Here is a 57671-nt window from a genome sequence, read left to right as displayed (position 1 = left end):
ATGACTCGAATTCATCTTTCATTTTGCCTTCTTCATCGTTCAAGAGTAATTGACCAATGATGTCTTGATCGATAGCGTTACCTGCATAGGCAAGACTCCGACAAGCAAACTGAGAATATGTTAAGTCTTTAAGATTTTCGGGCAAATTCACCACAGCGAGTTCGATGGTAGTAGCACCCGCGTCGATCACCAGAGTCCCGCCTTGCCAGGGGACTCCCGGTAAGGTTGCACCTTCAATTCCTGCCAACAAAGTAGCGATCGCATCTTCAAGAAAGAAGATTTCCTCCGGATTTTCCACCAGATGGGCACCCAGTACGGCTTCGCGAATGTTAAAGCGGTAGGTATCTCCCCATTTAGCCGGACAACCGACAATCACACCACTCAAGCAACTCATCGCTGCATTCAGCGTAGAGGGCTTTAAACCAGCAGCACCCACCAAATTAGGCCTCGATTGTTCTGTTGGGGATAGCGGGTTTCCCTGCCTTCCTAGAGGTCTTAGAGTGGCAAATAACGCTTGCAATGAGCGCCCCAGCCAGTAAAGGGAAATTGGCTGGTCGAGCGACCACTGCAATATCGGCTCCCATTTTTTGGCAGATGAATAGTAAGGAATTCCCACCTTCAAGTACGGTTTAAAGCCTTGAATAAAGACTCCTTCTTTACGATTGGCAAGAGAAGACGCCAGAACACCCACTGCGATCGCCGCTGGTGTATGCGTGTAAGTGCTGCTCGCGGCTGGTGTATCGGCGTAAGCGCTACTCGCACCCCCCGATGACTGCTCTGAATTGCTCCAGGCTGGCCCCGTGTAAGTCACTGCGGGTAAACGAAAGCTGGTTTGGGTAGATTCTGTCTGTCCTTGGCTTATCCAATAGATGGGATATCGTTCACCCGTCGAACCATTTAACAAAACCGCAGACACGCCAGTTGTGCCAAAGTCAATACCTAAGTACCAGGCATACTTGCTGACATTCTCCGCAGGCGATGGTTTTGCAGACTCAAGGACAGTGGAAGAATGTATTGAATTTGGATTCATTATCCCGATCGGGAGCAATTTTGTACTTTCTAAAACTAATGGGGATTCAAGGGTAATTTCCTGAGTGGGTATCCCTACGGAGTTTTTTTTTCCGGGTTCGATGAGTCTGAAAATATATCCAGCTCCAGATCAAAATCGTCAGTTTGAGGCAGCGTCGGCTCAGAAACGGCTTCTTCCTCGGTTGCCATCGGTGGATTGTTAGGGAACTGAGCGATCGCATCGTCTGGTGGAGCGATCAGTTCTTCCAATCGCAATAATTCTTCCTGCCAATCCGATTCCCCTAGGTGTGTTATTTCGACTTGCGAAATTTCTGGCATTTCCTCAAATTCCCAGTCGCCTAAATCTTCTTCCTGCAACCCAGTTAGCGCATCAATATCGGCATCAGACGCGATCGCCCTTTCTCTGGGTGTTTCTAGACTCTGTTCCTCATCGGCAAATAATTCCCACGATTCATCGAACTCAATCGATACTGCTGTCTCCTCACCAGTAATTTCTGGCGTCTGTTGTGCTTCCGAGTCAGAGAAGTATTCTTGCTCTAGCGCCGCCGTTTCAGTAGGTAGTAGATTGACTTCTTCGGGGAAGAATGACAACGATTCATCGAAATCAATGGTGGCTGGTGCCTCCCTTGACGGATTGGCTGACTCCTCCCACTCCCAGTCGGCAACGTATTCTTGTTCTAACGCCGCCGTTTCGATTGGTGGTAGCTCTAAATCGACTTCTTCTTCGGGGAATACCAACGATTCGTCGAAATCGATGGCGGCTGGTGCCTCCCTTGACGGATTGGCTGGCGGTGGCATTTCTTCCCACTCCCAGTCAGCAACATATTCGTGTTCCAGCGCCGCCGTTTCTGTAGGTAGTAGATCGACTTCTTCGGGGAATACCAACGATTCATCGAAATCGATGGTTTCTGGCATCTCTTCTGGCGTTTCTGCTGACGTGATTCCTAACGTCTGTTGCTGGGAATCGGCTATGTATTCTCGATCCTCCTGTATTCCTACTTCTGCTTCTGTTATCGAACTTAGCGAGGGCGATACTTCCGACGATTCATCAAGATTAGCGGGGGGAAGAAAAGCGATCGCTTTGTCTGGCGCTGGGTCTAAGGGTTCTACAGGGAACAAGGAAGCCAAATTCCAATCCGCTCTTTCATCGGCTGTTGTCGTGTTCGCCGTTTCCGGTTGCTCCTGATGGGAATTTTGTGGATGGTGAGCGATCGCGTTTTCTGTTTCTGCTAAATTGAATTCCTCTGACGGCAATCTTTCGGACTCCCCATCTGTTCCAGGAACAGAATCCTCCTCCACAAAGCTATCTAGGGCGAGATCGTCCCAATCTTCCATCAACAACTCATCCAGTTCCGTTACTGGCAAAGCTTCCTGGTGTCTCGTCCTCTGGGTTATTTCTGACGCTTCTGCTTGTGTTTCAACAGCGTCAACCGTCCCTTCTGGTATCTCCGTCCCAAAAAGCTCTTCCTCCTCTGCGAACCAGTCATCTTGAGTCTGGATTTCTGTCGCGTTATCGCTAAAATCCGCCTCTCTATGGCTCCTCTGCTCCTCTGATTGCGGGAATACGCCCCCCTGCGGTGCCTCAAAGCTAGACAGATCTTCACTCAGCAGTTGCAGCGTATCTCTATCCAGCCAGAAAAACTCGTCTTGGTCAACTGAGAAAGTATCCATCGCCAGCAGATTTTCGTCTGGCGAAGCGGGAATGTAGATATCTTCTTCCAGACTTGCAGCTTCCTCGGTTGCAGGTTGCTCTGTATCCTGGATTTGAGTGTCCTGGATTTGAGTATTCTGGATTTGAGTATTCTGGATTTGAGTGATTTCCTCCAGACTCGGAGGTGTGACCCTCGGTAAGAGAGATTCCGCTGGCACTACTTCCTGCTCCTGAAACAGATCCTCCTGCAACAGATCGGTTAGTGCCGAAATGACCAGATCCCCTTCTTCCACTGTTTCAGGATTGAAGGCTTCATTGGTTTCGACATTTTGATCTTCACTGGCAATCGTCGGAGCGATCGCCCACTTCTCAACTTGGATAACCGTCTTTTCCCAATCTTCGGGAAATAAGACATTTTCCCAAGAGTCCTCAACTTGCTCGACTCTCGCAGGTGGTTGCGCGATCGCGGCATCTTCAGCGGGATCTTCCAAACCTGCAAATAGGACATCTTCTAAAGAGTCCTGACTGCCATAGGGGCGAGGGTTCCTCTCTCCTGCTGAGTCTTGAGGGATGATTGGATTTGTACTTGCTGCCTGAGTTTGGGTATTTCCGGCGGGAGCACTCTCCGATTGTTTCTCAGTATTTTGCTCTTGTTGTTCGGGACTCTGTGGGCTCGGCGGTGTCCCAAACAAGCTTTCAAAAAAATCGTCGATTTCGTCGCGCTTCCTTTCAGCAGTGGCGGGAAGGATAGGCTCCGTCTGGAAGATAGTTTTCATATCATCGTCATCAAGCGATGCTATCTCCAGATTGCCCAAGTTCTCCAGATCCAAGTCTTCCAGCTCGCTATTCTGGGCACCAGAGGTAGGGTTCGATGGAGTGCTAGCAGACGATGCTGTCCCAAAAAGATTATCCTTTGAGGAGGCTTGCCTTTGTACCGACTCCCCTAAGCGGTCCGTTGGCAGATTGAACTGGGGACTTTGCGACTGCTCCTGTTCCACCGAGCGGAGGGGCAATTCAACCCCCGGATACGGCAATGGCTGTCTGGCGACAGGAACATCATTCGGCGAGAAATTGAATTCGTTGCGATTAGAAGGTGGAGAGGAGGGTTGCTCCAGCGTTTGGGGTTCCCTCTGGGGATAGGGCAGTTGCAGAGCGCCGATCCCTGGTGTTGTCGCAGCCGGACTCGCGCTACTTGCATCTACTTGTGACTGCCGAGACGATTGCAAAATTGCTGAGGCTTCTTGCTGGAACTGCTCGGTGAGCTGATTTACCAACTCTGTAAACATCACCTCGCTTTGCTGCCCCAAGTTGTGCATTTTATCAAGTCCTTGGGCCAAGGACTCTTGATAGCTAACAAGATTGCGTTGCAGTGCCTCGAAGACTGTACGAATGGTTGAATCCAGCGTTGCTAGCAGTTGATCGGATTTTGCCTGTAACGTTTGCAGTTGTTCCAGGCGCTCTCGCGGATGTAAAGGTAAAGAATTGCTAGATATCGCGTCTGAATAGCTAGGTGAGAAATTATAGGGTTGTTTTTGACCTTCTGGAGGGAGTCCCTCAGCACTCAAAAACTGAGTTTCCAAATTTCTCAGGGTTTGAGCCATCTGTTGCGTGAGAGTTTCCTGCAAGCGACTAGAAAGTACCTGCAAAAATTCGGAAATCAGTTGCTGCTGTGCCGCTTGTTGCTGAGCAAGCGTTCGATGGTGCAGCCGATAACTCTCCATCTGTCGAATCTCTAGAACCAGAGATTCCCGCTGTTGGCGAAGACTCTCCAGATCCCCCTGCAAGGACTGCATCAAGCTGGTTCGCACCGCTTCCATGTCTTGCTCAACCGCTTGCACAATCTGTCGTGCTGTTGTCTGCGGTTGATAGTTTTCCTGATGCCGAGCTTCATCTCCAGCGCCTGATTGTTGCCGTGAGACTAAATAGGTACGAACCTGCTCCAGAAGCCGACGCTGCTCTTGGACATCAACTGACCTGAGCCAAGGCCGACGGGAGCTGGCCTTGTGGAGGATGCTGTCAATATTAGCGATTAGTGTAGAAATCGCATCCGTCTCGTGAGTCACAATGGAATCCCTGGCTAGAACGATTGCACAGTTATCAGAAGTTACTATACTGCCACTGCCTATAATGTTAGACTGCCCAACAAGAACAACTTATATTAAACAGGGTGTTGCATCTACCGGGTGAATTATTTCAAGACTGGTAATTCTAAATGTAGATAGAATTTTGGGTTGTAGCGTTTTGTCACCCAATGGGTACAAAGAAAGCGATCGCCCAAAATCAAAGCGTTTTGGATTAAGATGTGAGTTTTGCTAGATGCGTCAGCAGCGAGTCGCGGGTTTCCTCTATGAGGATAATAAAGATAGGGTCACTGGCTCAATGGGTGCCTCCTAACTCTGATTGGTACGCTGCCAAGAGCCTCCTGTTCAGCCTAATTATCTTCGAGAGCGTAAACACCATATTCGGGAGATGCCGACCTGATTGCTGAAAGTTTCCGGCTCAACGGTTGCTCTTGATTCAAACGCTACCAGCTAGCCCCACTCCAGTGGGCCACTCTTTATCAGTTCTTAGCTTTTTCATTTGTGTTGGCCCGATGGAAGACCGATACACCCCCCGCGAACCGAACTCTAACATGAATGCGTTGATTCGCTCCACACCTTTGTTTACCGGCTTACCAGAGACCGTTGTGGAGAAAGCCACTTCCCATGTCGTCACTCGTACCCATCCTGCAAATCAGGTGATTTTGCTGGAAAATGACTGGGGCGGCTCTGTCTACTTTATTCTGGAGGGTTGGGCGAAAATTCGCACCTACAACCTTGATGGTAAAGAGGTAACGCTGAATATTCTTGGCAAAGGAGAACTTTTTGGCGAAATGGCAGCGTTGGATGAGGTTCCTCGTTCAACGGATGTAATTACGCTAACTCCTACGACGATTGGCAGTATGCCTGCTCAAGATTTTGTTCAGTTAATTCATAACGAACCACTAGCAGGCGTTCGCTTGGCTCAGTTGATGGCAAAACGCCTGCGTCAAGTCAACCGTCGCCTCCGATTGCGAGAATCAGATAGTATGTCCCGCGTTGCCGACACGTTATTATTCTTAGCAGAAGGACAGGGAAAAACTGCCCAAAAAGGAACGATGATCCCCAATTTACCCCATCGTGAGTTAAGCAGCCTCAGCGGTCTGGCGCGAGAAACGGTGACACGGGTTTTAACAAAGCTGGAAAAAAAGGCGCTGATTATGCGCGACCACGATATCTTGTGCATTCCCGATTTGGCGGCTTTGGAACGGCTAATCGTCTAATAAATACACGGCAGCGGCACTCTGGGTGCCCGACTGCCATTTATCTGGGTGCCTAGTCATGGGTTTTCAGAAAATATTGGTTGCTATCGACGACTCTTCTTTATGTCAGGCTGTCTTCGCTCAAGCGCTGGAATTGGCGCAGGCGAATCGTGGAGCAATGATGCTGCTACATTGCCTCAATAGCGAGATACTCGGTGAAATAACGCCACGGCTCTCTGGTGAGATGGGTTTGTATCCTCAGATGATGACATCCTATGAGAATCACCACCTCACGCTCGAAAGGCGAATCCAGCAGGTGCAAGATTTGCTCCGAAGTTACTGCGAAAAATCTACCCGTCAGAAAGTGCCGACGGAGTTTGATTACAAAGTAGGCGAGGCTGGGCAAATGTTATGTCAAGCGGCTGAGAATTGGGGTGCCGATTTGATTGTGATGGGACGCCGGGGGCACAAGGGATTGACAGAAGCTTTGCTGGGGAGTACGAGTAATTATGTGCTGCACCACGCTCCCTGTTCGGTGTTGGTAATTCAGGGCATAGATACGGAGCATCCTGAATCACTGGCGGCTGGGGAAATAGCGGATGGATAAAGGAATACTGGAAATTGGTAATGGGTCTTGTAATTCTCTCCTAAAGCTGCTGAAGCTCGGCTCAAAACGGGAATAGAGGTTAAATTTAGGATCTGGCTTTGTTTTTTAATCTGCATGAGCGATCCTTTTGAAGACGGTCAAGCTTCTGGTCTGGGGAATTCTCAGAAAATCGAAGATGAGGCGAATCTAAGCGAAACGCCCCCGGCAACCAGTGCCCAAGGGAACAATTATTCCGAACCCCAGGTGAAAGCAGTTGCTCCCCTGATCATGGTGGAAACTGCCTTTCTGGCTAGTACTTGTAGCCTGATTTGGCTGATTAATTATTACTTTCCAATGGGACCGCTGCTGCGGATGTTTTTCCCAATCCCGATTGCCCTTGTATACCTGCGATGGGGACACCGGGCGGCTTGGATGGCAGCGTTGGTTTCTGGGTTGCTGTTGTCCGTCCTAATGGGACCAACTCGCAGCATTCTGTTTCTGATCCCCTACGGTCTCATGGGTGTCCAACTGGGGGCTTTGTGGCGGCGCAGGAGCAGCTGGCTGTTCTCGATTGGTACGGGGACAATTATTGGTACGTTTGGATTCTTTTTTCGGTTTTGGCTGCTGTCGATTTTATTGGGAGAAGACCTCTGGGTTTACATGACTAGCCAGGTGACGGAACTGGCAGAGTGGGTATTTGTCAAGATCGGGCTACTGCAAGAGCCGAGTCTATCTTTGATTCAAGCGATCGCATTCGGCATGATTATTCTCAATAACGTTATCTATCTGTTTGTCGTACATTTGGTGGCTTTGCTGCTACTCGATCGTTTGGGCAACCCGATTCCTCGCCCCCCGCATTGGGTGCAAGTGCTGCTGGATTATGAAGAATGAGGGTTAAAGGTTAAAGGTTACAATTTTTGCCTTTTCCCTGTTACTTTGAGCCTCACCACGACTCAACCCTCAATCCAAAATCCAAAACTCGATGATTCATGTCTACACTCAGATAGAACCGGGACATCGATGGCTCCAGCGATATCGCGGACGCCCATCGGTGTTTGCTTGTATTTTGGGCTTTACCGCCACCGGCCTGATCCCCGGTATTTCAGCAGCTGGAGCAACGCCAGAGGATCGACAATATACAGCGATCGCAGATGCGGAATTTTTGTATAAAGGCCCTCAGCCTCAGCCTCAATATCCTCTGCCTCCTCTGCAAGCGGGTGCCTCTCCAGTGCTAATCTCCCGCGCGGTGGTTGAAGCACTTGGTATTCCCGTTTATTTATTCAATGCTGGATTGCCCCAGCCGCCAACTGTTCCAGTCATTGATTTGGAAGGTGCCCCTGCCCAGTGTCTCAGCGGCGGAAATGCTTTGCCTCTCGCGACAGTGAAACATCTGTGGGAACAAGGACTAATTTGGGGGCAAAAACTAGCGGCAAGTATCCCGGATGGATATTTAATTCTGGGAGAGTGCGTGGTAGGGGGAACGACAACGGCTTTGGCAATTTTAACGGGCTTGGGTGTCCCCGCTGCCGGTAAGGTCAACAGCAGCCATCCTAGCTGCAATCACGCGCAAAAGTGGGCGGTGGTGGAAGCTGGGCTGAAAGCCTTTAGGAGCAGAGAGGCTCAGGGACATAAGGGTAGCATTCATCTGACACAAGACCCTTTACATCTGGTTGCGGCAATTGGCGATCCGATGCAAATTGCGGTTGCGGGGATGGCGATCGCTGCAAGTCGCACTTGCGGTGTCATGCTGGCTGGTGGAACGCAAATGCTGGCTGTCTATGCCTTGATGCAAGCGCTTGGGCGTCAATATTCCCTATCTTGGGAACCCGAACAAGTTGTGGTGGGAACGACTCGCTGGGTGGCAGAAGATCCAACTGGTGATACGGTCGGCTTAGCAAAAACAATTAGCCCAGTCCCCTTATTGGGGACTGGGCTGAGTTTTGCGCCCTCTCGTTATCCTCAACTGCGGGCTTATGAGCAGGGATACGTTAAAGAAGGCATGGGTGCGGGCGGATGTGCGATCGCGGCTCATTTAACTCAGGGTTGGCACCAGGAGCAATTACTCCAAGCCATTGAAATGTTAATCGAGCGTTGTTGAAGTCCGAAATATGAAGTGTGAAGCATAAAGCCAGTGTTTATTCTTTCTTCTCTATCTGCAAGCCTTCTAGCTGTATCCCGCCTGCCGATTGTTTAAGAGTGAATTCTCTGAGAGAGTAACTGTTCTTCTAAAGCAGCAATGCGATTATAGGCAGCGGTGAGCTGTGCCGTTAGCCGTTGGATTTGAATGGTCGGTGACAAATCTTTCTCGCTGCTATGAGAGTTACTATCTACAGAGTTTGTATCAACTAAGACATCTTTGTGCTCCATTACTGGAGACTGATTGCTGTAGCTTTTATAGGCATAGCGGCTATTACTGACTCCTAAAGGTGCGGGTGTACCTCCTTGGATAGCCGCTGCTTTGCTTTTAGACAAAGCTTCAGAGACTTTTTCGCTCAACTGGTCAATCATTTCGTAAAGGACATCAACTTTATGATTTAAAGTGATGACTTGCTTTTGAAGTGAATCCATGCAATTCCCACTAGGCGTTAACTTGATTTCTTTCATGTTATAAAAAAATAGTTAAAAAACTGTTTTACTTACAAATTATTTAACTATTGAGCAAGATGAATTTATGAAGCTGGAGTTGGGATCGATTGAGCCTTTTTAGATCAAGGCTGAATAAACATGAAAAGCGGTTTTTCTAGCAGGATTTATGATGTAGAAATATTAAATTCTCAATTCTGAAGATTTATTGGAAATTTTCGCGATTCTAGCCCTATATTCCGTTTATTTTGATTTTCAGCCCTAAGAAGTTCCTCTATCAAAAGGAGGAACAGAAAATATACTTATCCAATATACTTATCGAATAGATAAAGAAGATGGCAACGGCGATCGCAGTGCAAAAAACTGTAGCAACGGCTAGAACCTTTATCAGCACCGAAGAACACGGACGTATGTTAAGTTAATCAAGCAAGCTAATCACCTTTTACTTGCGTTAAATATTGCTTTTTTGGAAAAAATGCTCAGCATCAGAGAGTTTTTTACCGCTTGCACCGGGGTATGGACAACAGAAAGAATGTATCATTCTGTCCTTAGTGGTCAGATTGAACGCTCTCATACGGAATATTCGGTAAAAGCCCTGACATGGGAACAAAAGCAGCAAATTTTGTCCTTTTCTTCGTCAAATGGCATAAAGGTAAATCTTGCCCAAGCAACCGAAGAAGAAAATGCCTGTCCTGGGTTTGCGATCGCCTTTGATACCGTCTCGGAAACGGGCGAACGAGTATCCATGAGTTTGAAGGCTTTATTTGTGCCGGATGCCTACGTGGTGCCTGGGGAATCGCCCGCCGAAATCCCCGCTCCACCGATCGTGGCGGAAGTTGTAGATGGGGAAGCGATTAAGGGTTTTTATCTGCGGGATGAGGGATACTCAGAAGCGGGAGCGATCGCGGGGCGCTTTACCTATCAGCCCACTCGCCAAACGCTGGAAATGATCACCTATTATCGACGTTCTGTTGCGGTCGATCAAATGCGGATTGTAGCGCCGGATACGCGGCTCAGAACAATTATTACTTACCAACGACCCGAACCCGGAGAACAACCAACGGTAATCGATTTGGTCGGCTTTGGTGTCGAGCGCCGACAAGCGCTATAAACAGCGAATAGCGAATTGCTAATCAGAAGGATTGCTAGTTGCTACAACTATGAAGAGACGGTCTTTTCTGCTGGGTGCTGGAACGCTGACCTTGAGTCAGATGCTTGCAGGGTGTGGAAATTCCCAAAACCCCACACTAAGAGTTAGACTTCTGAAAAATTCCATTCCCGCTCAGCTGTTAACTAAATTTCGCCAGAGCCTCAAGCAATCGGCAACTCTAGATTTTACGCCAGCCACACAGTTAAAAGATTTATTTGCGAGTCTAGAAACTTGGCATAATCCCGGTAAAGCGAACCAGGGCTGGGGTCGGAACTTACCGCTGATTACCCCGAAAAAACCCGTCATTGCCGATCTAGTGACTTTGGGAGATTTCTGGTTAGCACAGGCAATTGAGCAGAAACTCATTCAACCCCTCGAACTCACACAGGCGGGAGGGTGGAATCAATTGCCAATCCGATGGCAAGAACTTGTGAAACGCAATAGTCAAGGTCAATCTGACCCCGCTGGAAAAATTTGGGGTGCGCCCTATCGCTGGGGAAGCACAGTAATTATCTATCGCCGCGACAAATTCAAATCTTTGGGATGGACACCGACGGATTGGCAAGATTTGTGGCGAGAAGAACTGCGCGATCGCATTTCACTTTTAGATCAACCGCGAGAAGTGATTGGTCTAACCTTAAAACGGTTGGGTCATTCTTACAACACGGAACGGATAGACAGAATTCCTGAGTTGAAAAATACCCTGCAAAAGTTGCACCAGCAGGTGAAATTTTATAGTTCCGATACCTATCTGCAACCGTTATTGCTAGGAGACACCTGGCTGGCGGTGGGTTGGTCAACAGATGTATTGTCGGTGATGAAGCGCGATCGCAACATTGCTGCGGTGGTTCCTGTGTCTGGAACCGCCTTGTGGTCAGACTTATGGGTGCAACCTGCTGGTGCTGCGGCGAATCCTCTGTTGCAAGATTGGATTAATTTTTGTTGGGAATCCAAACCGGCTACGGAAATTTCTCTGTTCAGCCGCGCCGCCTCACCAATTGTTGCTGGCATGAACCCAGCAGAGTTACCTGAATTTTTAAAAACGAACTCCATCTTGCTGCCAGATACTCAGATACTGGACAAGAGTGAATTTCTGTTTCCACTTCCCCAGTCTACGGCGCTTGCGTATCGTTCCCTGTGGCAGGAAATCCGCCCAACGGTTTAGAACGAACTCGCAGACTATTTTGACCAGAGGAGACAATATCCAGATCGCAGACGACTGGATTGGTACTGAAATTACAAGTGTAGGTTGCTAGCGGTTCTTGTGGTTGATTGGCAATAAACACCCTGGTGTTATAGCCATAATCTCTGGCAACCGTCCCAAAGCTGTTGACAAAGCTATAGCGTCCTATATAGTTCAGAAGGCTCCAGAGTTGTCGGTTTACAACCAAATCCACCCGCTGGCGATCCGGGTACGCTAGCCAGTTCTCTAGTAATTTGCCACCAAACTGTTCCTCCGCCCACCAAAGGCTGGGAACCGTTGGTTTAGCTTGGGACATACTATCGGCTCTAATGACTTGACTTCTCGGTGGGCGAGACTCTGGATCGAGTAGTTTTAAGTCTAAAGGTTCGGGAGAAGGCAGCAGTGTGGGTGGTGTTTGTGCCTGCGTTAACAAAGGGACAAGACACGAAGTAAGAATTGCTAAAGCTGATAACAGCAAGGAAGAAGCAATCTTTTTCCCTGTTTGATGGATCTGACTTCTCGCAGCATTGTCATCTGCCGTGTACGCCTGCCTAAATTGTTTAAGTTTCGCTCCAGATTTGGTTGGTTCCTGTAGAGGTTCCATGTTTACTCGCGCTAATTCATGCAGTTATTGTCTGGTAAGAATTGCTAATGGTTCCAGCGATTGATTCAGCGAACGGTTTGTAAATAAACGTAGATTAATTCATACAACTTGCATCGGCAACCGTTTACCGGCACTTAACAAGGTTTCAAATTCTGCTGCGGGTACGGGACGACTAAATAGATAGCCTTGCATGGCATCGCAATGCTGCTGGCTTAAGAAAGCTAGTTCAGCGCGAGTTTCTACCCCCTCAGCCGTAACTTTCAAATTCAGATTGTGAGCGAGTTGAATCACAGCGGTCATAATCGCTCGGTTTTGGGTATCGCTAGTAACATCCTGAACAAAGCATCGGTCAATTTTCAAAGTATCGAAGGGAAATTGTTTGAGATAGCTTAAGGAAGCATAGCCAGTACCGAAATCATCAATTGCGATATGAATCCCCAACTGTTTCAGTTCATTTAAAGTCGCGATCGCCATCGAAGCATTTTGCACGAGGATACTTTCAGTCAGCTCTAATTCCAATGCATCTGGGTTCAAACCTGTAGTTTCCAATACTCGGACAATTCGCTGGCTTAAATCAGCTTGGCTAAATTGACGCCCCGACAAGTTCACTGACACGCGGAACGATATAAATCCAGCGTCTCGCCATTTTTGCGTTTGGGCACTGGCAGTTTGCAATACCCACTCGCCAAGCGGGACAATTAAACCCGTTTCTTCTGCCATAGGAATAAATTCAGCGGGTGAAACCAGCCCCCGCGTCGGGTGCTGCCAACGCACTAAGGCTTCTGCACCGCTAATTTCTCCGGTTTGGAGATTTACTTGGGGCTGATAGTACACTTGAAATTCACTTTGTTCTAAGGCACGGCGCAGACTCGCTTCTAGCACCAGCGCTTCGCCATAATCAGCCTTGATGTCCGTCGCATAAAACTGATAGTGATTTCCTCCCAGCTTTTGGGTGTAGGACATCGCCGCTGCTGTCATCTTCATCAGGGTGTCTAAATCTTGCCCGTCGTTGGGATAGAAGGTAATGCCAATGCTGGCAGTGAGGAAGATTTGACCGTCTTCTAAGGAGAAGGGTTCATTCAGCGATGACAAAATCGCTTGGGCGACACTGGCAACCGTTTGTCTTTGACTTAAGGTTGCCAGAATAATTGCAAATTGATCTACATTCAATCGCGCAATCGTGTCCTGTCGGCTGAGACAGGTGGTGATTCGTTCGACAATTAGTTTAATTAATCGGTCACTCCCTTGATTTCCCAAGGTGTCACTAATCCGTTGAAACCGATCTAATCCTAGAAACAGCAGCGGGACAGGTTGAACGTTGAGTGGCTGCTGGGCAGAGGCAAGAGGCGATTCGTTCTCCTGGGTTTTGGAATCGCTTTTGTGTTCATCTTGTCGCTTACTGATAACTTGATTAAACCGCTCTCGCAAAAGCAAGCGATTGGGAAGGTTTGTCACGCTATCGTAATGAACTAAGTGATTGAGTCTTTCTGCTGCTTGCCTGAGCGCTAAGGTATAGGGTTGAGTAATGGCTCTTTGTCTTTCGAGTCGGGCAGCGATCGCTTTGAGTATTTCCTCAGGCGTACAAGGCTTGGTTAAATAGTCGTCTGCCCCTAATTCCATCGCTTGACGCAAATCGGCTTTTTCAGCTTTGGCAGTCAGAAAAATGAAGGGAATTGTTGCGGTGACAGGATCTTGACGCAGCGCCATCAAAACACCAAAACCATCTAAATCGGGCATCATGACATCGCAAATAATTAAATCTGGGCGAATCGTTCTTGCTATCTGTACGCCAGCAAGACCATTTTCTGCACCTGTCGCCTCGAACTCTTCTGCCTCCAATAGTTCTAATATGTTTTCGCGGATTGCTTCTTCATCTTCAATAACTAGAATTTTTGCCATTTCTCTAAATTTCCTTTAATTTATGGTTTTTCTTACAAAATCAAACTTTTTATTTCCCCGATGTTGTGCAAAGTATTTAATTTATAAAGGTTGTCCTGCTTCCTGAATTTAGATTTTATCAATCTGTAATAACATTTATTTAAGTGAAATTATGCACCCTCTCACTGGATAAAAGTCTATTTCTATACTTTTTCAAAGCCAAATCTACCAGCAATATCTATGGGGTTATCCATAAATATTAGACAATTAATTCATTATAATTTCACTCGCAAGGGAAAGTAAATTAATTGAATTCAAAATTTTATATTTAATGCTTATCAAAAATAAATATAAGAAGTTCTTACCTTCCTATAGTAACTAACCTTATTAATCGAACCTAGGTAACAGTCAAGCCGCCTAGAATGAAAAAATCAGCGAAGACAGGAAAAGAATGTAGAGGAAGATTTTTTCCAAGTTTGGTATATAAAGATACCGTTATTAAAATCCTTGCTATAACGGGTTAAAACTAGCCCCTGAAGCTTAACAATCCCCGCTCAACGGTAACTTAATCGTAAAGGTTGTACCCACTCCGACTTCACTTTCTACGGTGATTTTGCCTTTGTGTAAGTCTACAAAGTTTTTAATAATCGCTAATCCTAAGCCAGTTCCAGGAATATTGCCAACATTAGAAGCTCTATGGAAGGTTTCAAACAATCGTTGCCGATCTTGTGGAGGAATGCCAATTCCTCGATCTTTAATTTGGAAGATAGCTTCCCCATTGTGGCAGCTAAGTTCGCATTTTATAATACCCCCCCCTGGGGTATATTTGATAGCATTTGAGAGTAAATTGCTGAGGATGTGGCGCAGCAGTTTTTCATCAATGCAAGCTGCGAGACATTCTCCCTGACTTGAGAAAATTAGGGAATGGCGATCGCCTGCTGTTAGTTCCATTTCTGCTACAAGGTCTTGGCAGAATGTTTCTAGCTCTATCGCGGCAGGGTTAAACTCTGTCTTGCCAGCTTCATTTTTGCCAATAAGCAACACTTCATCTAACATCCCGTCCATCCGTTGAACAGCAGTTTTAATTCGATGCAGATGAATCCTTTTCTTCTCTTCTGTCCATTTAAAGCCGTAATTTTCAAGCAATCCAGCCGAAAACAAAATAGTCGATAACGGGGTACGAAATTCGTGAGAAGTCATAGAAACAAAACGGGATTTTAGTTCGTGCAGTTCCTTTTCTTTTTCCAAAGCATTGCGAATTTCTTCTTCTGCTCGCTTGCGCTGCATGAATAATCCCAATTCAGTTGAAGCGGAAATCAGTTCGATGAGTCGTTCGTCTTGTTCGCAAGATTCAAACATATAAAACACAAGGACAGCCAAAACAGTATCATCAGCAATAATTGGAATTCCTAAAGCGGCTTTTAATCCAATTTTCATTGCCAAATTTACCCTGAAATAAACTTGATGCGACTCACCGGAAACATCTCGTTGCCACTCTGGTTGTTTTGAGACCCAGACACGACCGGGTAACCCAATCCCTGGTGCAAAGGTCAAGTTCTCGCCTCCTTGCCGGAATTCCTCTAGACAAGTGGCACGGCTATACCAACCTCGACTGCATTCGAGAACGCTGTTGTCGGATTGTGGAATCCAGGCTTCCCCAAAATCCCAGCCAGTGGCTTCACACACTTTCTGGAGTGCTACGAATAGCGCTGAGTGAAAGTCTGGAGACTCAAAAATAGCTTGGGTCATGGTTTGCAGAAAATAAACCTCCTCCTCCGTTCGCTTGCGATCGCTAATATCTTCTGCAATTCCGGCAATTCGATAGACTTGCCCTGTCTCGTCCCGAACTGGAAAGGAGCGATCGCGTATCCAGCGAATCGTCCCATCCGGGCGGATAATCCGATATTCGTAGTCGTCCACTTCTTGTTGGCGTTTTTCAAGCCCATCTATCACCGACTGCCGATCTTCTGGATAAATAGAATCCAGCCAAGATTCAGGCTGCTGATAAAGGCTTTCGCAAGTTTGCCCCCATACATGCTCGTAAGGGGGACTGATATAGAGCATTTGTTTCTCATCGGGAGTCGTCATCCAGAAAACTTGCGGAATATTTTTCGCTAATTGGCGGAAACGCTCTTCCGATTCCCGTAGCGCTGCTTCTATCTGCTTGCGTTCGGTAATGTCTTGAATGGTGGCAGTGCTAAATTGAGGGGCACCGCCGGGACTGCGAATCAAAGAAACGGTCAAGTAGCCCCAAGCCACATGACCATCCTTGCAGATATAGCGCTTTTCCAAATGGTAAGAATCCTGCTTTCCAGCCATTAACTCTTGGTAAAGTTCCCGGTCTTGCATGGCGTCATCTGGATGCGCCAACTCACTGAAAAGCATCCCTTGTAGTTCTTGTTCGCTATAACCTAAAATTTCCCGAAACTTGGGATTACTTGCCAAAAGCCGCCCCTCTAAAGTGGTCAGGACGACACCCATCGCTTCTCTTTCAAAAATTGTTCGGAATCGCTCTTCACTTTCCCTCAGAGCTTCTTCAGATTGTTTGCGTTCGGTAATGTCCCGATCTATACCGCGATAGCCACAAAATTTCCCAGAGCTATCAAAAACTGGGACGCCACTGGTTTCTAGAACAACTCGATGACCGTTTTTGTGAATGTTGATATTTTCTAGGCAAGAGAATGGTATTGCTTGGGCAGCAATTGGCCCAAAAGTGTTCGCAATCCGGAAGGCTTCTTCCGGCGGCATTAAGTCAAAGGGCGTTTTTCCCAAAACTTCTTCAGGTTCGTAACCTAAGATGTCGCGCACTTTGGGACTTGTGTAAATGTAAACAGCATTCTCATCTACCTCCCATACCCAATCGCTGGTAGTTTCCAGCAAATTGCGGAACCGTTCCTCGCTTTTTTGCAATGCCTCCTCTGCCAGTTTGCGTAGCGTGACGTGCCGGAGGCTTTCGCTGATATCCCGAATAATACTTAATAAAACTCTTTGATTGTCAATTACCCAGCTTTGGGAACTGACTTCCACTGGAAAAGTGCTGCCATCTTTGCGGCGGTGAGTGGTAGTAAATAAGATGCCTCGCTGTTCTGCTTGCTCCAGTTGTTGAGCGATCGCTGTATGAGTTGGAGGATCTCGCAAGTCCTGAATGTTTAAGGCAACAATCTCTTCGCGTTCGTAACCGTATGCCTGAATTGCCGCCTGATTCGCTTCGATAATTTGCCCTTGATTCCCAATAAACAAAACAATGTCACGGGCATGTTCCGATAGCAATTGATAATGCTTTAAGGTTTCTTGAGCGAGCTTGCGTTCGGCAATCTCTGCTTGGAGTGCCTGGACAACATCTTCTAGCTCAACGGTACGCTCTTGGACTCGGATTTCTAACGCCTCATTTGCCTGCCGTAAGGCTGTTTCTGCCTGCTTGCATAACATCGTCTGCCGCTGCCTTTCGCTGATATCTGCGGTACTGCCGTAGTAATAGAGAACGCCATCCTCTATGGCAGGTCTGGCTGTAATTTCAAACCAGCGATCGCCTCTATGAAGAGTGTGAAAAAGATAAACAACCTGATAGGGTTCGCCTTTGGTAATTGCTTCCCAAGCTATCCGAATTGCTTCTTGGGATTCATGCCCTAAATCGACTCGCTCGTCCCAAACTTGATAATTCTCAAAAAATGCCTGTGTAGAAATGCCACTGAGTTCGGTTAGAATATCGCTGGCATAGATAAACTGGGTGGTCGCAGGGCAGAACTTCCAGACAAAACTGGGCAGCATATTAAAAATTTGATTAATCTCGCCAGCACTTCGCTGAAGTAACGCTTCAGCGGCTTTGCAGTCTGTGATATCTTGCAATGCCCCCAAAATCCGAATAACTCTTTGTTTTTGCTCATCCCATTGCGATCGCGCATAATTTCGTAACCATCGAACTTCACCGCTACGGGTCACAATCCGGTGTTCGCTAATCTCAGAGTGACCAGAAACTAGGTTGAGAAAATTTTGCTGAACTTTTAACCAGTCGTCGGGATGAATAAGCCGCCGCCAGCCATCAAGAGTGATAATTTCCGCGAACGTGTAACCGCTCACTCGCAAAAAGGTCTCTGACACCCATTCGGTTGTCATTTGACCGTCAGGGGCAACTGTTACGCAATAGGTATCAGAGGTCAGTTCTGAGATAACGCGATATTGTTCCTTACTGTCGAACAGTGCTTGCTCTGTTTGCCTACGGCTGGTAATGTCTTCAACGGTGCCTTCGTAGTAAAGTAGTTTGCCACTGCGATCGCGCACAGCACGGGCATTAGAAGAAATCCAAATGCAACTGCCGTCGGGGCGATTAACCTGAGATTCAAATCCCGTTACGGCATCAGTTTTTTGGAGTAATTGGTACAACTCCAAATTGCTTGCGTGCCAATGAAGATTGCCAGTAAGTTCATTTGGTGAGTTGTAGCCATAAATGCGTGCTAGTGCTGGATTTGCATTCATATAGCGTCCATCGTCCGTAACTTGATAAATTCCCTCAACGGTGTTCTCAAAGATACGGCGATAATTATGCTCGGATTGTTGCAATTGTAAGCCAGCACGAATTAGAACATACAACAACCCGCTAATAGATAGAATAAATCCCCCCTCTTTCAACGTCTCTAACTGGATTAAAAACGCTAAATTCTTGCTCAGTAAATTAAGTATTTCATTCCCAGAAACAATATAAATAATGCTAATTAATATATAAATAGATACAATTCTGCGAACTAGATTTTCTGTAGAGGTAAGCTGATTTTTCATGACTACCAAATATAGTTATGGAATATTCAAAGCCCACCTTCTCAAAGTCAAACTTTAAACCAACCTTAACCAATGGATTAGCAAAATTCTTTTTTAAGCTATTTTACATAAATCAATGTGTCGGTAATCCAGATCACTAAACATCTTAACAAGTATATATCTTTAGATAGGTGTAAAACTTAAACCAATAAGCTAAAGATACTGTTCATCGTCGGAGTGATAACAGCATCAGGCAAGGGCACAAATACCCTGTCCCTACATCCTGGTTGCCTTAAAATCTGTTCACGCAACTATCTTTACGCAACTACCGTTACGATTATTCCCAAAGCCGACGCCTAGGTTGCCCATTCAGACGCTGGTGAGAATCACGCAAAAGCGCTGGAATGTCTAAATGTTGAGGGCATCGGGGCAGACAGTCACCACAGTCAGTGCAGCGATCGCCTTTCATCCCCGGAAACCAGTGACCGGCATTTTCAAACATTCGGTAGCGGTATTGACCATACGCTGTCATGTCATAAGCAACCGCTAAATTACGCAGGCGCAATATTTCTGGAATATTGATGTTTTCTGGACAGGGCAAACAAGCGTAGCATTGACTACATAAATCTGGAGAAATTACTCCTAAATGAGCTTGTAAGCGGTCGAAAACTTCAATTTCCTCCGGTTTTAGCGGTTCATCGCGCTCAGCAACCGCCAAACATTCCGTCAATTCGCTGGGGTTCGCTGGGCCAACACTGAGGGTGGTAACGCGGCGATCGCTCAACAGAAACCGATAATTTAGTTCTAGGGGTGAAAAGGGATGGCACAGATGTTGAAGCGTTTCCGGTGGCGTGTAGAGTAGCCCCCCCTTATCCGCTGGTGAAATAATAAAAATTCCCATATCCTTTTGGTTGGCTAACTCAACCGCCGGGGCATGGCGCTGGAAAAAGTAATAATAATGCAGGTTGACGAATTCAAATAAATTGGTGTTAATCGCCGCTAGAATCACATCCAGCGGTCCGTGGGTAGAGAAGCCAACGTGTCGAACTCTGCCATCTGCTACGGCTTCCTGCACCGCCTGCATACAGCCTCCATCCGCTTGCACCCAGTTTAAATGTTCCCTGGTGTTAAGGCCATGAATCGCCAGACAATCCACAAAATCAGTCTGTAAGTTCAAGAGCGACTCATCAATCCACCGACGCATCGTATCGGCGTCACTGCTTGGGGGAAGTTTGGTAGTGATATAAAGCTGTTCTCGCGACTGGGGCAATCCTGCGGCTAAAGCGGCACCGAGATATTCTTCGCTTTTGCCGTAACCCCTCGCGGTTTCTAAGTGATTAATTCCACAAGCAACGGCTTGATGCACCGTCTGGTAGGCATCTTCAAAGGAAGCCAGACAGCGCATCGTCCCGCAAGAAAACACTGAAAGCGGTAAATTTGTTTTTCCAAACCGCCGATAACGCATAAAAAGTAAAAAGAAAGAGCAAGAGACAGCCGCGATCGCCCAAGTAAAAAGTTCATTTTCTTGCTTTTGGCTTTTGCCTTTTTACGTTTGCCCTTGGTGTGCTATGATTCCGTGCTGGAGCCTCCTCGCTGGATCAAATCTTCCGGTCGAAGCTTCGATACAAAATCACGGAAGGCTCGGCGTTCTGCCTCATCGGCATCGCGATCGACAGGGATAGAAGCATCAGCAATGACTTCTTCCATTACCCAAATGGGGCTGCCAGTGCGGATGGCGATCGCGATCGCATCACTAGGCCGAGCATCAATCTCCTTTTTTACCTCACCCTGCCGGACACTCAAGATCGCATAAAAGGTATTGTCCTGAAGCGAGTGAATAATGATCCGCTCTAAGGTCATATTCCAAACGTCCAGGATATTCACCAGGAGGTCATGAGTCAGGGGACGGGGAGGGGTTTGTTTTTCCAAAGCGCTGATAATTGCCTTTGCCTGATCTTGCCCAATATAAATTGGCAAGGCTCGTCGCTCCGAGGCATCTTTGAGCAACACAATCGGGCTGCGCGTCACGGCATCTAATGCAATTCCAGCGACTTTCATTTCAATCATCAGCTTGGCCTCTAGAACACGGTAGGCGTCGGGGGGGATAAAGCAAAGCTATAAACTGGTACTGGAGGTAGTGGGGTTTAACAAACACGCTTGCGGTTCTAATCACCTTACCAAGCGAAGGTACAACCAGCTATGAAGACTTGGTTAAGTTGGGATCAACAAAGCTGTATCTCCCAGTATGCCTCAGTCTTAGAACGATTCGCTGGAGATTTTACTAAAAAATATAGACCGATTGCCTTCATCCCTTCGCTGGTTGTTCGCTATCAGTTATCAGTAGGTCGAAATCCGATTAATTACATCTAAAAGCAAGTTGTTTTTCGGTTTTTTCACTGAATCATGAGCGACGACCGTTTGCCAATGACCGTTATTTACCTAATTTCACTTAAAAACAGTGTTTACCGGATTAATTCAAGCTCTAGGAACTATTAACTCTCTGGGAGAAGACCGTTTTGGGCTTTCCTGCGTGGGAGATACTTGTCAGCTGATACTGTCAGATTTAGCGATTGGCGATAGTGTGGCGGTGGATGGCGTTTGTCTGACGGTAGAGGAAATTTCGCCTCAAGGCTTTGTGGCAACCGCTTCTCCGGAAACTCTCAGTCGCACCACCTTAGGACAGCGAGAACAAGCCGCCGCCTACGTGAATTTAGAAACCTCTCTCCGGGTTGGCAGCAAGCTAGGAGGACATTTTGTAACAGGTCACATAGACGGAATAGGCTGTCTGCAAGAGTCGGTACAAACTGCTACTTCCTGGGAAATGCGCTTTGAGATACCGGCAGCAGAGGATGGGGAGCAGCGCCAGATTGCTCGGTACATTATCCCCAAAGGCAGTATTGCCGTTAATGGGGTGAGTCTGACGGTGGCAGATTGCGACCCTGATGGAAGTTGGTTTACGGTAGCGGTGATTCCTCATACTTATGCCGAGACAAACCTACCTTATTTACAAACTGGCAGTTTGGTGAATTTGGAAGGAGATATTCTGGGCAAGTACGTGGAAAAATTTCTGCGTTATCCAGCACGAACATCTGAGCAGAATGCACCCGCTACGATCGGGATGGATGGAATTACACCCGCTTTCTTGGTAGAACACGGGTATCTTTAGAAATCAAAAATTAAAAAAGATGAATTTTTAATTTTTAATTCTTAGCTGCCTGGTTGCGGGGTTAACGGAGCAGATGACGCTGATGGAGCGGAGGGAGCGGAATGGGCGGTTTGCAAAGCTTTGATCATTTGCGCCAGACCATATTCCAAGTAGGCATCTGAGTCCACCGCCATCCAGCCTTCTTGCGTTAGCTGGCGGATTTCAAAGTGAAGGTGGGGACCTGTGGAATTGCCGGTACTACCAACCCGCCCAATCACGGTTCCTTGTTCGATCTGTTGACCGGGTTGAACCAAAATTTCCGACAGGTGAGCATAGAGAGTTTCTTGGGTTTCGTTGTGTTTGAGGACAACAGCTTGACCATAGCCGCCCATCCAGTCAGCGATCGCAACCTTCCCCGCAAAAGCTGCCAGGACGGGTGTACCCAGAGGTGCCCCCAAGTCAGTACCCGCATGAAACCGGCGAGTGCCGGAAATTGGATGCGTCCGCCACCCGAAAAGCGAGGTAATTGGCGCAGGAATCGCCAGTGGGAAAATTAAGCTGGTATTGCCGTTAGCCAAGCCCCGGAAAATGGTCGGAATCGGGGCTTTGTATTCGGGCACATTGAATGGAATAGAGCTTTGGCTGCTGCCAACGTTATTAGAAGCGATCGCCGTCGATCGAGTAACGGCAGAGGAACCCAAAGACCTAGATCGACGACGGTTAATTGAGCGAATGCCTTGAGGGCGATCGCGAATCGGGTCAATTCCAACAGGACTTGCAGAGGCAACCAAGATTTGCTGACGGATCTCCCGTTCTGGCTGGTTTACCGCCAAACGGGCGCGGCTGACTCTACGATTCGCCAACCCAGAGGTCCGTAATGCTTCCGGTACGTCTGTGTCACTTGCGTACTCCCTACGGCTTCTGGTCGGGTAGGTTAATCTAGCAGTTTCCCGTAGACGGTTGGTGTTCCTAGACGGTATCCGTGCAACACCACAGGTTCCACCAGATAAACCTTGCCCGCTTTGCAAGACTCTTTGACATCCTGTTGACCGTTCCGAGAGTACAACGGCAGGTGGTTCATCGTAAGAACGAATCGGCTCCTTGGCTCCACCCGTTGCACCAACACTATAGTCAGTCGGATCGATATAGCTATTGTTGTAGTCGCTGGAACTCATCCCACTTTTTTGGGCTTTGCTTGGTCTAAGCTTGGGCGGCTTCACATAAGAAATCGTGTTTGGCTCCACCAACCTAGGAGGAGCAAGTTTTGCTCTTTTTGGAACGGCGACCGATGTCTCTGGCGCTGATACTGGAAGCGAACGGCGACGGACAACAGCAGGTTCTGGAGCTGAACGGCGACGACGGACAGATGTTGTCTCTAACGCACGCTGACGAGCCAAGCGGCGGCGACGGACACCCGATGAAGCGTTCTCTGCTGCTGGAGCCGAGCGACGGCGTACAACATTTGGCTCTGGGTCTGGCGCTGAAACTGCACGGCGACGAACAACCGTCGGCTCAGTTCTTCGCGGGGAGTGGGTCTCCATTTTTACAGTAGGCGGTGCCTCTTGAGTGGTAGGCGTGCCTATTGTATCTACGCTTGGATCGCTTTGTGCCCAAACTAAGCCGCTGCTGAGGACACCGATACCTCCAATCCAACTGAGTCCCTGCACCAGGGGACGGCGGCAAAACAGACCAAACGGAGTACAACTAGGGTGGTTTCGCTGGCTCATTTCCGAATCACTCCTCATCTCACTCACTCTATAGGGTCATACTGGTTAGTGTTTTTGGTATAAAGACATGACTATCGTCTCTACCCCATCCATTTTCACTTCCAGAGCTTGTGTAAAATTACTGATCGTAGCCAAGACTGATTGTACCGGGCTTGAGGCAGATTTCCTCGGCATCTGCTAAAGAGTTCAAGCGGACTTGAAGTTCGCCGGTGGATGCGACACCCACAATGACTCCAGAGCGTCCGTCTACGATGACAGAACGCCCCCTGCAACTGAGAAGCTCTACGTAAGCGGGAAGTAGGGCGTCTATTCCTTCTAGGGAAACGTGTCGATATCCGGATAAAATACCCTGCAAAGTTATTGCCGCTAATCTTTCCAAGGCGTTAGCGAACCGTGCGTGTAAGGCATTCGCTTCGATTGGCTGCTGCTGCAAAAAGGATTCCAGATTGATGCCAGTTTCCGGGACTGGATTCGCCCAGTTAATTCCCACACCCACAACGGCTTTGGTAATCCGTCCTTGTTGCACTCTAGTTTCGGTGAGAATGCCCCCTAATTTGCGTTTGCACAAGATTAGGTCATTTGGCCATTTAATCAACGCTGGGATGCCGTAACTCCGCAATGTGGTAGCAATTCCCCAAGCGCTGCATAGGGTCAAATGAGCGCTATTGGTTGCAACTAAATCGGGAGCTAGCGCGATAGATAGGTAAAGTCCGCCTGTACTGGATTGCCACTGGCGTCCCCACTGACCCCGCCCAGCGGTTTGCTGAAGGGCAATGACAACGGTTCCCGGTGTTGCTCCTCGATCGAGCAGTTCCCAAAGGGTTTGATTTGTGGAAGGTAAAGTCTCAAAGATATGGAAAGAAAGCGGTAGAGAAACATCCCCTAAAAAGGCTTCCAGACAATGCCGATCGAATGCCACGGTTGCTAACAAATTGATTCGTAGCATAAGTTAGCATAATGTCACCGATATTTCAGGAGTTCCGAATGGCGATGCTTTCCCGCACCAATTTGAACCTGGGCGCAGGAGAATCACAAACTTCTATAAATACCTGGCACTGGCGGACTTGGGAAGGATTGCCCTATCTAACTTGTAGCTTGCTAGAACGCTGGTCTCACGGATTTTTTACTCAACAATTTTCGCCCCGTTCTCCGGCTGAATTAGTCAACGTTTTACAGCCGGATGCTAGGGTTTATCGAGTGAAACAGGTGCATGGCAATACGGTGATGACGCCCTCAGAGATCGAAGCGGCAACCAGTGAAGGCCAAGAGGGGGACTCACTACCCCGCGCTGATGGGATTGTCAGCGAGCAGGTTCAACAGGCAGTGTGGGTGTGCAGTGCCGATTGCACGCCGGTTTTAATTGCCGACCCCCAGACGGGACAGGTGGCAGCGATTCATGCGGGTTGGCGCGGGACTGCTACTAGAATTGTCCCCCAAGCGATCGCCCGTTTCCTAGCTTCCGGCAGTCAACTCCAAAATCTGCTGATTGCGATGGGTCCCGCGATCGCGGGTGATGTCTATCAGGTGTCTGTAAATGTGGCATCTGAAGTCGGAGCCAGCATCTTACCAGATAAAGATCCGCAGCAAGATACAGAATCCATTATTGATGCCTTGCAGCAGTTGCCACATTCACCGTTATTAGAAGATTCGCAACCAGGACGGGTGCGACTAGATGTGCGGCGAGTCAACCAGCTGCAACTGGAACAATTAGGAATTTCTAACGAACAGATAGCGATCGCGCCTCACTGCACCTACCAAGAACCGCTATATTTCTTCTCTTACCGGCGGGACAAGCTCAAAAAAGTCCAGTGGTCGGGGATCGTGAGTAGATAAGCTGCTTTAACCCTTAGAAGGGAGCGCACTTTCAACGTGCGCCCCTTTGTTGTTTATGGACATCTACAAAAAAATCGCCTCCAAGTCATGACTTGGAGGCGATCGCTACACAATTGGTCTAACTCAAACTAGAACACCTTGTTGTTGGTCTATTTTCCTGTTTTCAGGAGTATGAGCGAAACCTTTGTCTTCAAACAGATAGCGATCGCCATCTGTTTGAGTTATGACTATTGTTGAGGAGCAGGGGCTGTTGTATCGCTGGCTGGGGCAGTATTTAAGCCTTCTGCACCACCTGTGGTTGGAGTAGTAGTCGAGGTGCTGGCGTCATCGTCATCGCCATCATCATCGCCATCATCATCGCCCTCGTCATCGGCTTCAGGAGTCGATGTGTTCGCATCATCGTCATCGCCATCGTCATCACCATCATCATCGCCATCGTCATCACCATTGTCATTGGTGTTGGTGTTGGTGTTGTCGTTAGTGTTGGTGTTGGTGTTGGTGTTGGTGTTGGTATTGTCGTTAGTGTTGGTGTTGGTGTTGGTGTTGGTGTTGTCGTTAGTGTTGGTGTTGGTGTTAGTGTTGGTGTTGTCGTTAGTGTTGGTGTTGTCGTTGGTTTCAGCGCCAGCGTCACCTTCCACGTTAGTAACCTGCTCGGTTGAAACCTGACGCAGACCGACCAACCCAAAACCTAGACGGCTTTCTGGTCCCACTGACTGATAGGCTGCGACTGCCCGACCTTTCTTCTGTTTGTAGGTACCGAGAGCCAGACCTCGGCTATTTTGGCGCACAACCAGCAATCTTTGCTTGCCACGACCTTTCTCCACAAAGACTCCAACAGGGCCACTAGACGTGGAAGCAACGTTGTAGACCTTATTAGAACTTTGGACGAAGGAATTAGACAGAGAAATCAGATTGAAGGTTGTGCTGTTGTAAATGGTGATAAGCGATCCGCCGTTCCCCTCTGCGCTAGTGCTGGTACCGCTGCCGCCGCCGCTACCACCTGTACTACCAGTGCTGGTGCCGCCGCCTGTGCTACCACCTGTGCTGCCGCCTGTGCTGCCGCCTGTGCTGCCGCCGAAGCTACCACCGCCGCTGGTGCCGCCGCTGCTACCTGTACCTATGCTGCCACCACCGAAGCTGCCGCTAGAGTTGTTGATGACGGTGTTAAAGTTACCATCATTTTGGAAGATGAGGTTGTAGCTCAAGCTTGTTTTAGAACCAAAGCCTGTGTTTTGGCCTGTAGCTGCACCTGCACCTGTCGAGTAGGAGCTGCTGCTGCTCTGGTAAGAGGTATTGTTCGTAGCAACATCGTATCCACTTGTTCCACCCAATTGGCTGGCAACTGCACCAACAGTGAATTGGGTACGACCTTGACTTTCACCTTTGAGTTTGAAGGCGTTCGATCCTTCTTGCCCAAATTCAAACTGGGTTTTGCTGTTATCGCTTAGATAGCCAACCGTGGTGTTGCCATTTATCGAGGTGATGCCATTCCCTTCGCCTGTAACTTTGAACTTGATGGCAGAATTGCTAAAAGCGCTGGGATTTGTCAGCTCAAGCTTAGTAGTACCACCGAGTTTAATATCTGTGCCAACTCCGGTGCCCTCAATCTTGAATTTTTCGCCTTCTATTTTGAATTTGGTTTGAGCATTATTGCTGCTGAAGGCTACTTTGTTAGTGCTGCTAAAAGTTTGAGCGTCGCCGGTGCCACTAGCGGTTGCAATTTGACTGCTTGTTGAGTCGTCGCTATCGCTTGTGGTTGAGGTGCCATCTGTTGGCGTCGTGCTGCCAGTTGCAGTTGTAGTTGAGGTGCCATCTGTTGGCGTCGTGCTGCCAGTTGCAGTTGTAGTTGTGGTGCCGGTTGTAGTGCCACTTGTTTGCGTGCCACCAGTTGCGGTTGTAGTTCCGTTGGTTGTGCCGGTGCCACTGCTGGTTGTGGTGCCATCAGCTTGTGTGCCGGTGCCACTGCTGGTTGTGGAGCTTTGAGTTGTGGGTTGATCCGAAAAAGTGCTGCTTAAGGTGCCGAATCCTTGCCCTTCCAGCTCAAATTTTGTCTTTTGCCCCAAGCTAGTAGATGGAGGAAGAGGAACAGAGCTGCCGCCATTGAACTTCAGGGATGTCGGCAAACCAATATTGCCCGCAGTGAGTTTGCCCTCAAAATTACCAACTTCTAAAACCCCAGATTTGGCAGTGTAGTTAGCCTGAGACTGAGTAGATAGTTTGACGTTTGAAACCGGCAGGAAAACCAGCGGAGCCGAACCTGTCTCCTTAGGAGCAATCAGCGAACCGCCCAAAAAGGCGCTGCTGGCAAAAGAATTCAGAGTAAAGTCTAGTTTCGTGGGGATGTTCGAGAAGGGAACAGCTGCGCCACCAGAAGTGAAGGCTAGACCGGATAGGGTACCGACTAAGCTACCTTTGTCATCTTTTCCAGGACGACCAACGTTGCCAGCACCGACGTCTTTGAAGTCTGCTGCCTGGGGTACGAAGCGAGCAGAGCTGGTGTTACCGGAAGTTGTTTGCAGTTGCAGTGTGGTGACAGCAGCGTCAAACAAAACCGGGCTACTTGCACCAGCAGTAGTCCCAGAAGTCGTCTGTGACTGTAAAGGTGAAAAGAAGGCTGCTTGTCCTCCTAACAGACCGCCTGTGATCGAGATCGACTGGGATTGAGTGCTTGTAGCGGAAGTCGTAGTAGGGGCAGGCGCACTCGTCGTAGTTGTCTGTGCGTGAGCCGTGGGAGCTAGAGCGATCGCCAAGCCTCCAGCGATACCGAAACAAACAGCATACTTGGTTGATTTCGCAATCATGTTAGGACTCCATCAGTGAGTAGAGGACAGGGTAAGTAGCAGAATCTAGCTCAATTCGATAGTCAACAGGGGATCATAAGTTTCTTCAGCATTCATCCTGAGCAAGCTCAGAACTAGAAGTATTAGAAGAGAGTAATAACAGCATCCTGATTGAATAAGCATTAGGGCAAGTGTGACTAGCATTAAGTAGAACTAGGTCATACTTGCTTAGCTTTGCTTGTGCCCGTGTTTGGATAAATGACTGTCTGGTTTCTCAACGAGTTCCCAGTTTTTTGCAAAGTTTTTGTAAAGTTATTTACCCGTTTTATATACGTAAATACACTTAAAAAATTGTTCTATTTTCGGCTGTTGCGAGGTTTGCGTTGAAATTACTTACGAAGTTATTTGTAATGTTTTTATAAAATTATCAGGGAGATCCTTGAATGAATCTCCCTGACAAAGCGATCGCTACTTTTCAGCCCACTTTTAGAAGGTAAAAGTGGTTCGGATGGCACCGATTGTGATTGTGTCGTTGTCCTGGTTGTGAAGCGGATTAAATAATACGATCACCCCTGGAGTGACTGTAATATTGTCGGAAACTCGGAAGCGGTAGAAAGCTTCTACGTGAGTTGTACTTCCTGGCTGACCGCCTTCATCTCCAAAGCCACCCTCACTAATAAAATCAGGGTAGTTTCTTCCAATTGGCAGGTCACTACTGGTAATTTTGGGCGGCTGACCGACATAAATACCGCCGAGGTTGCCTTCACCAAGCAGATCGGGGAAATTCAGGTAAGCCATCCAGTTGAATGTCTCTACATTTCCTGATATTCCTTGCGGGTCAGAAGTCGTGTAGCCGCCCCAACCGCCAATTGTAATGTTAGGCGTTGCTCGGAATTCTAAACTGGCACCAAAAGCATTCGTATTAATCGGTCCTCTGCCTGCCGGAGTCGGTAAGAGAACCAAATCATCGCCAACGCCAGTCCCCAATCTTCCAAACGGAGAGTAGGAGTTGACGTATTGCAGAGCAATATCAAGCGTATTCAGCGGCGATACAACTAACTGCAAGCCAGCTGCGGTTTCTCCATCTTGTCCACCGCCGATACCCCCACGAAAAGCATCTGCGGGTCTGCTGGCAGAGTAGACGCCTTGTAAACTGATCCGTGGATTGACTTGCCAGTCAAAGCCTAAGCCTCCACGTCCCCCGGTATTAATAATTGGGTTGCGTTGAGCAAAGCGGGAAAGCGGCCCTTGACCGGCACTTTCTACGCGGTTTGCTCCCCGGAAAACGTTCACTGGGTTGACCCCTTCCGGACCGATGATGAAGGCAAAATTATTACCGATTAACTGACGATAAGTGAGGTCGCTCAGTACAATGTCGTTCCCAGTGTCTCCTTCATATCCCAAGAAGACCATGTCGTTATTGAGCAAACGAGGTCCCGAATTTCCAGAACCCGCTTGCAATCCAGTCAGCAGCAGGCTGCGAGGACTGAACTGGGTGAACAAACTTAACTGGACGTTGCTAATGACGTTGGGATTTGTATTCTGGTCTTCTAATCGGTTCCCAGTTGATTTTCGGTTCAGGAACAACTCAAATTCATTCTCATTCCGTCCCTGAACGCCGACGACTGCCTGTCCAAACAGCTTCGTCGTGGTTGAGAACTGATGGCTTTCCAAGAAGGCGGTACGACCTTCCAGGTTATCTACCCGCGTCCGTAGGGTCGCCAGTTCCGGTCCAAACTCATCAACGAGTCGTCGCAGGGTTTCTAAATCCGCTTCGGTAGCTGCATCAGCCGAACTAGCAGCAATTAATTTCTCAATTTGCTGAAGACAGGCATTTACCCCTGCGGCAAATTCATAGCGACTGAGTGCCCGGTTGCCGCGAAAAGTGCCATCAGGATAGCCTGCAATACAGCCGTAACGCTCTACAAGACTTCGCAATGCTTCGTAAGCCCAGTCGCTTGGTTCCACATCGCTCAACTGGGACACATTGGTGACTTGATCCAATGGATTGGCTTCCATGTCCTCTGGGTTTCCCATTTCCAAAGGATCGCCCGCTGGAAGCACTTGTTCGCTAGCCTCTTCAGAGGGCAGCGCTTGAGCTTGCAGGGTGTTGGGATTGCTAACAGTTGCTGCGTCTACAAGAGTGCGAGCCTCTTTTGTTGTTGCAGATGCAGTGAAAGATGTATCCAAGCTGCGACGGCTAGCAGACAAAATAGGAGACTTTGTAGTCGAAAATTTTGGTAAACTAGCTGCCGGTTGCAACTGGCTTGTTTCAGTTGGGGGGGTTAAATTTACCGCAGTGGCAGATTCTTGAGTTGCCGCTAAACTAGGCGAACTTGCTGCCGATTCCGTCTGCGATGCTTTTAGTTCTGGCAGTACATTCGCCGATGCGAGTGTTCCCTCGGATGCAGCTGCCGCCAGCGAATTTGCTGTCGTTTTTGCCTTGGTTACATCCGTTCCTGTCGCTAAATCTGTAGATGTCGAGAATCCCTGAGTTGAAGACTGGACTGCCTCAGCAGCTGTGGTTGGGTCGATATCGGTGGCTGCAATCGCCGGGGAGAGGCTAACTGCTAGTAAGCCAAAGGCTGTAAACACTAGCGCTGAGGATGCTGTTTTCTCTATTCTCCACTGGGATTTCACGGGTCTAAAACTCCTCAAAACACACCATACTTGCTGGAATTCTACAACAATATTGTGTCAGTCGCTACTAACGCTTTGGATTCCTTTTCATTTGTTAGGGATTGAGGTTGGCAGGTGACGTTTACCCAAAAGGAAAGTTCCTGGCTGAGTTTCTTTTTTTTTTATAATCGCTGACAAAAAATTGCTCCTAGGGATTAACGGAGAAGCAATTTTTATACACGGAGGTTTGATACTCCCCGCCTAATTACTCAAGGTCATCTCAGACAAGTGTGCGATCTCAGATGAACACAGCCGAAACAGGCGCGATCGCTTCTTCTGGGTCAAATTAGTTTATAAATCCTAACAATGAGTGTCCGAGCGATTTTCAACATCATTTCTGTTTCGTTCGTGCAATAGAGATTGTGCAAATAATTGTCAAGTTTTATCTACAAATTACCAAATTCAACTAACGCTGCCGCCGGTAGTGTAGAAAAACTTCTTGCTCAATCGACTCGACTGACAAGAGTTCCAGCCTAGGTGCAAAATCTGCCAAAAATCCAGAACCTTCTACTGGCGTCGGTGCTGTCGCTCCTCCTAAAATTAACGGACAAACCGTGAACCAGAATTCATCGATTAAATCAGCCGCCACTAAAGCACCTACGAGTTCCCCACCTCCTAGGACAGCGAGATGTTCCAAGCCTAGCTCCCAGAGCTGTTGAAAAGCAGCAATCCAGCTAATTCCATCGGTCGTTGCCTCCACTTCTAGAACCCGCTCAAATTCTGAGCATCCTTGCCAGCGCTTGGCACCTGCCTCTCCTGTAAGTAACCACCGAGGTATGGGTTGACGAAAAAAGCGCCATTGCGGATCTAGATTGGCTGATTGAGAGCAAACAATTTGGACTGGTTGGAGCGATCGCCCTTCCTGTTGTCGCCAGCGGAGCAAATCGGGATTCGTGACGCTCAGCGTCGTACCGTAAGCGCGGAGAGTCCCTGCGCCAAATAAAACTCCGTCCGCTTGGGCAATCTGTTTTTCCAGGTGCGCCAGATCCGCTGGAGACGAAAATCGGGCGCGATCGCGACGAATATCCGCAATCTTGCCATCGGCACTCATTGCCAAAACAACTGTCGTAGAAGGGCGTTTCCAGACAAATCCCGTCATCGCTGCTGGTCGCTCAAATATTTAATTAAAGTTTAAGAATTGCTTATATTACGGGAATTAGTGTAGAGATTCCACAAAGTCAACCTTTCCAGAGTATACGAGGATCTGGAACCGTTCTAGGATGGAATGGATCTGTCAAACAGTATCGCTCTACCAACACGATTAACCCAGAAAAAAGTAGGCTAATCAATACCCCCACTCTGATGGGGTGATTTTTGAGAATTCTTGCTATTGGGTTTTACACCTCAAATTAGAGAAGTCCTATGGCTAAGCCGGGTCAATCCTCCTTCCGTCGCATCCTGCTGTCACGCATTTTGCTTTTGAGCGTCCCGGTACTGCTGATGGGGGTGTATGTAACCTACAGAAAAGCACGATCTAGCATACTGGAAACCGCTCGCCAAAATCTTACCGAAAGTGCAGTGAGAAAAGGAGAGAGCATGAGCGAGTCAATTAAAGCGCTCTCTGCCAACTTAGTGACTGCAAGTGAAGCAGTCGTACTGCAATCGCGATCGCCCGAAGCGCATCAAAAATTTTTAAACCAACTCGCCCAACAATTGCCAACGCAAGTCCAGTGCATTCAACTCATCAACGTCGAGACCGGAAACATTGCTGCCAGCACTTGTGGGGAGAAACCCATTAGTACGCTAGATGCAAGTCACTGGCCCCAGCAGCAACAGGAATTACTGTTAGATACTTCCAAGGTGCAGGTGAAATCGCTGCTTCCAGGCATCTCCCCCCTGAATTCAACTGTTAAAGAGAATCAACCCAGCCCAAAAAGCCAACTAAGATTGATTTTCAGTGCGCCTGTTTATGACAGCACGGGTTCTCTGCGTTATGCCCTGAGTGTCCAATCAGCTCTACTGAAACAAGAGCGTGCCAAACCAGGGTCTCTGAGTGGCTATCCAGTGGTGATTGACCAGGATGGAACCATTTTGGCGCATCCGATTACCCAGCGAGTTGGAAGAAATATTAAGCAGGAGGCAGATGGGGAAAGGCTCGAAACGGTCATGAAAAACGCGATCGCGGGTAGAAATGATTTTCTGCACTTGTTTTCTTTCGAGAAAAACGGTGTGGAATTACTCGCAGGGTATACCCCAATTCTCAGCCCGATTAGCAACCAGCCAGATCGCCAGTGGGTTATCTTAGCCGTCACTCGCTTAGATAGTGCCTTATCGGGTCTAAAAGAAATTCAACAGGTGTTGGTGATTCTGACATTTGGCTTAATCGCCGCTAGCCTGCTGGCAACGCTGTATATCTCTCGCGAACTGGCGCTGCCATTGGAGCAATTGAGAGACTACGCTGGGTCGAAAGGGCACTTTCACTCTACAGATCGAGTTCCTCAAAACTTCAAAATCCGGGAATTCAATCAATTATCGGAAGCCCTCGATAATATGGTGGAGCGACTGAAAGCATGGGCAGAAGAAATCGAAACAGCCTGGAAAGAAGCACAAGCAGCGAATCAGCTGAAAAATGAGTTTCTAGCGAATACTTCTCACGAACTAAGAACTCCCTTGAATGCGATCATTGGTTGCATTCGCCTGGTACGCGATGACTGCTGCGATGACCGCGAAGAAGAGATGGATTTCTTACAGCGAGCGGATGATGCAGCGATTCACCTCCTGGGAATCATCAATGACGTTCTGGATATTGCCAAAATTGAAGCGGGTAAGCTTTCCGTCGTTATGGAGGCAGTCGATCTGCGAAAGTTGCTTAAGGAAGTGATTGATTTACAGGCTGTTCCGATTCAGCAAAAAGGTTTGCACTTTAATACGCCAGATTTGCCAGAATCGATTCCTGTTCGTACTGACCCCGCAAAACTCAAGCAGGTGCTGCTAAATGTGGTTGGCAATGCGACTAAATTTACTGAAAAAGGCAGCGTTACGATTACCACCCGGATAGAGACTAGTTATGGCAAAGAACAGGCAGTGGGGAATTCTGTCCCTCCTAGCTCTCATTTATCGAATGGGGTCGCTCAAGCCGCGACAGTGAGTCATGAAGAACAAGCAAAAATCCAGGCGGCGGCATCTGTGGGCAATGGGCAAGAAGTTAGAGGAGAAGATGCCTCTAGCATCTCGAATGGAGCTTCTAACATTTCTCGAAGCCTTCTAACAGGAACTACGAACTCTCTCAAAGAGCGTCTCGTCCCTTCTGCGCGTGTTGTTGTAACAGTTCACGATACAGGGATTGGTATTGATCCGAATCAACAGCATAAGCTCTTTCGCCCCTTTGTCATGATTGATGGCACGACGACTCGGAAATTTGGCGGCACAGGTCTGGGACTCGCAATTTCTCGGAACTTAATGGAACTGATGGGAGGTAGCATTACGCTATCAAGTGCAGGAGCTGGTCTGGGCACAACCGTGGAGATTGCCGTGCCCATGATTGATACTTCAGTGTTGCCAACTCTTGAGTCTACGAATGCGGCAAAAAATTAAGAATTCAGCTATCTGTTTGACTGCGGAATGAAACCCACTCCTCGTTGATGAGGAGGGGTTTATAGAAGGCATCTCAATGGTGAAAATTTACCTCAGACTCTTTCTTCAATCTCTCTGTTTACATACAGGGAAACGTAAGATTTCGCGATTGCCTTGAAAGAGGAAAAATTGAAGAAGCTTTAATTTTTCACGGACTGGGGAACTGTAACCGTCAGTCCTCCCTGTTGTAAAGATTCGCTCAGACATCGAAGAATCTGTACCAGCTGGGCACCCACCCATCCCGAAGAAATCTCTGAAGATTGGTTCTGGTGGATACAGCTCAAAAAGCGATCGCAAACTCGCCCTAAAGGTTCGCCCGGTTCTATGCTCAATACTTCCCGGCTTTGATTGGCTGGCGTATAAGGGCCAGCATTGGTATTTTCAAAGCGTCCATGCTGAATGCTTAGCGGTGCCTCTGCTTGTAACTCATCAAAAATCAAAGTTCCCTCACTCCCCACCACACACAGGCGACGCTGTTTATCAGGATTCAGCCAGCACAGATGAATGAAGGCTTGAAAGCCGCTAGGGTAGGTGAGTGTCGCCCAAACAAGGTCTCTTAAAGGATGAAGAATCAGGGATGAGGGAGGAGTCTGAGAATTGACTTCATCTTTCATTCCGGCTTCTTGGTGCAAAAAAACGGTGCCGCTGGCTTGCACCTGAGTTGGCGTTGCCTGAAGCCAATTGTTGAAAATATTAATATCGTGGATGGCTAAGTCCCAGAGTGCATCAACATCCTGGCGCACAGGGCCTAGATGGGTACGGGTGGCGTAGCCATAGCGCAAATCTCCGAGAATTCCAGATTGGATAGCGGTTTTACCGCGTTCAACCGCTGGGTGAAACAAATAGGTGTGGTCTACGAAGAGTTGCCGGTGCTGTTGTTCTGCTAATCGGCACAGTTCCAAGGATTCAGCCGGATCGAGGGTGAGTGGTTTTTCTGATAAGACGTGATAGCCTTGCCGGAGAGCGTCGGCGATCAAGGTGTAGTGTGTCGTGGCTGGGGTTGCGATCGCAACTGCCTCGACTTCCGGCATCTGCTGCACCTGGGACCATTCGGTTGTTAGCAGCACGCTGTCATCTAACTTAAACCGTTCTCGAAGTGCTTCCAGGCGCTCCTGCTTCGGGTCTAATACCGCGACCAAGCGGGATTGAGGATGCTCTAGGAAATTCCGCACGAGATGTACACCCCAGCGTCCAGCCCCCAACACAGCAATTCCAGTTTTCATCGTTGTTTATTGTTCGTTGTTCATTAAAGACTGGCTAATTGTTCTTTGTCATTCCCCATTAACCAGTCTTCAATTAGCCATGAACTAGGCTAATTGCTAATGGCTAAAAAAGCTTCCCTCGCCGCAGCTTGTTCGGCAGCTTTTTTAGAATGTCCCTTGCCTTGACCCAATCGACGCCCTTGCAGCCAAACCTCGGCAGTAAAACGCTCTGGATCGCCGTGAATTCGTCTGGTTTCCTCGACTCGATATTCTGGCAGTATTTGGTAATGACCTTGCGTCCATTCCTGGAGGGCGTCCTTGTAGTTTTGATAGGCTGGGTCTGTCCGAATTTCGGATGCCAGTTGTTTAAAATGAGAATCTAGCCACGGACGCACCAGCTCTAATGTATGCGTACTCAGGTACAGGGCACCCAACACCGCTTCAAAGGCGTCTGCCAACCGCGAGGTAAGACCTGCTTTGTCACCTGCTGCACTTTCAGAAATTAACAGGTAGCGATCTAGTCCGTAACTATCTGCAATACCGGCTAAGGTGCGATCGCTCACCAGTACCTTGCGAATTGCCGAAAATTCACCCACAGAACAATCAGGATAAACTTCCCATAAAAATTCAGACGCTGCCATCCGCACTACCGCATCCCCCAAGAACTCCAATTGCTCATAGTTCGCCGTTGTCGAAATTGTGGGGTGGGTGAGCGCTAAGTTGAGGAGCGACCACTGCACTGGTACCTGCGGTGGAAGCCCTAACTTTTGGATCAGACTTTGCAGCTGCTTTTGACGAGGAGGATAGCTGAGATTCATGGGAATGCGTTGGACTTAGGGGAACCCCAATCATTTTTGCAACATCACTGAACAGCGCCTCAACCTGAGCCATCAGTTCTCGTTGAATTGGTAAGAGGTGGACTTCTTCCCGGAGTTTTTGCTGCAAATCGCGCAGGCGGGCGATGGGTTGACGCAACTTGGAGATTGTCTGCTCTAAGTGTTTGGCACGTCTGAGTTGTAACACGACATCCCCGCTGAGCTGGGTCTTCTGTTCGATGAGTACCGCCAGCATTTTAGCGATCGCCATCACAGTCTGACCGTCTTCCTCATTCCATTGCTTCGGTTCTCTACCACCAACCGTCACCACACCGTAAACGCGACGACGACCTTGCAACGGGGCTGCCATTAACGTTTGAGCCGTGGGCATCAGGGGTTCCATCAAACCATTCTGGCGCACATCTTCGACATAAATCAATCTACCCTCACCGATTGCTTTACCGCTAGCTCCATCGCTAATTCCGACAATTGGTTTGTTGGTGCTGATGTTGCCTGCTGCGGAAACAACCATAAAATTGTCATTGTTCAAGTTGAGAGCGATGACAGCATCGGCGGCACCAAAATTGGTAAATAATATCTGCACCGCATCTCGCAATATACAGGGCAAAGGTTGATACTGCGATAGAGCCGTGGAAAATTTATGCAAGGTAGAAAGCTGCACCCAACGGCGGTGACTCGTGAGTTCGGCTTCTTTAAGCCGTCCCAGCAACCGTCCATTAATTTCGGCAATGTGGGCACTTTGCTGAACGTAGTTTCGCGTTCGGATCGGCTGGTAAAACGTCCCCATGACTTGGGACATCAGCAACGAAACCCGCGCCACTACTTCTTCATCGTAAGACCACAGCCCATCAAAGCTTTGACTACTGCTGTTGCGCTCTGGCCCTTCCACAGCTTGAGTCAATACCGCCGTCCAGAAATCGGGGGTATCAACCAGCCAAAACCGCTCCCTGGACAAGGCTGAGTTAGGCTCAAGCCCAATAAATTCGATTCCCGGAATTTCGGGGGGATGAACGTCGGGAACACCAAATATAAAGACCCGCCGACATACCTCACCTAAGTAACTATATCGACGGAGATGTTCAAGGAAGTGAGAGAAACGCTGGAAGCCAGCAAACAAATCAACCGGAAGTTTGTGGTTGAGCAACTGATCTTCGAGGAGATCGCCGATAACGTTCATCGTTGCGATCGTGTGAATACCGCGCAATTCTTGGTATTGGTTCGCAATCGAGCGGAACAATGATATGTCCACTAAGCCACCCTGATTAACAAGAGTTCAAAATCGTGTAAATATCGCTTCTGGCAGACAGATTACCGCTAAATGTTACGGGTGGCTATGCAAAATTTCTTGAAGTCTTGACTTTTGTGACTGCATCAAGAGAAAAACAAGCTCATTTTTACATGAAGCTTCACTGAATTTATTAATTAAATTGATTTAGCCTGAGAAAAGGATTACTTTTCCGACCGCTCGTCCTTGCAGCCTCTACTAGCGCGATCGCGATCGCCAACTAACACTGGGCTTTGCTCGTCCTGTTTTGCCGGGAAGACTCGATAGGCGATCGCTCAATTTACCCAATTTTTCAAATGCCTGTTGAGCCGGAGAGTTTCTCGAGCTAGACTCACCCTCGCCTCTCTAGCTCTTGTTCACAACAGTAAAGCAATTTAAGGGAGAGAGTCGGTCATAAGCCGGGTTCTGTTCTCCACAGCAGCAGTGCCGCTGGAAGGGCGGTTATCTATCTGGGACGCCTGTTACCAGACGCCTCAAGCGGTTTTAAAACGGAATCGGAAAAAGACCAACCGTGATTCCCTACCTTGCTCCCAACCGGGGTTTACCGAGCCAGCGCCTCTCGACGCTGCTGGTGCGCTCTTACCGCACCTTTGCACCCTTACCGGGATAATTAAACATTAAAAATTCTTCATTTTGCATTTTTAATGTTTAATTATCCCGGCGGTATCTTTCTGTGGCACTATCCTCACGGTCGCCCGCACTGGGCGTTACCCAGCAAGTTTGGTCTTTCGGGAGCCCGGACTTTCCTCAGACTCGCACAAACGGCAAATCTGCAACCACCTGCGCCTACTCTCTCCCGTTCTTCAGTGTGGCATATTCAAGAGCTTTAGAGAGCGAATCTTCGCTTTTGAATTCTCACTTTGCTGATGCAGTTTTTCAAGAAAGATTGGAGATCCCCGCCTAAATTTCGATTATCCTGAATAAAGGGAATGATTTACGTAACTTAATAATTCTGCTGGTTACTGGACTTATGAGATGCATCATCAACCGCCGCGCTCAGTTTTCGGCGAGCCACCGTTATTGGCTGCCAGAACTGAGTCAAGCGGAGAATATACAAGCGTTTGGTCGCTGCACTCAGTCGCCCGGACACGGACACAACTACGTTTTGTTTGTCTCCCTTGCCGGGGATCTGGATGAGTATGGCATGGTGCAAAACTTGTCTGAAGTCAAACGGGTGATCAAACAGGAAGTCACCAGTCAGCTAGACTTCTGTTATCTCAACGATGTGTGGTCGGAATTTCAACAAACCCTACCCACTACAGAAAACATCGCGCGAACCATTTGGCAGCGTCTAGCACCTCACTTACCGTTGGTAAATATTCAACTATTTGAACATCCCGAACTCTGGGCTGACTATCAAGGAAATGGAATGGAAGCGTATCTGACAATTGGTACCCACTTTAGCGCCGCTCACAGACTGGCTCATCCGAACCTCAGTTACGAAGAGAACTGCGAGATTTATGGCAAATGCGCTCGTCCCAACGGTCACGGGCACAACTACCACTTGGAAGTAACAGTTCAAGGCGAAATTGATCCGCGCACGGGCATGATTGTGGATTTAGGAGCCTTAAACAAGGTAGTGGAAGATTATGTGCTTGAGCCGTTTGACCATACTTTCCTGAACAAGGATATCGCCTATTTTGCCCAAGTTGTTCCCACCGCTGAGAATATTGCCATTCATATCCGGAATCTTCTGCAAGAGCCTATCCGGGAATTAGGGGCAAAGTTGCATAAGGTAAAACTGGTTGAAAGTCCGAATAATTCGTGTGAAGTATACTGTAGCGAAACCGCTCAAAACTTAGCGGGAATTCAACAGAGCGATCGCTCTCTAACGCCTGTATCTACTTGATGTTTTAGTCGGGAGGCGCAAGTTTTTAGAAAATGTCGGGAACAAACCCGCTATCGATTTGCGTCTACCGAATCCTAAGCAGCGTTCGTCCAGTGGCAAGCAAGGGTTGCATTCCAACGCCTAAAGCGATAAATTGTAAGGTTTTTTGAAAAATTTGTTCAAAGCATGAGAGCTTAACCAGCCGATCCGGGAACACTAAAAAGAGACGACCTAGCCTTATACCGCAAGTCGGTGCTAAGCGAATCAAGGTGTTGAGAAAAATATATGGATCGCCGCGTTAACCATCACAACAGCCAACAAGAGGGCGACCTACCTGAGGAGGAACGCATCACTGTTGTTCCTCCTACAGATATTAGCGCTCATAGCCAGCATCAGCCAAAAACCGATAATTACACTAAGGGAGAAGCCGATCGACTGCTGGAGCAAGGTGCCCAGCAGCACCAAAACGGTCATTTCGAGGCGTCACGACTATCCTTTCATCAAGCACTCACGGTCTACGGCGAACTTCAAGACCAGCGAGGACAAGGAAGAACGCTCGGCAATTTGGGGCTAGTGTACTATGCCTTGGGAAATTTTGCCAAAGCGGTTGAGTATTCTGGGCAAAGTTTAGCGATCGCCCAAAGTATCAACGATCAGCGATTGGAAAGTCAAGCGCTGGGAAATATCGGCAATGCCTACCGTCACTTAGGCAACCATGCCAAAGCCATTGAGTTTCAGCAACAAAGTCTTCTAGTCGTGCGGGAACTGAAAGACTTGAGTGCAGAAGTGGCGGCGCTGAATAATCTTGGACTAGCTTACAAGGCACTGGGAGACTACTCAGCGGCAATTGAATACCAGCATCAAAGTTTAATAGTGGCGCGGGAACTCCAAGACCAAGAGGCAGAGGGTCAGATCCTGAGAAATTTGGGAAATGCTTGCTACGCTTTGGGAGACTATGTCAAAGCGATCGCCTACTATAAGCAGCGTTTAGCACTCGTGCAGCAGACTGGAGATCACCGTATTGAGGTACAGATTCTGAGAAATCTGGGGAACGCCTGCTACGCAATCGGGGACTACTCTGCGGCAATTGACTATGGAGAGCAACGCCTAGCGATCGCTTCGGCAACGGATGACCTCCGCTCCCAAGAGCAGGCACTTTCGCATTTAGGAGTGGCTTACGAGGCATTAAGCAACTACGCTAAAGCAATTGACTACTATGAACAACGCTTAAGGATAGCGCGAATCCTCCAAGACAGCCGAGTCGAAGGGCAGGCTCTGGGAAGCCTCCGAGTTGCTTGCTATGCTTTGGGCGATTACGCCAAAGTGATGGAATACGACCAATAGCATTTAATTAAAAATAAAAGTTTATAAGGCAATCTATGTATTGCCGAGAGCTTAGGTGCGCCCGAAAAGCTTATCCAGTAAGCTTTTCAGCTTTGGTTTCTAATCTATATCCATACAGCGTAGATTGAGCTAAAAAGTTTCTTGATTTTTAATTTTTTATTTTCTCTAGCTACGTCCCGCTTTTGGGAGATGCATGGAGACCGCTCGCCCGATTATCACTAAGTTTTAACCGGAAAATTCTGGACTCAGCGAAGTGGTCTTGGGGTGTCTGATAATATGAGCAAGAGGAATTCACCCCGCAATTGTACCCAGCTATCTTGCCTAAACGATACACAATCGTACCTAAAACAACGATATGGAGGATATGGACACCATGCAAACTGATTATTCCGCTCCAGAGACCGAAAAAACCCAGGTAGAAATGAGAGTTGACGCCCCAGGCGAATTGGCAGCTCTACCCCCAGCCACCCAATCAACGGAAAAGTGGCAGCAAATTGGAGAACAAATTTCCGCATTTTTCGCAGAACTACCCGAATACTTAGGTGAGTTCTTCTCAGAGTACCGGCGCCCCTTGACCACTCTAGGTCTAATATTAGCTGGCATCATTACCGTGAAGGTGACACTGGCGGTTCTGGATGCGCTTAATGATATTCCTCTGCTAGCGCCGACCTTTGAACTGGTAGGAATTGGCTACTCAGCCTGGTTTGTGTACCGCTACTTACTCCGAGCTTCTAATCGTCAGGAGTTGTCCGAGGAGTTTAAAGCTCTCAAGTCGCAAGTTGTCGGCGGGGATTCCAATAACTCGTAAATTTCTCATTTCCGTATAGCTCATTTCCGCACAGCATTGTTGCCCTGCGTCTCTGATTTTCTGACTTAGGGGTAGCACACTAGTGACTGCCCCTAATAATTTTAGTTGTAAATTTCTTAATACCGGGTAGAAAGCGCGTGTGCCCATCACGTGATATTTTTAAGCGAGTCGAATCCAAAATATCATTTTGGATTTTAGCTTCTAGATTGTAGAAGACTGGCAGGAATTGCATCTCTACCACTAAGTTTGGCGCGATCGTGGGATTTGATCGTTGAATTTACCAGCGATCGCGGCTCATTTGCTCTCGCTGGGTGTAAAGTGTTCAACTGGCATAATTGTCCCGCTCAATTCCGCTCCACTTAAATCGGCTCCGTTCAAATCAGTTTCACTTAAGTCGGCTTGACTCAAATTCGCCTTAATTAAGTCAGTTCTATTCAGATTTACTCCAATGAGGAGGGCGCTAGTCAGATTGGCTTCACACAAGATTGCATCGCTGAGATTGGCGTAGCTCAAGTTTGCCCTTCTCATATCTGCGCCAGTTAGATTTGCGCCAGTTAAGTTTGCTCCAGTTAACTCAGCACCAATCGGTTCGGTTTTAACGAGCCTTGTTCCAATCAGTCTGGCTTTATCAAAATTGGTTCCGATCAAGTCAGCACCCGTGAGATCGGCACCCGTGAGATCAGCACGACTCAAGTTTGCTCCACTCAGATCGGCACCTGTTAGGTTCACCCCCCGCAGGTTGGCTCCGGCTAGGTTAACTCCCTCCAGAATCGTCTCGCTGAAATCGACCTGGCGTAGGTTAGCTCCTTCCAGATTTGCCGCCTTCAAATCTAACTTCTGGAAATCCCGTTCTCCAGCAGCATATCGTGTTAAAACCTCATCCCCATCCATTTCTATTGCCTCTAAATTGCTTCCAGTTAGCGTGGACTTAGGAATTTTGGATTTTAGATTGATTTTCCATGAATTGCCAATCTAAAATCTGGCTGGCGATCGCGTACAGCCCTTTGGGCATGAAAACAGCGAAGCAAGGCGTTAGTTTAGGGCTGACTTGTCACTTCGCTACTCGTGCGTAGCTGCATTAGGCATGATGGCACCAGTCATATCGGCGTCACGGAAATTGACCCGATTTAGGTTAGCGTCAATGAGAACCGCTTCAGTGAGAATTGCCCCAGTCAGGTTTGACCAGCATAGTTTTGACCTGTACAAGTTAGCTCCGGTGAGATTCGCTCCTCGCAGAGTCGCCCAACTTACATTTGCTCCCCTCAGATTGGCTTTAATTAAGATGACATTTGTCAGATTGGTTCCGCTCATCTTGGCGCGGCTCAAGTCTGCTTGCGTGAGATTTGCTCCAATTGCACTGGCTCCATTTAAAACAGCGTTCGCTAAGTTGGCTTTCTCCAGGTTGGCTCCAATTAGAATGGCATTCGTTAAGTTTGCACCTTCCAACACAGCTCCAATCAACGTAGCATTCGTCAAGTTGCTTCGACTTAAGGGTGCATCAATTAGTTTGGCTCCAGTCAGATTGGCATCGCGGAGAATAGTCTCGCTCAAAAGAGCGTGACTCAGGTTAGCTCCGGCGAGGTTAGCTCCGCTGAGATTGGCAGCTCGTAAACTCGCTTCAGTTAAAATCGCTTCGCTCAGGTTGGCGTCAATCAGGCTAGCGCCGATAAGATTTGCCTCGCTGAGATTGGCGCGGAGAACCGCTCCATTGAGATTTGCCTCGCGTAGGTTGACTCCGATTAGGTATGCCCCAATTAGATTTGCTTCGCGCAGGTCTGCTCCCCGCAGGTTCGCTTCGCTCAGGTCAATTCCCATCAGGTCTGCTCTTCGCAGACTTACCTCTCGAAAATCTCGTTCGCCTGCTGCGTAGAGACGTTTCAGTTCATCGGCATCCATCTAGACCTCCCTTCAGGGTACTGCCGCTACAGTCGTTAGGGATGGGGTTCAACCCCTCTCCTAGAGTGGCAGGAAAATAGCGATCGCAGTCTATGCCAACTGCCCAAGGGTGGGATGACAGACGCTCAAAGCCAAAAATAAAGGTTCTAATCGACGATTGGGATCGACACAGAACCATGACACATTGAAGCAGGAGGCGACACTCCCTAACCCTTGAGTGCGTAAAACCTCCTGGGTACACAGGTAGAGCGAACATTTGTTTAGATCCTTCACTTCGAGCGGGATTCAAAAACGGTGGAACTCGCGTTTGGAGCCTGGGTCAGTTTAATCGTTGGACATTCAGTCAGTGTAGATGCTTGAGCGAGTTTGCCTGTTGGATACTAGAACCAGTAGCCGTGAGGTTGAGAAAGCTTACACTATAACCGTAAGGTTAAGTGTGGGATAAAGTCACTATGCTTCACCGCGCCTAGAATTTTGACGGAGGGGTGGCAATAGCGTACAGCCCTTTGGGCATGAAAACAGCGAAGCGAGGCGTTAGCCTAGCGCTGACTTGTTAGTTCGCGCATTTTCTATCAAAGATTTACAAGGCTGGAAACTCCTAAATAATCATTAGAACTAGAGGTTAATCTCTAGCTACTGAATCTTATTCCTAACTTGAGCGCTCAACTCCGCTCAATTAACTCTAATTGTTACAAAATAGCTGCCACCTGGTAGCTGTCAGCGGGTAGCTCTTTGACAGGAAGATTCCTGTAATCTAGTTATATGGGGAGACCTTCTCTCAAACACCTAACCTGCAAAGAGAATAGCCGATCCACCGAAAAGCAATCTTAAGGACAGAGAATGCCGGAGAATTTGAGAAGCCAAGTCGTCACCCAAGGCGTACAGCGATCGCCCAACCGGGCTATGTTACGTGCTGTTGGTTTTGGAGATGAGGATTTTACGAAACCCATTGTGGGAATTGCCAATGGGTACAGCACCATTACCCCCTGCAATATGGGGTTAAATGATTTAGCGAAACGGGCTGAAGCTGGAGCCAAGGTGGCTGGGGCGATGCCTCAGATGTTCGGCACGATTACCATCAGCGACGGCATTTCGATGGGCACCGAAGGGATGAAGTATTCCCTGGTGTCGCGGGAAGTCATCGCCGATTCGATTGAGACTGCCTGCAACGGGCAGAGTATGGATGGAGTGCTGGCAATTGGGGGCTGCGATAAGAATATGCCCGGAGCGATGATTGCGATCGCTCGGATGAATATTCCGGCTATTTTCGTGTATGGCGGTACGATTAAACCGGGACATCACAACGGGCGCGATTTGACGGTTGTGAGTGCTTTTGAAGCGGTGGGGCAACACAGCGCCGGAAAAATAGACACGGATGAGTTGCTGCAAGTAGAACGCAAGGCTTGTCCGGGTGCCGGTTCTTGCGGCGGAATGTACACTGCCAATACAATGTCTTCCGCTTTTGAAGCGATGGGGATGAGCTTGCCTTATTCTTCCACAATGGCAGCAGAAGATGCTGAAAAAGCAGAAAGTGCTGAGAAATCTGCTTTTGTCCTAGTAGAGGCAATTAAAAAACAACTTTTACCGCGACAGATTGTTACCCGAAAAGCGTTTGAGAATGCCATTTCTGTAATTATGGCAGTGGGCGGTTCTACGAATGCCGTGCTGCACTTACTCGCGATCGCTCATACAATTGGCGTCGAATTATGTCTGGATGATTTTGAAATCATTCGCGCCCGCGTTCCAGTTTTGTGCGACCTCAAGCCGAGCGGTCAGTATGTCGCCACTGACCTCCACAAAGCCGGTGGAATTCCCCAGGTGATGAAGATGCTCCTGGTACACGATTTGCTACATGGGGACGCCCTGACCATCACCGGACAAACGATTGCTGAAGTCTTGGCAGATGTCCCAGAACAGCCCCGTGCTGACCAAGATGTTATCCGTCCCTGGGATAACCCGATGTATGCTCAAGGGCACCTAGCCATCCTGAGAGGCAATCTGGCAACGGAAGGGGCTGTCGCCAAAATTACCGGCGTCAAAACCCCTTCAATAACAGGCCCAGCGCGGGTATTTGAATCTGAAGAAGCTTCTTTAGCAGCCATTCTGGCTGGCAAGATCAACCGTGGGGATGTCCTGGTGATTCGCTACGAAGGTCCCAAGGGTGGTCCTGGAATGCGAGAAATGCTGGCTCCCACTTCTGCCCTGATTGGTGCGGGATTAGGGGATGCTGTTGGCTTGATTACCGATGGACGCTTCTCTGGTGGGACTTACGGCATGGTTGTCGGTCACGTAGCCCCAGAGGCGGCTGTAGGAGGCGCGATCGCGCTCGTGGAAGAAGGCGATACGATTACAATTGATGCACGCGATCGCCTGTTACACCTTCATCTACCCGATGAAGAGCTAGAGCGTCGTCGCGCTGCTTGGCAACCGCCTAAACCGCGTTATACAACTGGCGTACTGGCAAAATATGCCAAGTTAGTTTCTTCTAGCAGTGTCGGTGCCGTGACGGATTTAGATTTGGGTTGAAAACAGTCTTTAACTGTTAGATAAACCAAAAAATGAAGTATAAAAGAAGAACCCTGAAGTTTCTCTTTATACTTCATTTTTTTATAACTTTTAACGCAGATTAAAAATAATGAACAGCGATAAACTTCCTCCTGGTAGGATGGGGTTGCCGGTACTTGGCGAAACACTCGCGTTTGTGTTCGACCCCAAATTTATCGAAAAGCGCTATCAGCAATATGGCTCTATCTTTAAGAGTCATGTTATTGGCAAACCTACGGTTTTTATGGTGGGGCCAGAGGCAGCTGAATTTGTTCTCTCCAGCCACATGGATTGTTTCTCGTGGCAGCAGGGGTGGCCCGACAATTTTAAAATGCTGCTGGGCGAATCACTATTTGTGCAAGATGGCGAGGAGCATCGGAGAAATCGCCGCCTGATGATGCCAGCTTTGCATGGCGCAGCGTTAGGAAACTACGTTGCCACAATGGAGTCAATTACGCAAAGCTATCTCGAAAAATGGCAGCAGAAACAGGAATTTACCTGGTTTGATGAATTCAAACTGCTAACGTTTGATATTGCCAGTCAATTATTGCTGGGTACGAATCCAGGGCCAGAAGCTGCTCGTTTGAGCCAGTTGTTTACAAGACTAACGAATGGGCTGTTTGCCGTCAATCCGCTGCCTTTGCCGTTTACGCAGTTTGGGAAAGCGATCGCGGCCCGTAACGAAATCTTAGAGCATTTGGGCAACGTGGTACGCGATCGCCAGCAACATCCGACTAAAGACGTTCTCAGCCTTTTATTACAAGCTAAGGATGAAGACGGTAACGGCATGAGCGAAAAGGAAATCCGCGCCCAAGCGATGCTGTTACTCTTCGCTGGGCATGAAACGACCACTTCAATGCTGACTTGGTTGTGCCTGGAGTTAGCCCGTCACCCAGAGGTTCTGCAACGCGCCAGGGAAGAACAGCAGCAGCTTGCGGCTAGGGGAGGGGTGAATTTAGAACAATTAGGGCAAATGCCTTATCTAGACCAAATTCTCTGCGAGACTGAACGACTGCATCAGCCCGTCGGGGGTGGTTTTCGCGGTGTCGTCAAACCATTTGAGTTTAATGGCTTTCAAGTTCCATCTGGGTGGCAGGCGGTGTATTCGATTATCGGGACTCATCGACTAGCAACGGTTTACCCCGAACCAGAGCGTTTCGATCCCGACCGCTTCAGCCCCCAACGGCAAGAACACAAGCAGCGTCCCTTTAGTTTAATTGGTTTCGGTGGTGGGCCGAGAATTTGTATTGGGATAGCATTTGCGAAAATGGAGATGAAAATTGTAGCCGCCCACTTACTACGCAGTTATCAGTGGGAACTATTACCAAATCAACGCCTAGATTCAGTAGAGATTCCCACCAGCCACCCAAGAGATAGGCTGCGCGTTCGGTTTCAACCGTTGCAAGTGCTATGTGAAACATAGGTGTGACGCGATCGCACTTGTTCGGGAAAACGATAACATCACAATTGAGGAACCAAAGGCTCTATACGAACAAACGCAGCAAAAAGCGTTTAGCTCTGGTGGTGTTATGTCTAATCCAATTCAAACAGCGATCGCTTCTTCTATCAATGAGTGGCTGCAAGCTCACCTCTCCGTCTTGCGGCTACTTCAGGTATTCATCTGGGGGACGAATCACCCAATTGTAAGCTTAGTTATTTTGTTATTTGCGATAGCGATCGCAGGGAGCTTAATCAAAGCTGTCGGTCGCTTAATTGAAACAACTAGCTTATCAATATTGAAAGCTCCTTTTAAGCTAATTCAGCTCTTATTTGGAGTTAGTTTTCAATCAATCTCCAAGTTTGGAGGCTTAGCTTTCAAACAGTTAACGGGTGCTAAGAACGCTGAAATCCCAGCTTTACCGGATTCAAATTCTCCACCAACTCAGCAAGATAAACAGCAACGACTGGTAGAGATTGCTTCTAGGCTAGAAGCAATTCAAAAAGAACAAAACGAGCTTTTACAAGAAGTGGCAACTATCCTCGCTTCAGACAAAATTAATATAGAAGTTTGAAAAGTGAAGGGAGGTTAAGTAATTTATGAGCGATTTATAAACAAAATTACCGAATTAGTATGAGTGCAACCCTAGTTGAGACCAGATTAATCCCATCTCTATAAATATGTTTTTGATGAAAATTCTCTGAGTCAGCTGAGCCATTATATTGCCAGTAAAGCTCTGAAATGGCAAGATGACTCTGACAACCCAGCAAATTTACCGCCCAAAGAATCTAAAAACAGATTTTAAACCATGCTATAGCGGTTATTACATGGTTGAGGTACGCAAAAATTCCTGATTATTAAGCTTTTCAGTTTTGAGAAGGTACGGTACATGACCGAGAACTGCTATATAAACCGTGTAGAGATGTAGATGTGATGATAAAAGAGAACGCACTTGTCTAAAAATACGAAATTACCAAGATTGATACATAACCATTTTTAACCATATTTTCAAATGAGTATATATGACAGTACCAGAGCGATTTGAGGTTAAACCTAATAGCCAGCAAAATGCTATTCTACTGGCTGTTAGCTGCACAGTATTCTCCATCATAGGCTTGTTTATGATGGGGTCAGGTCAACCTAAAGCTATTTTGGGGGGAGTTTTGGGTGTTGTTTTCTTTGGTGGAGGTGGTATAGTTACTGTTCCTAAACTACTTAAACGCCCAGTTAGTATTGTATTGACTCGTGAGGGGTTACAGCAGATTACCCTCTATGGAAAATCTATACTTTATTGGCGGGATATTGAGAGCGTAGGAATCGCTAGATTAGAGGGAACTAAGTTAGTTGGCTTACGCCTGAAAAACTATGATAACTACATTAATAATATGTCTCCTGAATTAGTAAATTATTGGATGAACAGTCTACCATACTTAAAATTATTAAGCTTTGGAACTTTAGTACTAGAGGTGCCACTGGATGTGCCTAGTTTTGTAAAAATTTGGTCGGTACTTAAAGGTCATCCAAATCCTGTTAATGCGCTTAAAAGTTTTGGGAAAGTTGGTAACTTGGTAGAAGCAATGCTCTGGAGTAGACAAACCTATGGATATGATATTTTGTTAAGTTGGGCTGACCTTGACCGCTCTGCCTCAGAGTTTATTGAATTATTAGAGCAATATCGTAAGGCCTTTACCACATAGAAGTAATCATAGTGTTTAAATACAAAATATTTGAAGAACTGGAGATTGATTAGTAAAGTTTTATGAAGATAGAAGTAGGTATCTTCAGTCTTTTAGGTGCTTTAGTTGGTGCTGGTGCTGCTATAGTTGCATCCTTAATCAACAACAAATTTCAATTGCGTAGAGAAAAAGAAAAGTGGCAGCGAGAGCAGCTACAGGAAATATATAGTAACTGCATTTATAACCTAATGAGGTATATACAAGGTTTTGAAGAAGGTGGTCAGAAAGGAGTTGACTTTGCTGAGTCTTCTAGGTGGCTTTCCCTGTTGTTAATCCACCATCCAAGTAAGGATACTGATAATGAAACTTTCAAAGCTTTTCGCTATAAAGTCATAGAACTTACGAGGAGAGGTGGTAGCCTCATGGGATGGGACAAAGTACAAGCTCTGCGAGACGAAATTATTGAAATGGCAGAAAAAGACTCTAGATTGAACTGAGTATCATTATCATAAAAACGAAGGGCAACTACTCTAAAATAGTTGCCCTTCAAAATTAGCAGGTTTGTAGGGTGGGCACGATTGATCGCGCACACCCTAACCCAACAGAGAATTAGTAGTCGAAGTCGCCGCCCATGCCAGCGCCAGCACCCGCAGGAGCGCCATCTTTCGGCTCAGGCTTGTCAACCACGATACACTCGGTTGTCAGCACCATGCCAGCGATAGAAGCGGCATTTTGCAGAGCGGAACGAGTCACCTTGGCAGGGTCAACGATACCGGCTTCAAACATATCGACGAACTCATTCGTCGCGGCGTTGTAGCCGACGTTGAAGTCCTTCTCTTTGACGCGCTCAGCAATGACAGCGCCATTCTGACCGGCGTTCTCAGCAATCCGCTTCAGAGGAGCAGCCAAAGCACGAGAAACAATCATCGCACCTGTCAACTCTTCATTCTTCAGGTTGGCAGTTGCCCACTCTTCCAGTTGAGGAGTCAGGTGAGCTAGGGTTGTGCCACCGCCAGGAACGATCCCTTCTTCCACAGCAGCTTTAGTCGCGTTGATGGCATCTTCCAGACGCAGCTTCTTGTCCTTCATTTCGGTTTCGGTCGCAGCGCCCACTTTGACGACGGCGACGCCACCAGCCAGTTTAGCTAGACGCTCTTGCAGCTTCTCGCGGTCGTAGGAAGAATCGGTTTCGTCCATTTGACGGCGGATTTGCTCGCAACGAGACTTCACAGCAGCTTCGTTGCCTTCAGCGACAATTGTGGTGTTGTCCTTGGTGATGTTGATGCGGCGAGCTTTGCCCAGCATTTCTAACCGGGTGCTTTCCAGCTTCAGACCAGCATCTTCGGTGATCAGCTGACCACCAGTGAGAACGGCAATGTCTTCCAGCATTGCTTTGCGGCGATCGCCAAAACCAGGAGCCTTGACAGCAGCCACATTCAGCACACCCCGCAGGCGGTTAACTACCAGGGTTGCCAGAGCTTCTTTCTCGATGTCCTCAGCGATAATGATCAGAGGACGACCAGCACGAGCGACTTGCTCCAGAACGGGCACTAAGTCTTGGACAAGCGTGATTTTCTTGTCGGTCAGCAGGATGAAAGGCTCTTCCAGAACCGCTTCCATCCGCTCCATGTCGGTAGCGAAGTAGGGAGAGATGTAGCCTTTGTCAAAGCGCATCCCTTCGGTGATTTCTAGTTCGGTGGTCATGGACTTCCCTTCTTCCAGGGAGATGACGCCTTCCTTGCCCACCTTATCCATCGCTTCAGCGATCATCCGACCAACTTCTTCGTCGTTACCAGCAGAGATGGTACCAACTTGAGCGATCGCTTTGGAATCTTCTACTTGTTTGGCGTGTTCGGCAATTCTTTCCACCAGGAAGCCAGTGGCTTTGTCAATCCCGCGCTTCAGAGAAATTGCATTTGCACCCGCAGCAACGTTTCTCAAGCCCTCTTTTACAATTGCATGAGCGAGAACGGTTGCAGTCGTGGTGCCATCACCAGCAGCATCATTGGTCTTAGAAGCGGCTTGACGAATTAAGGAAACACCCGTGTTTTCAACGTGATCTTCTAATTCAATTTCTTTGGCAATGGTGACACCATCATTCACGATTTGTGGTGCGCCGAACTTCTTCTCTAGTACCACGTTCCGGCCTTTAGGGCCGAGAGTGACAGCCACAGCTTCAGCTAGGATGTCCATCCCTTTTTCCAGGGCGCGACGAGCGTTTTCGTTGTAAATAATGCGCTTAGCCATAGTTCCTCAGTTGTTTTGAGTTTTGAGTTTTGAGTTTTGAAGGAGTGTTGAGCGTTGAGTTTTGAGTGTTGAGTTAAGCAGATGTTTTTAACTCGGAACTCTCAACTCAGAACTCATAACTTTATGAAACGACTGCTAAAATGTCCTTCTCTGAGAGCAGAACGTACTCTTCTGTGCCGAGTTTGATGTCTGTGCCAGCGTACTTGGAGTAGAGAACCTTGTCGCCCACAGAGACTTCCAACTCAACACGAGTGCCTTTGTCATCGCGCTTGCCAGGTCCCACAGCGACGACTTCCCCCACTTGAGGCTTTTCTTTGGCATTATCAGGAAGAAGAATTCCACCAGCGGTTTTCTCTTCAGCAGCGCTCACTTTCACAAAAACGCGATCGCCCAGCGGCTTAACAGTGGATACGCTTAGAGATACAGCTGCCATACAAACTTCGCTCCTATTACAGGTTTGACTCAAGACACACGATTCGTTCGTTGAGAATTAGCACTCTCAACCTCTGAGTGCTAATTTAGCCCAACCAGTGTGCGATCGCAACAAAATTCTTTGTACGGGTTCCCGAACTTATCCGGTTGTCGGAAGACTTTAGTAGAAATGCTTAAGACACAAAGATAGCTTTAGTCATTGGGATGGCATAGCGCGATCGCACTCAATCTGCTAAAAAAAATTGGAACCGCTAAAATCTCCTAAAAAACGGATATCTCGCTTCTTCCAAGGAAATCAAATAAATAATGACTGAAAACACAGTGGCTGAATCTAGCCCTGAAATTCCAGAAACTTGTCAAGCACCAGACCCAAATGCTCTCGCCGCTTGTGTGCAGACCTTGGGACTGAATCAAATTCAGCGCCATGTCTTCATCTGTGCCGATCCAACCTTACCCCAGTGTTGCTCCAAGGAAACCAGTTTAGAATCTTGGAATTACTTGAAAAAGCGACTTAAAGAGCTAAAACTAGACAAGCCTTCCGACAAAAGCCCTCTTTGCATTTTCCGCACCAAAGCAAACTGTCTGCGAGTTTGCTCCCAAGGCCCAATTCTAGTCGTTTACCCAGATGGTGTTTGGTATCGTGGAGCGACTCCTGAAGTCATTGAGCGGATTATCCAAGAACATCTGATTGGCAACAAAATTGTGCAAGAATACGCTTTCTTAGTTCATCCACTACCAAAACCCTATACAGTAACATAGTAGCTACGTTATATTCTTCCGTGTACCTACTAGATTTTCGTCGTTGTGACCCATGTCAGTGACTATAATTTTCTAAAAAGAGATTATAGGAATTGCCTAGACTTAGTAGGAGTCGGTGCAGCAGGGTGCTGAAAAAAACGTAAACTATACGTACAAAACGGTTTAAATTTTCACAATTCCAGGCTTGGCGAGTGGCACAGCATGAAAGACACCAGTATAAGAGATAACAAACGACTGTTGCTGATTGATGACGACCCCAACCTGATTTTGCTGGTCAAGGACTACCTGGAATTTCGGGGGTACGAAGTCATCACCGCTGAAAATGGTCGGGAAGCACTGGAAGTTCTAGAGCATGATATTCCTGACATGATTATCTGTGATGTCATGATGCCAGAGATGGACGGAATTGCCCTTGTGCAACACGTCAGAGAAGATCCCCGCATCAGCTGGATTCCAGTTCTATTCCTCTCAGCGAAAGGTCAAAGTCAAGACCGAGTCAAGGGTCTCAATACTGGGGCAGATGTCTACATGGTCAAGCCCTTTGAGCCTGAAGAATTGGTGGCGCAAGTGGAATCTTCTCTTAAGCAGGCCACTCGCCTAATTCATCATCCAGCTAGAGGAACCGAAGGAGGGTCGAAACTCCAGGTACCTGACACTGTAGAATTAACCCCGACCGAGCTGAAAGTAGTTCAGTTTGTGGCAAGAGGTATGGCAAATCGAGAAATTGCTGAGCAGATGAACGTCTCTCAGCGCACGATTGAGAGCCACGTATCCAATATGTTAGGTAAAACGAATCTCCATAACCGCACGGAGTTAGCTCGTTGGGCGATTGAGAGTAATATGGCTTAACAAATAAAAAGGCAAAATTAATAATTTCAATTATTAATTTTGCCTTTTTAAATTTTCGTTACCACCCATCTTGTTCGCTGTTAGATTTGCCCCACAGTTCTAGATCCAGTTCATTCAAATAAGTTAAGGCGCTTTGAAGTTGGCGAGTCGATCCTGAGAGTTCTAGGTCAAACCAGCCATCATCTCTAGCGTTGGCTCCTAAAAGGGCAGCAGCAATATTAACTGTGACACCGTGGTGAGAGACTAGTCGTGAGATGATTGGATCTTCCTGATATTCCTTGGGAATGCGGATTCTGACACGCATTTTAGTAGGTCTGTTATCTTCGTGCCCAGTCGTAGATTGAGCTGGTTTAGAGGTATTTACAGGCAAGTCATTTGTACTGTACATAGTCTTCAATTCCTCCTATTCAACATCTTTAATACTGGTTTTACGCTCTAGAATTTCTTTCAAGACCAGGGTCACTAACGCGAGTGCGCCAAGCAGAACGGCGGCTGAGAAAGATGCTTGAGTCTGGTATTGCTTATAAGCTTCCTCCACAAACAACGGCAGGGTTTGAGTTTTGCCCGCAATATTGCCAGATACAACCGAGACGGCACCAAACTCGCCCATGACTCTGGCGTTGGTCAAAATGACGCCGTAGAGGAGACCCCAGCGAATATTCGGCAGAGTGACGCGCCAGAAGATTTGCCAGTCATTCGCACCCAACGTTTTAGCCGCTTCTTCTTGATCCGAACCAGCTTCTTCCAAAACGGGAATCACTTCACGGGCGACAAAAGGCATCGTAATAAATGCGCTCGCCAATATCATTGCAGGCGCGGCAAAAATAATTTTTATGTTTGCTGCCGCTAGCAGCGACCCAAACCAACCATTGCGTCCATAGAGCAGCACGATCATCAGTCCAGCGACGACTGGGGATACGGCAAAGGGGATGTCTAAAAGGCTGATGAGAAAGGTTCGACCCCGAAATCGATGTCGTGCGACCACCCAGGCTGCACAGAGTCCAAACACGACATTCATCGGTACGACAATTAGGGCGATCAAGATAGTCAGCTTTACAGCATGAAGAAAGTTGGGTTCCGTCAGATTGTGTATAAAGGGGCCAATCCCTCCCTTAAATGCTTGCACAAAGACGTTGATGGCTGGAATGAACAGAATCACAGCTAAGTAAGCGATCGCTACCCCAATCAAAACAAATTTTACCCAGCTTTTTTCCTTCTGGATTGAGGAGACTTGAGGCGTTTTTGAATCTGGATTAAAAGACTTCCCTGCTACATTAGAGTTCATACCGTCGTCCCCACGCTTGTAAAAGATTAATTACGATTAGAACTAACAGCGAAATTACTAATAAGACGGTGCCAATCACCGTTGCTCCTGAATAGTCATACTGTTCCAATCGCTGAATAATCAACACTGATGCGATTAAATCCTTAAAGGGTATATTCGCCGCCACAATTACGATCGAGCCATATTCTCCAACAGCACGGGCAAATCCCAACGCTACACCTGTTAAAATTGCTGGCATTAAAGGTGGCAAAACAACCCGCCAAAAGGTCTGAAATTTAGAGGCTCCCAAAGACCAAGCGGCTTCTTCAATTTCATGCTCCATTTCTTGCAATACAGGCTGCAAGGTTCGCACCACAAATGGCAAGGAGATAAACACCATCGCGATCCCCACTCCCAATCGCGTGAATGCCACCTTAATCCCCAAAGGTGCTAGCAGGGAACCAATCCAACCGTTCTCGCTGTAGACCGTTGCCAGTGTCAAACCCGCGACTGAAGTAGGCAGCGCAAAAGGCAAATCAATGGCTGCATCAATGAACCGTTTGAATGGAAACTCATAGCGAACCAAAACCCAAGCAATCAAAACGCCAAACACCCCATTCAGCAGTGCCGCAATCAAGGCTGTGATGAAGGTGACATCGTAGGTCGCAAGAGCGACGGGACTGGTAGCAATCCTCCAAAAATCAATCGGTTTCTCTGTACTTGCTTTCAACAGAAGAGCAGACACGGGCAGGATAAGCATGAAGGTGAGATACCCCAAAGTAATCCGCCAAGGCCAGGACATACTGGTTATCTGGTGAAATGGGTTTTTCGACACAGAAGTTTGTTGAGGAGGAGCCGATACAGCCATAGGAAAGTATCCAGGATTATAAGGATGATGAAATTTGGTACTTGTTCTTGGTTTTACTAGTGGCTAATTGCTAACGAATCTTAATCTTTTGTTGGTTGATCGTGACGCAATTAGCAATTAGCTCCTAGTCAGTCTTTATCTGCCACCAGCTTGAATTTTGTCAAAAATTGTTCCGTCATCAAAAAACTTCTTCTGGATCTCGTCCCAGCCCCCTAAATCTTGAGCGGTGAAGAGAGTTTTAACTGGGGTATACTGCTTCGCGACTTCTTCCCCTACTGTCGGATCAACGGGTCGGAATCCCACCTTGGCAAATTCTCGTTGGGCTTCTGGGGTATACAGAAACTTGACAAACGCTTCTGCAATTTCTCTTGTGCCGTGTTTGTCAACGTTTTTGTCCACAACGGCGACAGGGCTATCGATGGAGATATTCGTATCGGGCACGACATAAGGCAGTTTCTGACCGTTTTGTCCAGCCAATATTACTTCGTTTTCATAGTTGATTAAAACATCTCCCTGCCCTTGCTTGAAAAAGACATCGCTGGCTTCGCGGGCGTCTCTCGGTAGCACGGGGACATTCTTGTAAACTTTAGTGACCAATTCTTGGGCTTTAGCATCATCACCACCCGTTCTGGTCACAGAACCCCATAAACCTAAGAAGTTCCAGCGAGCGCCACCAGAAGTTTTGGGGTTAGCTGTAATGACTTGCACGCCATCTTTGGCTAAGTCTGCCCAGGTTTTAATTCCTTTAGGATTGCCCTCGCGAGTAACCAGTGCTGCAACAGATCTGGTGACAATTGCACCATTCGGTGCTTCTTTCTCCCAACCAGTTTCAATCAACCCGGCTTTCTCAATCTTCTCGGTATCAAGAGCGAGAGCCAGGTTTACAACGTCCGCCTCTAAACCATCGATTACGGCACGGGTTTGGGAGCCAGATCCACCATAGCTTTGGTTGAAGGTAACGTTTTGGTTGCGTTCCTGCTTCCACTTAGCAGTGAACTGGGGAATAATTTTTTCGTAGGCGGCGCGAGTCACTGCGTAGGAGACGAGGGTTACTTGTGCATCGCCGGTTTTTGCCGCGGGACTAGCACTACCTGGAGCAGTAGTTGTCGGGGAATTAGAGTTGCTGGGGGCGCAAGATGCGATCGCTACGCTTAAACTCATCCCCAACAGGAACATAGACACAAAACCCTTCCGGGAAGTGACCTTTAGCCATCTGGCTGTCTGTTGTTTCCACGGTTGAAGTGCCTTAAGCCGAGTAATTTGCCACAAACGCATGAACGCTCTCCTTTAATCCCCGGTACATCGGTCGGGATACCGTAATTTTGGGTACGAACATAGATTTTACAGCAACTAAGAACGTTTGTGTCTAGTTCCGCGAAATTTCAACCAGAGGTTTGGTTGAGAGGAAGGGGAGGGCGATCGCGTACAGCCCTTTGGGCATGAAACCAGCGAAGCGAGGCGTTAGCCTCGCGCTGACTTGTCAGTTCGCTACTCCAACCCAAATCAGCCGAGTAATTTATAAGACTCGTTTTTCTAAAATTGAATTGAGTATTAATACTGAAAGGACTGGATATTTAATTCAAAAATTGCTATTCTATACATTGATTGCTGGTGTAGCTCAGGGGTAGAGCAGCTGATTTGTAATCAGCCGGTCGCAAGTTCAAATCTTGTCACCAGCTTTTTTTCAAGAAATTTGAATCGCGATCGCGTTGGCAGATTTAGGAGTGAGATCGCTCTAATCCACTTACTGATATTTTCAATTAGCGAAGGCAGGTTGGGCGCGTTCGTATTGCGGGGGATGTTGCCGAAAAGTTGCGCTATAAGCCCAAAACCCAGCGGCGAAATAGTTCTACAATAGACCTCCTGCATGAATCAGGAGGCATGTGCCAGTTCGTAGTTCAGCAAGCCAGCAATTAGGTTTAAGCGCAAACCAAATCTCTGCCTGCGATTGCGATAACGTCC

45 protein-coding genes, 1 tRNA gene, 1 other RNA gene and 1 pseudogene (1 of these 48 running past the window's edge) are annotated in these 57671 nt (G+C 47.8%); 21 read left to right on the top strand and 27 right to left on the bottom strand.

What is annotated here, in order from left to right; translation table 11 throughout:
- Positions 1-1030, bottom strand: the 5' portion of a protein-coding gene (locus NDI34_RS01285) for a hypothetical protein (protein ID WP_190527844.1). Its footprint begins 887 nt before the window's first position; 1030 of the gene's 1917 nt are visible here — the first part of the coding sequence; its start codon is at positions 1028-1030; its stop codon lies beyond the left edge, outside the window.
- Positions 1031-1104: 74 nt separating this feature from the next.
- A complete protein-coding gene (locus NDI34_RS01280; RefSeq protein WP_348231606.1) occupies positions 1105-4743 on the bottom strand; it encodes a hypothetical protein in 3639 nt (1212 codons plus the stop codon).
- A 530-nt stretch (positions 4744-5273) separates the two neighbouring features.
- Here NDI34_RS01280 and NDI34_RS01275 point away from each other — a divergent pair.
- The 4 genes from NDI34_RS01275 (at position 5274) to cobT (ending at position 8644) form a co-directional block, all read left to right on the top strand.
- Positions 5274-5981, top strand: coding sequence for a Crp/Fnr family transcriptional regulator (locus NDI34_RS01275; protein WP_190412784.1), 708 nt, complete (start codon positions 5274-5276; stop codon positions 5979-5981).
- A 58-nt stretch (positions 5982-6039) separates the two neighbouring features.
- Positions 6040-6567 (top strand): universal stress protein, encoded by a 528-nt coding sequence (locus NDI34_RS01270; RefSeq protein ID WP_348231605.1) that lies wholly within the window; start codon positions 6040-6042, stop codon positions 6565-6567.
- Between the two features lie 114 nt (positions 6568-6681).
- Positions 6682-7437, top strand: a complete 756-nt coding sequence (locus tag NDI34_RS01265) for a DUF2232 domain-containing protein (RefSeq protein ID WP_190412786.1) — start codon at positions 6682-6684, stop codon at positions 7435-7437.
- Positions 7438-7528: 91 nt separating this feature from the next.
- Positions 7529-8644 (top strand): nicotinate mononucleotide-dependent phosphoribosyltransferase CobT, encoded by a 1116-nt coding sequence (cobT, locus tag NDI34_RS01260; RefSeq protein WP_348231604.1) that lies wholly within the window; start codon positions 7529-7531, stop codon positions 8642-8644.
- A 92-nt stretch (positions 8645-8736) separates the two neighbouring features.
- Here cobT and NDI34_RS01255 read toward each other — a convergent pair whose 3' ends face one another.
- Positions 8737-9114, bottom strand: a complete 378-nt coding sequence (locus NDI34_RS01255) for a hypothetical protein (RefSeq protein ID WP_190412895.1) — start codon at positions 9112-9114, stop codon at positions 8737-8739.
- A 490-nt stretch (positions 9115-9604) separates the two neighbouring features.
- Here NDI34_RS01255 and NDI34_RS01250 point away from each other — a divergent pair, with 490 nt between their 5' ends.
- Entirely contained in the window at positions 9605-10240 is a 636-nt protein-coding gene (locus tag NDI34_RS01250; protein ID WP_190412788.1) for a phycobiliprotein lyase, read from the top strand.
- Positions 10241-10289: 49 nt separating this feature from the next.
- Positions 10290-11444, top strand: a complete 1155-nt coding sequence (locus tag NDI34_RS01245; RefSeq protein ID WP_190536208.1) for an extracellular solute-binding protein — start codon at positions 10290-10292, stop codon at positions 11442-11444.
- On the opposite strand, the gene NDI34_RS01240 is transcribed toward NDI34_RS01245, so the two are convergent.
- The 5 genes from NDI34_RS01240 to NDI34_RS01220 form a co-directional block, all read right to left on the bottom strand.
- Positions 11392-12066: a hypothetical protein gene (locus NDI34_RS01240; protein WP_242033978.1), complete on the bottom strand. Its 675-nt coding sequence runs from the start codon at positions 12064-12066 to the stop codon at positions 11392-11394. The two genes, NDI34_RS01245 and NDI34_RS01240, sit on opposite strands and share 53 nt — an antisense overlap.
- Before the next feature lie 99 nt (positions 12067-12165).
- Positions 12166-13965, bottom strand: coding sequence for an EAL domain-containing protein (locus NDI34_RS01235; RefSeq protein WP_348231603.1), 1800 nt, complete (start codon positions 13963-13965; stop codon positions 12166-12168).
- A 519-nt stretch (positions 13966-14484) separates the two neighbouring features.
- Positions 14485-18717, bottom strand: a complete 4233-nt coding sequence (locus tag NDI34_RS01230) for a PAS domain S-box protein (RefSeq protein WP_348231602.1) — start codon at positions 18715-18717, stop codon at positions 14485-14487.
- Between the two features lie 316 nt (positions 18718-19033).
- Positions 19034-20161, bottom strand: a complete 1128-nt coding sequence (locus NDI34_RS01225; RefSeq protein ID WP_190536205.1) for an aldo/keto reductase — start codon at positions 20159-20161, stop codon at positions 19034-19036.
- A 101-nt stretch (positions 20162-20262) separates the two neighbouring features.
- Complete coding sequence (locus NDI34_RS01220) at positions 20263-20763, bottom strand: bifunctional nuclease family protein (protein ID WP_190412793.1); 501 nt, start codon at positions 20761-20763, stop codon at positions 20263-20265.
- 132 nt (positions 20764-20895) lie between these two features.
- On the opposite strand from NDI34_RS01220, the gene NDI34_RS01215 reads away from it, so the two are divergent.
- Positions 20896-21066: a hypothetical protein gene (locus tag NDI34_RS01215; RefSeq protein WP_190439813.1), complete on the top strand. Its 171-nt coding sequence runs from the start codon at positions 20896-20898 to the stop codon at positions 21064-21066.
- Between the two features lie 88 nt (positions 21067-21154).
- Positions 21155-21862 (top strand): riboflavin synthase, encoded by a 708-nt coding sequence (locus NDI34_RS01210; protein WP_190536204.1) that lies wholly within the window; start codon positions 21155-21157, stop codon positions 21860-21862.
- Positions 21863-21903: 41 nt separating this feature from the next.
- Here the strand turns inward: NDI34_RS01210 and NDI34_RS01205 are convergent, their stop codons facing one another.
- Positions 21904-23568, bottom strand: a complete 1665-nt coding sequence (locus tag NDI34_RS01205) for a M23 family metallopeptidase (RefSeq protein ID WP_348231601.1) — start codon at positions 23566-23568, stop codon at positions 21904-21906.
- Between the two features lie 118 nt (positions 23569-23686).
- Positions 23687-24514, bottom strand: coding sequence for a biotin--[acetyl-CoA-carboxylase] ligase (locus NDI34_RS01200; protein ID WP_348231600.1), 828 nt, complete (start codon positions 24512-24514; stop codon positions 23687-23689).
- A gap of 95 nt (positions 24515-24609) precedes the next feature.
- Here NDI34_RS01200 and pgeF point away from each other — a divergent pair, with 95 nt between their 5' ends.
- On the top strand, positions 24610-25401 hold the full coding sequence (gene pgeF / locus NDI34_RS01195; protein WP_348231674.1) for a peptidoglycan editing factor PgeF: 792 nt from the start codon (positions 24610-24612) through the stop codon (positions 25399-25401).
- 227 nt (positions 25402-25628) lie between these two features.
- Here pgeF and NDI34_RS01190 read toward each other — a convergent pair whose 3' ends face one another.
- The 3 genes from NDI34_RS01190 to NDI34_RS01180 form a co-directional block, all read right to left on the bottom strand.
- The gene (locus NDI34_RS01190; RefSeq protein WP_348231599.1) at positions 25629-28202 is read right to left on the bottom strand and encodes a hypothetical protein; all 2574 of its coding nucleotides are present in this window, start codon (positions 28200-28202) and stop codon (positions 25629-25631) included.
- Positions 28203-28667: 465 nt separating this feature from the next.
- Positions 28668-30821, bottom strand: coding sequence for an iron uptake porin (locus NDI34_RS01185; RefSeq protein WP_347276115.1), 2154 nt, complete (start codon positions 30819-30821; stop codon positions 28668-28670).
- A 445-nt stretch (positions 30822-31266) separates the two neighbouring features.
- Positions 31267-31959 (bottom strand): RibD family protein, encoded by a 693-nt coding sequence (locus tag NDI34_RS01180; protein WP_190676735.1) that lies wholly within the window; start codon positions 31957-31959, stop codon positions 31267-31269.
- A gap of 263 nt (positions 31960-32222) precedes the next feature.
- Between NDI34_RS01180 and NDI34_RS01175 the strand changes: the two genes are divergently transcribed.
- Positions 32223-34394, top strand: a complete 2172-nt coding sequence (locus NDI34_RS01175) for a sensor histidine kinase (RefSeq protein ID WP_348231598.1) — start codon at positions 32223-32225, stop codon at positions 34392-34394.
- A 179-nt stretch (positions 34395-34573) separates the two neighbouring features.
- On the opposite strand, the gene NDI34_RS01170 is transcribed toward NDI34_RS01175, so the two are convergent.
- The 4 genes from NDI34_RS01170 to rnpB form a co-directional block, all read right to left on the bottom strand.
- Positions 34574-35656, bottom strand: a complete 1083-nt coding sequence (locus tag NDI34_RS01170; RefSeq protein ID WP_348231597.1) for a Gfo/Idh/MocA family oxidoreductase — start codon at positions 35654-35656, stop codon at positions 34574-34576.
- A gap of 89 nt (positions 35657-35745) precedes the next feature.
- The gene (gene rnc, locus NDI34_RS01165; protein WP_190429694.1) at positions 35746-36375 is read right to left on the bottom strand and encodes a ribonuclease III; all 630 of its coding nucleotides are present in this window, start codon (positions 36373-36375) and stop codon (positions 35746-35748) included.
- Positions 36311-37720, bottom strand: a complete 1410-nt coding sequence (locus tag NDI34_RS01160; protein WP_190412801.1) for a DICT sensory domain-containing protein — start codon at positions 37718-37720, stop codon at positions 36311-36313. Before NDI34_RS01160 ends, rnc begins: the two co-directional genes overlap by 65 nt.
- A 414-nt stretch (positions 37721-38134) precedes the next feature.
- Positions 38135-38550: RNase P RNA component class A (gene rnpB / locus NDI34_RS01155), an RNA gene on the bottom strand.
- A gap of 176 nt (positions 38551-38726) precedes the next feature.
- On the opposite strand from rnpB, the gene NDI34_RS01150 reads away from it, so the two are divergent.
- The 3 genes from NDI34_RS01150 (at position 38727) to NDI34_RS01140 (ending at position 41736) form a co-directional block, all read left to right on the top strand.
- Positions 38727-39605: a 6-carboxytetrahydropterin synthase gene (locus NDI34_RS01150; protein WP_348231596.1), complete on the top strand. Its 879-nt coding sequence runs from the start codon at positions 38727-38729 to the stop codon at positions 39603-39605.
- Positions 39606-39869: 264 nt separating this feature from the next.
- Entirely contained in the window at positions 39870-40928 is a 1059-nt protein-coding gene (locus tag NDI34_RS01145) for a tetratricopeptide repeat protein (protein WP_190412803.1), read from the top strand.
- 421 nt (positions 40929-41349) lie between these two features.
- The gene (locus tag NDI34_RS01140; protein WP_348231673.1) at positions 41350-41736 is read left to right on the top strand and encodes a CAAD domain-containing protein; all 387 of its coding nucleotides are present in this window, start codon (positions 41350-41352) and stop codon (positions 41734-41736) included.
- A gap of 294 nt (positions 41737-42030) precedes the next feature.
- Here the strand turns inward: NDI34_RS01140 and NDI34_RS01135 are convergent, their stop codons facing one another.
- The 3 genes from NDI34_RS01135 to NDI34_RS01125 form a co-directional block, all read right to left on the bottom strand.
- Positions 42031-42627 (bottom strand): pentapeptide repeat-containing protein, encoded by a 597-nt coding sequence (locus tag NDI34_RS01135; protein WP_190412805.1) that lies wholly within the window; start codon positions 42625-42627, stop codon positions 42031-42033.
- A 168-nt stretch (positions 42628-42795) separates the two neighbouring features.
- Positions 42796-43632 (bottom strand): pentapeptide repeat-containing protein, encoded by an 837-nt coding sequence (locus NDI34_RS01130; RefSeq protein ID WP_190412806.1) that lies wholly within the window; start codon positions 43630-43632, stop codon positions 42796-42798.
- The gene (locus NDI34_RS01125) at positions 43619-43810 is read right to left on the bottom strand and encodes a hypothetical protein (RefSeq protein WP_190412807.1); all 192 of its coding nucleotides are present in this window, start codon (positions 43808-43810) and stop codon (positions 43619-43621) included. The genes NDI34_RS01130 and NDI34_RS01125 overlap by 14 nt, the downstream gene beginning before the upstream one ends.
- A gap of 662 nt (positions 43811-44472) precedes the next feature.
- Between NDI34_RS01125 and ilvD the strand changes: the two genes are divergently transcribed.
- The 5 genes from ilvD to NDI34_RS01100 all read left to right on the top strand — a co-directional run bounded on the left by ilvD (position 44473) and on the right by NDI34_RS01100 (position 49787).
- Positions 44473-46158 carry a dihydroxy-acid dehydratase gene (gene ilvD / locus NDI34_RS01120; RefSeq protein WP_348231595.1) on the top strand — a complete coding sequence of 562 codons (1686 nt, stop codon included), beginning with the start codon at positions 44473-44475 and terminating at the stop codon, positions 46156-46158.
- A gap of 109 nt (positions 46159-46267) precedes the next feature.
- Complete coding sequence (locus NDI34_RS01115; RefSeq protein WP_348231594.1) at positions 46268-47599, top strand: cytochrome P450; 1332 nt, start codon at positions 46268-46270, stop codon at positions 47597-47599.
- On the top strand, positions 47589-48188 hold the full coding sequence (locus NDI34_RS01110) for a hypothetical protein (protein ID WP_348231593.1): 600 nt from the start codon (positions 47589-47591) through the stop codon (positions 48186-48188). The genes NDI34_RS01115 and NDI34_RS01110 overlap by 11 nt, the downstream gene beginning before the upstream one ends.
- Before the next feature lie 448 nt (positions 48189-48636).
- The gene (locus NDI34_RS01105) at positions 48637-49311 is read left to right on the top strand and encodes an STM3941 family protein (RefSeq protein WP_190439848.1); all 675 of its coding nucleotides are present in this window, start codon (positions 48637-48639) and stop codon (positions 49309-49311) included.
- Positions 49312-49373: 62 nt separating this feature from the next.
- Positions 49374-49787, top strand: a complete 414-nt coding sequence (locus NDI34_RS01100) for a hypothetical protein (RefSeq protein ID WP_190439850.1) — start codon at positions 49374-49376, stop codon at positions 49785-49787.
- Positions 49788-49899: 112 nt separating this feature from the next.
- On the opposite strand, the gene groL is transcribed toward NDI34_RS01100, so the two are convergent.
- Both groL and groES read right to left on the bottom strand, forming a co-directional pair.
- On the bottom strand, positions 49900-51537 hold the full coding sequence (gene groL / locus NDI34_RS01095; RefSeq protein WP_190412812.1) for a chaperonin GroEL: 1638 nt from the start codon (positions 51535-51537) through the stop codon (positions 49900-49902).
- A 121-nt stretch (positions 51538-51658) separates the two neighbouring features.
- Positions 51659-51970, bottom strand: coding sequence for a co-chaperone GroES (groES, locus tag NDI34_RS01090; RefSeq protein WP_190412813.1), 312 nt, complete (start codon positions 51968-51970; stop codon positions 51659-51661).
- 305 nt (positions 51971-52275) lie between these two features.
- Between groES and NDI34_RS01085 the strand changes: the two genes are divergently transcribed.
- Positions 52276-52728 carry a ferredoxin gene (locus NDI34_RS01085; RefSeq protein WP_348231592.1) on the top strand — a complete coding sequence of 151 codons (453 nt, stop codon included), beginning with the start codon at positions 52276-52278 and terminating at the stop codon, positions 52726-52728.
- Positions 52729-52929: 201 nt separating this feature from the next.
- Positions 52930-53577: a response regulator transcription factor gene (locus NDI34_RS01080; protein ID WP_190412815.1), complete on the top strand. Its 648-nt coding sequence runs from the start codon at positions 52930-52932 to the stop codon at positions 53575-53577.
- 58 nt (positions 53578-53635) lie between these two features.
- On the opposite strand, the gene NDI34_RS01075 is transcribed toward NDI34_RS01080, so the two are convergent.
- From NDI34_RS01075 to NDI34_RS01060, 4 genes are all read right to left on the bottom strand, one after another.
- Complete coding sequence (locus NDI34_RS01075; RefSeq protein ID WP_348231672.1) at positions 53636-53881, bottom strand: NIL domain-containing protein; 246 nt, start codon at positions 53879-53881, stop codon at positions 53636-53638.
- Positions 53882-53980: 99 nt separating this feature from the next.
- On the bottom strand, positions 53981-54862 hold the full coding sequence (gene cysW, locus NDI34_RS01070; protein ID WP_190439852.1) for a sulfate ABC transporter permease subunit CysW: 882 nt from the start codon (positions 54860-54862) through the stop codon (positions 53981-53983).
- Entirely contained in the window at positions 54852-55709 is an 858-nt protein-coding gene (cysT, locus tag NDI34_RS01065) for a sulfate ABC transporter permease subunit CysT (RefSeq protein WP_190427910.1), read from the bottom strand. Before cysT ends, cysW begins: the two co-directional genes overlap by 11 nt.
- Before the next feature lie 135 nt (positions 55710-55844).
- The gene (locus tag NDI34_RS01060; RefSeq protein WP_190427914.1) at positions 55845-56984 is read right to left on the bottom strand and encodes a sulfate ABC transporter substrate-binding protein; all 1140 of its coding nucleotides are present in this window, start codon (positions 56982-56984) and stop codon (positions 55845-55847) included.
- A 332-nt stretch (positions 56985-57316) separates the two neighbouring features.
- Between NDI34_RS01060 and NDI34_RS01055 the strand changes: the two genes are divergently transcribed.
- Positions 57317-57388: transfer RNA gene (locus NDI34_RS01055), tRNA-Thr, on the top strand.
- A 193-nt stretch (positions 57389-57581) separates the two neighbouring features.
- On the opposite strand, the pseudogene NDI34_RS01050 reads toward NDI34_RS01055, so the two are convergent.
- Positions 57582-57671: pseudogene (locus tag NDI34_RS01050) on the bottom strand (IS5/IS1182 family transposase); the annotation flags it as partial.

The sequence above is a fragment of the Trichocoleus sp. DQ-U1 genome, from assembly GCF_039961925.1.
GTDB lineage: Bacteria > Cyanobacteriota > Cyanobacteriia > Cyanobacteriales > FACHB-T130 > FACHB-T130.
The sequence above is the reverse complement of the archived record's forward strand: the minus strand, read 5'-3'. Positions and strand labels throughout refer to the sequence as shown.

Excerpts from the sequence above, each read along its gene's own strand:
- NDI34_RS01275 (WP_190412784.1), top strand. The coding sequence starts at position 5,274 with ATGGAAGACCGATACACCCCCCGCGAACCGAACTCTAACATGAATGCG.
- NDI34_RS01270 (WP_348231605.1), top strand. The coding sequence starts at position 6,040 with ATGGGTTTTCAGAAAATATTGGTTGCTATCGACGACTCTTCTTTATGT.
- NDI34_RS01265 (WP_190412786.1), top strand. The coding sequence starts at position 6,682 with ATGAGCGATCCTTTTGAAGACGGTCAAGCTTCTGGTCTGGGGAATTCT.
- cobT (WP_348231604.1), top strand. The coding sequence starts at position 7,529 with ATGATTCATGTCTACACTCAGATAGAACCGGGACATCGATGGCTCCAG.
- NDI34_RS01255 (WP_190412895.1), bottom strand. The coding sequence starts at position 9,114 with ATGGATTCACTTCAAAAGCAAGTCATCACTTTAAATCATAAAGTTGAT.
- NDI34_RS01250 (WP_190412788.1), top strand. The coding sequence starts at position 9,605 with ATGCTCAGCATCAGAGAGTTTTTTACCGCTTGCACCGGGGTATGGACA.
- NDI34_RS01245 (WP_190536208.1), top strand. The coding sequence starts at position 10,290 with ATGAAGAGACGGTCTTTTCTGCTGGGTGCTGGAACGCTGACCTTGAGT.
- NDI34_RS01240 (WP_242033978.1), bottom strand. The coding sequence starts at position 12,066 with ATGGAACCTCTACAGGAACCAACCAAATCTGGAGCGAAACTTAAACAA.
- NDI34_RS01235 (WP_348231603.1), bottom strand. The coding sequence starts at position 13,965 with ATGGCAAAAATTCTAGTTATTGAAGATGAAGAAGCAATCCGCGAAAAC.
- NDI34_RS01230 (WP_348231602.1), bottom strand. The coding sequence starts at position 18,717 with ATGAAAAATCAGCTTACCTCTACAGAAAATCTAGTTCGCAGAATTGTA.
- NDI34_RS01225 (WP_190536205.1), bottom strand. The coding sequence starts at position 20,161 with ATGCGTTATCGGCGGTTTGGAAAAACAAATTTACCGCTTTCAGTGTTT.
- NDI34_RS01220 (WP_190412793.1), bottom strand. The coding sequence starts at position 20,763 with ATGATTGAAATGAAAGTCGCTGGAATTGCATTAGATGCCGTGACGCGC.
- NDI34_RS01215 (WP_190439813.1), top strand. The coding sequence starts at position 20,896 with ATGAAGACTTGGTTAAGTTGGGATCAACAAAGCTGTATCTCCCAGTAT.
- NDI34_RS01205 (WP_348231601.1), bottom strand. The coding sequence starts at position 23,568 with ATGAGCCAGCGAAACCACCCTAGTTGTACTCCGTTTGGTCTGTTTTGC.
- NDI34_RS01200 (WP_348231600.1), bottom strand. The coding sequence starts at position 24,514 with ATGCTACGAATCAATTTGTTAGCAACCGTGGCATTCGATCGGCATTGT.
- NDI34_RS01190 (WP_348231599.1), bottom strand. The coding sequence starts at position 28,202 with ATGATTGCGAAATCAACCAAGTATGCTGTTTGTTTCGGTATCGCTGGA.
- NDI34_RS01180 (WP_190676735.1), bottom strand. The coding sequence starts at position 31,959 with ATGACGGGATTTGTCTGGAAACGCCCTTCTACGACAGTTGTTTTGGCA.
- NDI34_RS01175 (WP_348231598.1), top strand. The coding sequence starts at position 32,223 with ATGGCTAAGCCGGGTCAATCCTCCTTCCGTCGCATCCTGCTGTCACGC.
- NDI34_RS01170 (WP_348231597.1), bottom strand. The coding sequence starts at position 35,656 with ATGAAAACTGGAATTGCTGTGTTGGGGGCTGGACGCTGGGGTGTACAT.
- NDI34_RS01150 (WP_348231596.1), top strand. The coding sequence starts at position 38,727 with ATGAGATGCATCATCAACCGCCGCGCTCAGTTTTCGGCGAGCCACCGT.
- NDI34_RS01145 (WP_190412803.1), top strand. The coding sequence starts at position 39,870 with ATGGATCGCCGCGTTAACCATCACAACAGCCAACAAGAGGGCGACCTA.
- NDI34_RS01140 (WP_348231673.1), top strand. The coding sequence starts at position 41,350 with ATGAGAGTTGACGCCCCAGGCGAATTGGCAGCTCTACCCCCAGCCACC.
- NDI34_RS01135 (WP_190412805.1), bottom strand. The coding sequence starts at position 42,627 with ATGGATGGGGATGAGGTTTTAACACGATATGCTGCTGGAGAACGGGAT.
- NDI34_RS01130 (WP_190412806.1), bottom strand. The coding sequence starts at position 43,632 with ATGGATGCCGATGAACTGAAACGTCTCTACGCAGCAGGCGAACGAGAT.
- NDI34_RS01125 (WP_190412807.1), bottom strand. The coding sequence starts at position 43,810 with ATGGTTCTGTGTCGATCCCAATCGTCGATTAGAACCTTTATTTTTGGC.
- ilvD (WP_348231595.1), top strand. The coding sequence starts at position 44,473 with ATGCCGGAGAATTTGAGAAGCCAAGTCGTCACCCAAGGCGTACAGCGA.
- NDI34_RS01115 (WP_348231594.1), top strand. The coding sequence starts at position 46,268 with ATGAACAGCGATAAACTTCCTCCTGGTAGGATGGGGTTGCCGGTACTT.
- NDI34_RS01105 (WP_190439848.1), top strand. The coding sequence starts at position 48,637 with ATGACAGTACCAGAGCGATTTGAGGTTAAACCTAATAGCCAGCAAAAT.
- NDI34_RS01100 (WP_190439850.1), top strand. The coding sequence starts at position 49,374 with ATGAAGATAGAAGTAGGTATCTTCAGTCTTTTAGGTGCTTTAGTTGGT.
- groL (WP_190412812.1), bottom strand. The coding sequence starts at position 51,537 with ATGGCTAAGCGCATTATTTACAACGAAAACGCTCGTCGCGCCCTGGAA.
- groES (WP_190412813.1), bottom strand. The coding sequence starts at position 51,970 with ATGGCAGCTGTATCTCTAAGCGTATCCACTGTTAAGCCGCTGGGCGAT.
- NDI34_RS01085 (WP_348231592.1), top strand. The coding sequence starts at position 52,276 with ATGACTGAAAACACAGTGGCTGAATCTAGCCCTGAAATTCCAGAAACT.
- NDI34_RS01080 (WP_190412815.1), top strand. The coding sequence starts at position 52,930 with ATGAAAGACACCAGTATAAGAGATAACAAACGACTGTTGCTGATTGAT.
- NDI34_RS01075 (WP_348231672.1), bottom strand. The coding sequence starts at position 53,881 with ATGCGTGTCAGAATCCGCATTCCCAAGGAATATCAGGAAGATCCAATC.
- cysW (WP_190439852.1), bottom strand. The coding sequence starts at position 54,862 with ATGAACTCTAATGTAGCAGGGAAGTCTTTTAATCCAGATTCAAAAACG.
- cysT (WP_190427910.1), bottom strand. The coding sequence starts at position 55,709 with ATGGCTGTATCGGCTCCTCCTCAACAAACTTCTGTGTCGAAAAACCCA.
- NDI34_RS01060 (WP_190427914.1), bottom strand. The coding sequence starts at position 56,984 with ATGCGTTTGTGGCAAATTACTCGGCTTAAGGCACTTCAACCGTGGAAA.